This window comes from Okeania sp. SIO2F5 (assembly GCF_010692685.1).
In the GTDB taxonomy this organism is placed as follows: domain Bacteria; phylum Cyanobacteriota; class Cyanobacteriia; order Cyanobacteriales; family Microcoleaceae; genus Okeania; species Okeania hirsuta.
In genome coordinates, this window is record NZ_JAAHGU010000030.1 from 1 (window position 1) to 57,671 (window position 57,671).

A 57,671-nucleotide genomic window follows, 5' to 3' on the forward strand; every position below is an offset into this window, starting at 1 on the left:
AAAAATTGCTTTAATGAATAAATAATCAACCTACTGTGTGGGGTGTGGTGCGATCGCACCACACCTCCATCTATTCTCAATAATGCTTCTCTTTTAGTTGAAGTATTATTCAGCTTATTCGATGAGTTCATCTCTATATATAGCTTTCAGCTACCTTTTTACCCCGTGAGGCGGCAGCTACATCGCTCAAATTACTGAAGATGATGCCATGGGTTGGTTTGAACATTGTGGTTTATTCATATGAAAACCGCTGTATGTATCAGTAGCTTGAGTTTCAAGCGATTTTAAGCCTGTGGAGAAAATAAGTTAAAGACTGCGGTCAGTGGTTCTCACAGAAGCAGGAAGCTAACTCCAAAGCTCAAATCTCATTTGGATAAGTTTGGGTAAGTTTAGTAGTGGGTTAACTCCACCACCGTTATTATTGTCAAAATCAACGACAGTACTAGTCTGGGCATAATAACTTCCAAGTAAGGCTCGAAACCAGAATCATTGGTACTGGCAGCAACATTTACGAGTTGCCCTGGCACTTGAAATTCTAATCTATATTCATCAACTAGAGTATTGCCACTATTACTAGGTGATGGGAAAGTAAAATCGTCTTCGTTTAATTCACCATTAATATTAATAACGCTTCCTGTTTGAACTTCTCCATTAAAATCACTACCTCTGGGAGTTACATCAATGTCACCTTGAGGGACAGAAACTTGTAGAAAATAGGGATAGCTTCCTGGTTGATTTAACGTGCCAAAACTGGTAACGCGAATTTTATAGTCACGACCACCCTGAATAAATAATTCATTAGGAATTGCTGAATTGTCATAACCACCTCCATTTGTTGGTTGACCCTGCTGAATCAATGAGTTACGACCGCTACCATGATCATCTGAATCTGCTAAAACATTACCTGTATTAGCATCAATAATTTGCCAAAAAGTATCGTATTGATTTGAATTTTATGCTGTCAGAAAAATGGTTATTGGTTGACCTAATTATTGCTCCGCTCAGGTCTAGATCGTATTCATCAGCTCTTGTCACCCCCCCTGCTGGGGATCTAAAAATCAGATCGTTTGTGTCTAATTCAGCATTTATATTGACTGGATTTGGCATTTGTTCTTATCTCCTATTTTTGATTAGGAAAAAATATAGCAATTCTCAATTCAATTGGTTGTGAAAATTTCTATAAAAGTTAATTTTCAACTAGATTGAGTTTTTGAATTTGTATACATAATTATCATTTAATAATTTTGGCAGTTTGTGGATTCTTAAAAAAAATTATATTTTCTTTGCTTATGGGTTTATTCTGTTAAGAAATACCTTCTATTCTAGATTTATTTTCCTTTCTACAACATTCGCGATCGCTGTGAAACGATATTGTTTTTAGTTGAATAAAAACTCATGTGCATGAGCAAGAAAACTACCTCAGTTTTTACCATATCAAAATTTTTGTGGGAATGCAACCGAAATTCCTTTGAGATGCCGATTTTTAATAGAAGTTTATAAAATGAAATTGTTTGTATTTTTCTGTTGAGGAACAATGGATGGAAAGATTTGATAAGGGAAAGAACAAGCATATTATGTTTTGGAGCTTTACAGGATGAAAATTTTCTACTCTTCCTTTTCGCTCAAATTCCTAATATTCGATGATCTTTGAGTCAGGAAATCTAGTTGAATAAGTTAAATGACACTAAACTACCCAATCTCTTCATAAAAAGATTTCAATAATTCTGTATTTTTCTGCCAATTTAGATGAGTTTTAGCAAAATTAATTGCACCTTCACTTAGTTGTTTATATAAAAAGTTATCCTCAAACAACTTACCCACCGACTCAACAATATTCACTGCATCAACCATAGGTAAAACCAAAGCATCTTTCTCATTTTCCATCACCAAACCAATATTAGTCCCAGGCAAAATTACAGGTTTACCCATTGCCAAAAATTCTGGTAATTTACAGGGGAAACGATAATCATTAAATTTATCTGGTCTACCTGGTTGAATTAACACATCTGCCAAAGCCAAAATTTCTGGCATTAAACTCCGGTCTACATATCCTAATTCAATGGCATATTTCCGCGCCCAATTATCATCATCCCCCAAAAAATTACAGAAATCTCTACCTGTTCTAACTAACACTGCAGGTTTACTTTCTCGGTTCAACATTGCTACAGCTAAATACAAACTTCTCACCTCATGAGTATTAGCAGCATGAACATTTCCGGTGTAGGAAAAAACTAAAGTATTTTCAGGAATATTAAACTTTTTTACTATTTCTGGATTGGGATTTCTGGGATAAAAATACTCGGTTTCTACACCAGGCCATAAAACTAAACTCGGTACATTATTCGGCACAAATTCTTTTAACCTTTCAATAATTACTGTCACTCCATCGGCACTTGCTAGAAACTCGCGATATTTCTGGGGATGAGAAACATTATCTGGAATTGCGAGAGACCCATTAGCATTAGCTATTTCTTTAAAAGGTTTGTTTAAATATTTTTCCAGGACATATTCTTCATTATCTTCTAAGTGAATTACTAATTTAAAATCATAGGCTTTCCGGAGTTTATGACAATAATTTCGCGTAACTTCTCTCGGAGTCCAAACATGAACTACATCCGGACCTTGCTGATTTTCAAATAATTTATTCAGCCGATAAAATTCACCATATTCTGTCACATTATATAAATGTGTTAAATGTTCTCCCACTTGAGAAACAGTCTGTTTATTTCTAGGAACAGCCACCACACAATCAAAACCCAATTTAACTAAATTATTAGCAAAATGATGCACATGAAGGGCACTATTAGAATGAAAATCTTCGTACAGGACAAATAAAATATTTTTCATCAAAACTATATCTTTGAATATCTGATTTTTTAGTAAATGTAAGTCAATAAGCTAATTAGCTATGAGCCGTCAGCTTTTGTTGTTTGCCCTACTGAAGTAAACATAATATACTACTCATCCTTAAAAAAAAGGGGGGTCATTTCAGTTATCAGTTATCAGTTATCAGTACCGACCACTAAAGCCGGAGGCTTGAAAATACTGGATTGAATATTCTCTTGGTCGATTGGATATGGCGAGGGGACCTCGCCATCCCTCGACCGCTTTTTCATCCCCTTAAAAGGGGAGGCTTTGGACCTCATTTTTTGGTAAGGAGAGAGATCCTGATAAAAAGATTTTAGATGAATGAGAGGCGATCGCTAAACTTGCCTGACTTATCAAACTGACAAATTTATTCCATTAGTTGTTGTACTTCATTTAATGGTAAATCTACCACTTCAGCAACTTGCTCTGCTGTTAAACCGAGTTTGATTAATTTAGAAACAGTATTTAATTTAGTTGCGTACAAAACATTTTCAACGATGGGTTGGCAAGAGGTTGTCTTTTTGTAATTTGATTGAGTATTTGCAGCATTACTATTTTCTAATTCTGCTGTTTCGGAATTAGAGCAAAGATTGAGATTGCCAATTTGTACTGGATTAAATAACCGAGAATGATAATTTGCAAATCCTAAACGTTCGACTGTAGCAATAAAATTTGACTTATTTAACTTTTCTCCAAAAATTTCTGATAAAACTTGCCAGAGTTCGTATCCTTCATCCTTAACATGACCATTAGAACATTTATATTGTTCTGCAATTTCTCTATATTTTTCGTTATTCAGAACACCTTTTAAAATTCCCATTTGTAGATTATTGAGGTGTTTTCCCGTTTGCTGAAAGACTAACTCATCAATTGAATTTAAAACTGCTTGCCAGTCCATTATCTTACAATTAATTCTTCTGAATAGCTTATCCGCTATTATCCTTCATTATCCGTCCTTTTAATATTTTTTTAATAAAACCTCCGTTTTTATCCGTCCTTTTCCGGCTTGTAGATATGAAAATGAGGGAATTAGAATTGTATGAGATGGGTAATTACAGGGTAAAAAGAGTAAATAAATAAGGTAATAATATGACAAAAAAATTGAGAACTTTCTTGAAACTAATTCCAAGTTTTGTGTTATTTGGAGTTTCCTTATTATCTTCTGAAACAGCTTTTGCTCAACAAAGTTGTACTGAAGTTTTTTATTCAGGAAATACCTCTCAACTATATTCTGGTGGTAAGACTTATACTATATCTAGCTCTCGTTCTGTTCGTGGTTGGAGCTATAAAGGTGGAACAATCGCTAGTTATGTCATCTTTAATGGTCAAGTATCACAAGTAATTGTAGAGAAATTTACTCCAGAAAGAGGATTTGAGAGAAAATTACATACTGTTAAAATTTCAAATAGTGACAGTATTCTTGGTTGGGACTGGGACGAAAAAACAAACAGAGCATCATATATGTTCTACGATGGTCAAAAAACCGTTGTTAGAGTGCAGGATTTTTTTGGCGATAGATTTGGTGGTGTACGTAGCACAACAACGGTTTCAAATAGCCGTCTCGACAAATACTCTTCTTCTTGGACTTTATATAATGGTGTTGCTGAATATACTTTGCGTCAACAGACTTTGAAAAAGGAAGAATTTTCAAATGGAACTTTTGGTTCTGTTCTTGAGACAACATCTTACAATTCTGCCAACAGCATAGCAGGAAGAAGTTGTTATTAATAGTCAAGTAGTGAACTGACACACCTTAAATGGTGCGCTAGATGAGAAGTGTGGGGAGAAAAAGACACCTAGAAACAAAAATCTATTGCACAGTTTTAGCTATGTCAGTCTACTACTGCCTAAAGTTATTTGTATAAAGACAAGTCCTATCCTTTATTTGAGCTTCCTAAAAAATTAATTTTTGGGCGCTGCCCTAACCCTTAAGCCTTTAGAACTTCTAGCACCTGCTGCTTTACCCTCCTAACCAAACAATAACGATAGGCTGACACCACGCTCCGCGATCGCCGGATTTAGTAGCCAGATTTAGTATCAGAGGAATTTTGAATTTCTTTTCAAGCTACTCTCCTTTCTATCATCTGTCTTGGGCCACAGATTTTAAGCTGCGAGTATCTATAATCTATCTGGAAAATCATTTTCTCATTTTCACACTTTCCTATACCTCCAGTAAATTTTTTCATCCCACTCACTACAATTTAAGCTGTCTAATGTACTATTGCTATAGTCGCAATAGAAAAAATCATGTTTGTCAGCACCACAGAAGCAGCGAGTCTTTTAAGCATATCTACTCAAAGAGTACGAGTACTACTAAAGGAAGGCCGCATACAAGGGGCCAGAAAAATCAATAATCGGGCTTGGGTAATCCCCCTACATCAAGGAATGCCAAGAATCCACCGCAAAAGAAAAGGCCCTAAACCACGTTGGTGTTCCCATCAGCGCTGTGGCAAGAACACAGTTCATTTTAATCGCAACCACATTGGAATTAATACAACCAAGAAAAATACTGATTTAACCATTCTTTCGGTCAAAGAAGGCAGCAGCAATTTAGCGACTGGCCATGAAGCTGAAATTCACGGCCCCTGTCGGATTGTGTACCAACCAAATAAACCTCATAGTTGTGGTGCCACTGTGTGGATTGAAACTCTGGCAGCAGTTACCATGGTTGATTATCAAGAGGGAGTTTTAAAAATAGATAACAAATGGGTAACTGATGAGTAAAAAGTAGGTTTATCAGCTACAAAGCAACAGTATAATCGCTAAGTTGAATATCAAAATTGAGATTGTAATATGGGTCGCCCAAATCCATATAAATTTGCCGTTGGTCTAATAGCAGCATATAATCAACCACATCATAATTTCTTTGTCTGTGTTTTTCTGATTGATGATTAATTAAAACACTACGGGGAGTAAATACTATTCGCTTGCCATTTTTCCTCAACTTTAAACACAAATCAACATCTTGATAATCGGAGAAAAAGTGTTCATTAAAACCTCCAATCATTTCAAAATTTTGCCTACTCACCATCAAACAATCTCGACTTATAGCAGATACTTCTCTTGCACAAACTAAAGAACCTGCATAACCATCATGATTAGAGGGAAAACCTCGCATTACATAATCAACTTTTCCAGATTTTCCTAATACAATACCTGCGTGTTCAACAATTCCATCCGGGAAAATTAATAGTCCTCCCACGGCGCCAATATCAGATTGTTCTGCGTAATATAAAAGATGTCGTTGCCAATCTTCAGTAACAACTTCCAAATTAGTATTGAGGAAAATAAAATATTCTCCTTGGGCTGTTTTGGCAGCTAGATTATAAGCACGAGAATAATTAAATTGCCCTGATAGATTTAAAACTTTCACCGCAGAATTTTGGATAATATTTTCTGTTTTTTCCCCACCAACTAAAATTACTTCATTTTTGGGATAAGTTGAAACAGATAAAAGATTTTGCGACCATTTATCAATATTTTCTGAAAGATTAGGAGCAGCAATAATTAGACTAATCAAAGGATGATTATTTCTAGGCAAAGGATTAATATTTATCCGATGTTTACCTAAACCTGGTTCTGCTTTTGCAGCTAAACCAATTCTTTGTAAATGAGAATTAACAGCAGCTTGTTGTACTACTTCAATACCTGCTTTAGCATCGGCATCTCCAGAAATACTTCCTTTAACTTGTCGCCAATGATAAAGGTGTCGAGAAATATGAGCAATTTTATTAGTTTGTTCGGAAACTCGTAACATAAACTCATAGTCTTGTACTCCATCAAATTCGCTCTTAAAACCACCAGCAGTTAAAGCTATTTCTCGACGGACGCATAATAAATGACCGACATACATAACACCACGAAAATATTCAGGAGACCAGTCAGGTTTAAAGAATGGAACGATATAATTTAACCCAGAAAAATCAATTTTATCTTCATCGGAATAAACCACATCAAATCCTTCTGCCAGTTTATTTAGACTATCTTCTAATGCTGTGGGATCCAGAGTATCATCATGGTCTAATAAACAAATATATTCTCCTGTAGCCATATTTAGAGCTTTATTTGTAGCAGCACTAATTCCACCATTATCTTCTGAAAAGAGAACTTTAATTCTGGGTTCTTTTTCTGCCAAACCTGCAAGAACATTTCTAATTTCTGGTTGTTTCGAGCCATCATCAACAATACACCATTCCCAGTTAGGTATAGATTGGTTAAGAACACTTAAAACGGTTTCCACAAACCAATCTAAAGATGAATTCCACGTTGGAGTAAGAATACTAATAGAAGGTTTAGAGTATTCTCTTCTTCCTTCTATCAAAGATTCAGAAAAATCCCTTTTTCCTTCTTCCTCCTTCCTTCTTCCTTCTTCCTCTTTCCTTCTTGCTTCTATATCAGAAAAATATCTTCTTCCTTCTTCCTTCTTCCTTCTTCCTTCTATATCAGAAAAATCCCTTCTTCCTTCTTCCTTCTTCCTTCTTCCTTCTGCTAAGATAATTTTCCAGAATTTATCAACTGTTACTCCGGATAAACCCAATAATTCCTGTTTTTGTTTGGGCGGGGGGGTAGGAATTTTTGACTTTTGAGTAACTTCTTCTAAGGGTTTAGTCAGAAGTTTTTTTTTGCCGTAGTTGAAATATCTGGTTCTACAGGAAATAGACTCTTGACAGAAATATCTTCCTTTTGAGATTTGAACTTTTCTAAATCGGCTTGAATTTCTTGGATTTCTATTTGCGATTTCTCCAAGTCTGCGATTATTTCCGCCAGTAAAGGAGATACAGAATACTTAGACTCAGGAGTAATTTTTAAAGTAGATTCTGATGGTAAATTATTCTGCAAAACCTCAGAGCGATCGCTATCTATTTTTTCCAAGTTTTGTAAATTTTCTGACTGCTTATTTCCTGTTTCTTCTTTAACTAAACTCTCAATTTTTTCCCTCTTTACTCCGACTTCTTCCTTCTCAATAATTACCATATCTGGATAACTTCTCTTACCCACTCGTCCACACCAAGAACCATAATATTTTCCTAATAAATTGAAACCAGCATTAGTCACCCACTCCAACAACAAAGACTCCAGAAAACCCATTCCTTTTTCTGGTGAATTTAGGTCTTTAGTAAAACCTTCCTGAACTCTATGAACAAGAGGTTGAGAACTCTTACCTTCAGATATTAATTGTTTTGACTCATGGTTAACTAAGAAACATTGGAATAAGAGACGACCATCTGGTTTTAAAACTCGATAAATTTCATCTAAATAATCACGAATCTTACTCCCACCTACCTGAGTAAATCTGGAACCGATAAAGACAAAATCAAAACTTTTGTCGTCATAGGTAAGTTTCAAATCTGAGTCTATCTGACGGAAATTGAAATGTGGTTTATGGCTACTAATATTTTGTTGTGCCCAAGATATTAATTCCTCAGAGAAGTCATTCCCTTCATAACGACCTGGAGATTTTAAATAATAGGCTAAACCATAAGCAATATTTCCGACTCCACAGCCAATTTCCAAAACTTCAGCAGTGGGTTGAAGACCTACTCTTTGGATAAAGTCACCTAAAAATTTGCAGCTTCTTTGGATAAAATTAATTTCTTTTCCTTCTATATATTTATCGTTAGGAATTGGCAGTGATGGATTAAAGAGTTGAAACATAATTTCTCCCTCTTTCCCTTGAAATATTGGAGTTAGAGTAATTAGAGTATTTTGACAGTTTTGAAGTTGTGCCTTTGTCAGAGATATTTCCAGACTAAATCTAGCATTTTCAGCATTATTAAGCTTAGTTCTAACTTTTGCAACATCTGGGCTAGGCAGACCTAATTTTTGTTGAAAAGAAGTAAATTCTTGACTGCCAATGAAAACTTTAAAGCTTTCTACAGAACCAAAATTGTAAGAACCTACCCATCCAGATATGATTAATTTTTGATTGGCTTTTGCTACTCGCTCTAGATGACCCGTTGTTGTAATTGGTTCAATTGGTGAAATGAATTTTGGTTGTTCTTGAACTATGGGTGCTTCAGAAAAAATTAATGGTTTTGTTTTTTCTGGCACTGTATATGGCTCCAAATCAACTACATTTTTTTCAGGTAAATCAATTCCACTTTTGCCTTCTTCCTCACTTCTAACTTCTTGTTCACTTCTGACTTCATTACTTCTTCCTTCTTCCTTCTTCCTTCTTCCTTCCTTTACTTTAGACAAAACCTGACCTTTACCATCTTTAAATATAGGAGTTAAAGCAATTTCAGCATTTTGGAATTGTGAAATTTGTTCTGGGTTAAGAAATGCCTTGATACGAAATCTTGCTTTGTCAGAATGATTAAGATTGGGGTGTAATTTTCTCACATCAGGACTTGGTAAATTTAAGGCAGTTTCAAAATTTTCTATTTCAGTATCTGCAATAGTTAATTGAAAGCTTTTTACTGCTTCTAAATTACGAGAAACTACCCAACCTATTAGCAATAATTCTTGACGGTCAAATTCTGCCTTATCCAGAGAACCCAATGTTGCTAATAATTTTGTTTTTTCTGGCACTGTAGATGGATCAAAATCAACTACATTTTTTTCAGATAAATCAATTCCAATTTTGCCTTCCTCCTTCTTTCCTCTTCCTTGATTATTAACTATATTTTCTGCTGGTAAATTAATGTCACTTCTTCCTTCTTCCTTCTTCCTTCTTCCTTCGTTTCGTAATGTTAAAGCTGCAGCATAAAGTTCCATATCTTGACTATTAGCATTTGCCAATTCATCCATTAATTTTTTGTCTGATAAAACCTCTTTCCGAAATTCAAGATATTCTGGATAAGGATTTCTGTTTTGGTAAATAACTTGATAATCTGACCAACCAAGAAGATTTTTTAGTGCCAGTAAATCCTCTTCAAAATATTCTGTAATCCCCACAAAATCAAAATAATCCAGAGATTTACCATTCACACAATAAGCCATAAGATTACTGTTATTTTCAGCAAACTTCAATAAATCTTGTTTATTTAGATACTCCTTTGTAGGATTCGAGATGTGGCGAAAACAGTAATCAGAAATTAATCTGTGGATAGGTTCTCTTAACCATGTAATTCTCTTAGTTTCAGGAAATAACTTATCGTATTTACCCGCGCGAAAATGACCCTCAATAACTTTAGTCTGCCAATGAATAGTAGCTGGCATATTATCTTCAAACATATTAGTTTTATCTGTCAGAACTCCTTGAGTTCCATAAACCTGTAATAAAACCTGTCTGAAAGCTGTTCCGGCTGCTTTTGGTACATGAACAGAAATAAGTTCTACTCGAGGAGTTTTGGTTGGTAAATTACTTGGTTGTGATGTTTTAACTAAAGCAGATAATGCCGGATTAACTGCATTTAATAAAGGTTCTCCTTCACGGTCGGCAACTAGAGGAATTAAAATAATCAGAGCATCTTTAAATTGTTGTTGCTGCTGTTTATTCATTGGCAATCTAATAATAAACCGAGCATTATTAGCAGCAGAAATATTTGGATGTGCTTTTTTTACTCCAGGACTAGGAAGACCTTGAGTTAATTCAAATCCTAATAATTGTTGACTGTCAAATAACACCTTAAAATTAGTGACAGATTCAGGCTCGAAAGAAAGAACCCATCCGCTTAAACAAACAGTTTCATTTTCTATTGCTACTTGGTCTAAAAATCCTGTAGTTGCTGCTAGTTGTGTCGTTTTTTTCTGTACTATTTCAACTTTTTCCATATTGATAAGATTCTGCTAAATTATTTTTTAGTAAACAGTTAGTGGTTGGATAGATTGGGCAAATGTTAGTTAATTTATTACTTTGATTATAGTCTTACAGCAGATTCCAAGTATATGAAGTGCAGATATTAACAATTCAATTTTGCAGTGCGGGCATCTTGCCCGCGATGAGTGTACCTCACCAAGGTGGAACTTGCTATATATTATTTATTATCTTTGCTCTAATGATATTAACTAGCTAAGTATAACGGTGCAAAAAAACAGCAAGTTAGTAACGAAAAGTAAATTTGCCAAAAACTCTCTTCCCTTCTGCCTTCTGCCCTCTGCCTCCTGCCTTTTCATAACGATAATTTTCAACACCGACCTACTTATCAGCATTTCAGTACTCAGCGAATCAGCGCGCTAAAAGCTTGGGTTTAAATGCCCGACTTCTAGCTTGTAGTGGAGGGGTCGCACATTCCCTTATAGAGAACCCATTTAGGATCTATTTAGGGTTTGCTGAAAAAGTCTTTAAGAAGTCTATTTTTTTTCCAAAATTAACAAATCTTCTTTAACAGATGAAGTCCGACCACACCAAGAACCATAAGATCTTTCTAGAACATTAAACCCTCGTTCATTTATCCACTTTAATAGTAAATTTTCCCTAAAACCAATCCCTCTCTCTGGTAAATCAATATCTTTAGTAAAACCATCTTCTATCTCATAAATAAGCTGTTGAGAACTTTTGCCTTTAGCTATTAACTGTTCTGATTCTGAGTTAATTAAAAAGCAAATTAATAAGCATCTCCCTCCAAGCTTCAAAACTCGATATATTTCATCAAGATAGTGCATAACTTCCAGACTTTGTAAATGAATTAATAAATGAGAAATACAAACACAGTTAAAACTTTCATCAGGATAAGGAAAAGTAAAATTAATTGCTGATATTTTGCCAGTGGGGTTATAAAGAGGATGATGAATGTTATGCCAATAAAAATTAAAGTTAGGTTTGCGTGTTGTAATTTCCTTTTGTAGGGAGGAAATCAAATTTTTTACTATATCAAAACCTTCGTAACGACCAGAAGGTTGTAAATAATGAACTAAGGCATAAGCAACAGTACCAATATTACAACCAACATCCAGAATATGGTCTGTGTGTTGTAAACCTAATCTCTGAATTAAATCTCCTAGTAATTTGAAGGAAGTACGAATAAATTCACCGCTTCCATCAACATCAATTATTTTTATATCTTTCTCTTCAGGCAGTGGCAAAAGTGGTGTTAATACCTTTAATAAAATTATACCCTCACCAAGCTTAAATTGAGGAGTTAAAGTAATTAATGAATACTTTAATTGGTTAATTTGCTGTTGATTTAAAAGTATTTTGAGACGGAATCTAGCATTATTTGCACTATCTAAATTAGGATGAAGCTTTTCTACATCTGGACTGGGTATATTGAGAGTTTGTTCAAAAAAACTAAACACTTGATTACCAATAACAACTTTAAATCCTTCCACCATACCAGCATCAAGGGAGGCAACCCAACCAGATAAGTGCAACACTTGATTTTGAATGACGGCCCTGTCTATAGAACCCCAAGTAAGTAGAGGATTAATTTTTGTTGTTTTCTGGGTAATTTGTTGTTTTCCAGATGATAAACTTTTGAGATTTTCTTGAGTGTAGTATTGTATTTTTGATGTTTTTCTCCAGGTCTCCCGCAAACTTACTGCTTCTCTATAAAGTTCTATATCTTCGTCATTTATCGTTGATATTTTATCTACTATTTCTTGATTAGATAATACTTCTTCTAATAATGACTTGTACCCTGGATAGGGATTGGTATTTTGGGTTTCAAGTTTATAGTCTGGCCAGTTTAGTATTAATTTTAGTTCATGTAAATCTTCAGGAAAAAATTCTTGAATCCCGACAAAGTCAAATTCTGTTAATTTTTGCTCTTGAACAAATTTTGATTTAATTACATTCTGCATCTCTGGTTTTTCGGCGAATTCTATAAATGTCAAATTAGACTCTTTGACCGGTGATAAATTTTGTTCATCACTTTCTAATAAAATTTGCCAAGTCTTCCAAAAAAAGTAAAGAGAAATCAACCGTTTTATCGGGTCTCTGAGCCAAATAATTTTTCTAAACTCTGGAAATTTATAATCATATTTACTACTAGGGAAATGACCATGAATTACTTTAACTTCTGGCTTGGGATTGATTAACATTTTATTACGTAAACGTCCCCTGTTTGGATAGTCAAAGAAAATTTCTTCTAGATTATATATTTGCTTCAAAACTTGTTTAAATGTTGTACCAGCAGTTTTTGGTACATGAATCGAAATAACTTTTGCCTTTACTTCTTCTGGTCGGTGAGGTTGATTTATCAGGCTCATTTTTCTGTTAAATATTGAATAATAATATTGTGCTTAAATTTCGTTAATTTTATATTTTTATCAATCAAGTTCTGCCTGAAGTGTTTCTAATTTATACTTGTATTTTTCTAATACTACCTGGTAGTTAGATAACTTTGATTTAAGTTCAGTTTTTTTTTCTACAATTAGCAAATCTTGATAAGTAAAAGATTTACGTCCACACCATGAACCATCATATTTCCCTATCACAGTTAAACCACTTTCTTTTATCCAATCAATTAGTAGGGATTCTTGAAAGCCTATTGTCTTTTCTGGCAATTCTGGATCTAAACAAAAACCATCTTCTATTTCATAGACTAAATTTTGAGAACTCTTGCCGTCAACAATCAATTTTTGAGATTCGGAATTAATTAAAAAACAGGCAAATAAACACTTTCCTCCAACTTTTAAAACTCGCTGAATTTGATGCAGATAATGACGCATATCGATACTAGACAAATGAGTAAAAAGATTACTAATACAAATCACATCAAAACTTGCTTCTGGATAAGGCAATGTAAATTCTCTCATAGGCATAGTTCCCTTTGTATTGTAGATAGGATGATAAATATCATAGTATTGAAAGTTAAAGTTAGGCTTTCTGGAAGTAATTTCTTGCTGTGCCCAATCAATTACTTTTTCTGAAAAATCAATCCCTTCATAACGCGCTCTAGGTGTTAAGTAATAAACCAAACCATAATAAATATTATCTTCTCCACAGCCAATATTAAGAATACTATCTGTTGCTTGAAGACCTATTCTTTGAATCAAATACCCTAACCATTTCAAACCAGTATGGGTAGCTTGAATAAATATTTTTTCAGATGTCTTAATATCATCCCCTGGAAACACTTTGAAATTAGGATTTAATACTCCAATCAAAATATTTCCTTCAAGCTCATTCGTTTTTGGCGTTAAAACAACTAAGCAGTTTTTAGATTTTTCAATCTGGTCTTGATTTAAAGGTATTCTTAACTTAAATCTAGCCTTTGCTGCACCTTGTATTCGTGGGTGATTTTTCTTAACTCCAGGACTAGGCAAACCAAATATTTGTTCAATATTAATATTATCTATTTGAGTATTGTCTACTGAAACTTTAAAACCTGTAACTGGCATCGAATTTAGGAAAAACACCCAACCAGTTATTTGTAATAATTGACTTTCAATGAATACTTTATCTACCCTTCCTAATGTTGCCAAATATTCTGTATTTTCACCAGTTTCTACTGGCACAATTAACTCCTTAATAAGTTCACTCTTCTTTTGAGGTATATCTCTTTGAATATTTGGAATTGTAGTTGCCTGAAGCTCGCTGTTTTTAGCATAACCAAACTCCTCCAATGCTTCTGCAAATACATAATTACATACAGCTTTTAATTCTGGACTCAACTCCTCTTGCCAACGATCAATAGAAGCTTCAGGATTAGAACTTGTTTGATGTCTTTTTAGCTGAGTTGTATCTAGAGAAACTTTTTCCATAATTTTATTAATTATTTCTAGTGAATTTTCTAACTCCAAATATTCAAAAGTGCTACTCAATGTTTCTACTGGAAACCGAATTAAATCTTCATAGCGTATTAAGTGAACTTCTCCAGAATATTCACGCCATCTTTCCAAAAGAGGTTTCACAGAATTATTGCCAAATTCATGCACAAAGTCTTCTGGTTTATTGTGTCTTTTCAAACCAAAACCATCCTTACTTCTTTTAGCATTAAAAGCTAACATCGAACAAACTACATCTCGGAAATCTCTCACTAGAAAAATTTCTCTAAAATCCGAATATAATTCCGATAAGCTTTGCAAAATATGTGGAAAATTTGCATGATATTTCTCGGCAAAATAGGTAATTTTTTCTGAGGGTAAAGAGACAGTTTTTCCTTGAGTTTGAGCTATGTTTTGATAGTATTTATCTATACTTTCTTGGCAAAAAGTTGCTGCTTGTTGGGTATAGTCAACTCCAAACCATGAAAAGCTCTCATAATTATTAGAAAAATCGTAGAAAGGATGATGACCAATCCAATTTAATTTATTAGCAAAATAGTGTAATCTGGGAGTAGATTCTAATGGATTAGCTGGTTCTGAAATAACCTTGAATAAATGTATCCAATATTGAGCAGCTAGTATTTCATAAGGATAACCTCCACTGACAATAATATTTGGATGTTCTGATAGTAGTCGCATCAGCCAGGTTGTTCCCGAACGTCCTAAACAAGTTAATGCTAATGGTTGTAAAGTTGCTTGATAACTAGAAGTGAGTGGAGTTAAACGTTGAAATTCTATTGTTGCTATGACAACTTGAGTTTTATTTGGCAATATAGCTTCTACTATTATTTCTGATTTTAGAGGCAATCCAGCTAACCCCACTATTGTAGAAAAACCACAGCTTTTTGCCAGAGAATTTTCCGGATATATTTTTCTTGCTTCTGGTGAATTTCTATTAACAGTGACTTTGCGGATAACTTTACCTTGATTAATTAATTTCAAGGTTTTGACAGGAGAATTTTTTCCTAAAACCCAACCTGCAATTTCTATACTGTATGTATTAACTTCTTCTCCTATAGCTGGTGTACTTATTTGACATCCCCACAAACATTCGAGAAGTGGTTCTAAATATTTTATATTCAGGATTTTAACTAGAGCATTGTTTTCCATTTTTGTTGTAGCTTTGAAATTTATTAAATTAGTTTCTATATTTTTTTTAAGTTGAGGGATAAATCTTTGAATCGTTAAATCTTTTACTCTATCAAATATTTTATGTCTTGTTTCAAAATGAGACCAAGCTCTCTTTTTCTGAGTAGTTGGTCTACCGCGCATCATTTTTTTTCTACTCTCTTCTTTAGAACGAGTTGTGTAATGATTAATCCGCAGTTTTTCTACTGAATGTGTCTCAGACTTGAATCCATTTATCTGTTGATAATTTTCTGTAACTGCTAATAACCCATCTATGTAAGAAAATTCGTGAGGATTTAAAGGAGCAATTACTTTCTCCGGTCTGACAATAGATTTAATATGTTTATTTGCTGTAAAACTAGCTTTTGACCGTCTAGTATAATTTTCTATTTGTAACCCTTCCGGTTGTTTTTCATGTCCTGATGGGCCAAAATTCAACCAATTTACTCCTACTGCTGGATAGTCAATAAACTCTGCCAATATATCTTGTAAATTATCTTTTTCTGTAGGAAACAAAAGTTCATCTAAATCTATAAATGCTATCCATTCACTTTCTGTTTTATAGTTTTCTAAACAGTGAATATATGCTTGCATTTGCTGACCTCTTTTTAAAGGCCAATCATGGAATACTACTATTTCTCGATCTACATAAGGACTAATAAGTTCGACAGTATTATCTCTACTATTATTGTTATATAAATAAAATCTTTCGACACCGACTAACTTATGAAATTCTAACCACTCTAATAAATATGCTCCTTCATTTTTCATAATTGCACATATACTTAATTGGCACTTTTCTCTATTTTGGTTCATAAAAATTATCCAAATATTTATTTTATTTAGAGGAAATTAATTGTAGAAGAGGATTAACTTATTGCAGATTTAATACTTGCAAAAATATTCTCGTATGACTCTCTTTTAAATAAAGTTTCCTGTAGTTCCACAAAATCCAAATATTCTAGACGACTGATAGTTTCTAAAGAATTCCATTTGGGTTGAAAATCTTTTCTCCATTGATTCCAGACAACAGTTTGCCCACGATCAGGAAAAGTTGCAAAACTGAACTGAGGAAAAAAATCATGGATAGCAGCAACAACTTTAAACACATCACCCATACAGGATGTGCCTTTCTCTTGAGATAACTCCTTTAACCTTGCACAATTTTGGTATGATGTTTGAGCTTGAGCATAACTTCCCGGACAAGTATCATCAATTAACCAAATAGTCTTTCCATGAGCTAAAGAAAGAGAGGCACAAAAGTCGCGAAAAGTTTGCTCAAAGGTATGCAGACCATCCAAGTATATCAAATCGAAGGGCTGAAAATCTTTAGCATGATTTCTGAAAAATTCATCGCTAGTAATTTCTAGAAAAACTATATTTTTAGTGGCATATCTATTAGTATTGAATTTGAATTTGGGATCGACTGCTACTTTATTTTTAATATTAATTGCATTGAAATTCATCCCTTTATATACTCCAACTTCCAGATAGTTAGAGGATTGATTAATTGTAGCAAGTTGATTGAGGCGACCGCTACTATTATGAAGTACTCTGCTATGAGTCTGAGTATTGCTAGTTTCGTTTTGATTTTTACGCTCTTGTAAATACATTTCTATAATATGATTGAGTGTATTTAGACTTTCATTTTGGTTAGGACGCACCTGTAAATACCCTTCTAAAATCTCTAAATAACGATGTTTATCTGGTTTTTCTAATTTGTTGTGTACCTGGTATATATGCTCCATAATATCACTTTTTTCCTGAGCAAAAAACTCTTCTTCTTTCCAGTATTTAAGCATAGCAAAATCATGGTTTATTAATGATTCAACTACTTTGTATGGATGTTGATTTATGGGAGTTTGTTTGATACCAATTACACCATTTCTCCAAATTCCTGATAGTAATATATCATTAGTATTTCCGGCAATAATATAGTTGCGACACTTACTATAAATATGTGGATAAAAATGTTGGTTATCTGGTCTTCTGGGAAGACAGGCAATATCAGCATCTAAATAGTTAATAAATTCCAAGGAATAAATAGCACTCCCTTCACTAAATATGATTTTTTTGGCACTCATTAAATAAGAAATTTGTTCGAGTATATTATAATTTTCAGGTTTTAAGGAAATATAGCCCTCATTAACCAACAGATTTTCCAGATATTTTTCACCAGCAGTATGTCCACTAAGAGGTATATGAGTTCGACCTAGAAAAAGCTTTAACTCTTTTTTGTTTTTTCTCAAATGATGAGTAGCATCAAAAATTCTTTGCTGTTGCTTTTCTAAGTAGGGGCGATACCATTCCTTCAGTCCTATTGATAACTCACTACCAGGTTCTGGAATAATCAGATTTTCAAAAGTACAATTATTGTTGGCAAAAATACACTTAGCAAGAGGAATTTCTAAAATTTCTAAAGCTTGAATAAACCATCGAGGCGGAGTATATTTCATCCCCTTGCTACTTTTTCTGGTAGCAAAAACAATGCCATCATGGATATTGCTATTGAATGCCCATAGGCGATGAATACTTTCAGTTAAAGCGTGTCCAAAGTGTGGTTGAAAATTACCTCCATAAATATATGTACCTGAATAAAATTTGGAATTATTCGGGATGACACTGTTGGGTTGATTGACTGGTTTTGCTTCGTCTATATACCATATTTTATTGAGAGTACTACCACGTCGATGACGAAATTTTTCTGGCATATCTTTAGGAAAAACAACACCTCCAACCCATGTCTGACGCCTAATCTTAATTGATTGAAAAATTGCATTATGTATGTGAAAGAGGCGATTTTCTTCTTTTGCTATTGACACATCAGCAATAACTACATTTTCCTCAAAAGTTGATTGATTTTTTCCTAAATATATTGCTTCTTGTAATGGCTTTTCCCACCAATAAGTATGTCGAGTATTGCTAACTGTTTTTGTAAATTGCCAATCTTTTAACAAATCTTGAGCTTGTTGATACCTTTCTCTTTGTGCATCATCCAACATTAATATTCCACCTGGTTTTAAAAGTTTAATTGATGCTTCAAAACATTTAACTCGATCGCGACCATCAACAATAATTAGATCGAAAGATTCTGCAGGAAACTTTTCGCATATTGTATGATATGGTCTTGCTAATAGTTTCATCTCTACTGGATGGCAATTTTTCTGCTTCTGAATCCGATCTTTAACTTGGTTAAACCACATACCGTCATGCTCAATAGAAGTCAGATTTTTAGTTAACTTAGATAGCCATATAGTAGAACCTCCACTGCCAAATTCCAGCACTTTAGCATCAAGTTTTTGCTTCAAGAAATTTTCTAAAAATTTGATAGCTTCTTTTGTCAATAAAGGAGTAGCTTTAATGTTTAATGATTTAGTATTGTTAGTCCGCATACAACCTATTGGCATTCGAGTTTCATCAGTAAATACTGCTTGTATTAGCCAATTAAATTTGGGTCGTAATTTCTTGACTGGGAAGTCTATACTAAAACCAATTTCTTTGACTTGGGGTGCTTCTGGATAACGTTTAGCTATATCAGGGCGTAGCTGATTAACAGAGATCTTTTTCAATATGCTACTCAATTCCACTATTTCTATAGCAACTACAGGACTCTTTTTTCCTAATACCCATCCAGAAATATTAATGGTATTTTTATCGTTAGTGTTTTCCTGAATGTCTTCGATTTTATACCCCCAAAATAATTCATCATATATTGGGTAAGAGTCTGCATCATAATTTTCAACAACTATTGTTGATGATTGAACAAAAGAGTTAATTACATTCTCTTCAACTTCCTGAAAAGTTTGCCTTGATTTGGAAATTGATTTGGAATCTAGTTTTGACTTAATTTGCTCTAACTCAGACTGATATTTATGTAATTTTTCTTTGACTTGAGACAGGGATATATGTTGTTTTTGTTCTTTGTTACCATTCATTTCCAAATTAAATTTTCTACCTAAATATTCTTCTAATTTTTGATGATAAGCTTGAAAGTATTCAGCAATATTTGAGCGGTTTTTTGGAGCTATTTGCTGATAAGATAGTTCATTATATTTCTTTTTATTAGTTACTTGATAATTAGGCAACCCCAAAAATTCAAAGACTTCTTTTAGTATGACATCTGGACGATCATAAAAATCTTCACTTTTCAGAATTTAAGAACTGTTCTCTGGGAAAAATACTCATCCATTTTTCTAATTGCTCAATGTAAATCCCTCTTTCTAAATAACTATAGTTTCTATGAAATAAACTTCTATAATTTTCATCAGATAAGAGTTTTTATTTTTCTAGATTCAATCTTTCTGGTTCTTTTTCAATTGCTTGTCTGAAAGGTAAAGGTTCTCGTTTTTTACTAATTCCTCGATTATGATGATAATGAGATACTGCTCTATCTATAGGATTTCTGAGCAGCACAATTAGTTTAACATCTGGTACTAAATTAAACATTCTCTGGGGAGTATGTGGATCGACTAGATAATCTGGTGTAGCTTCGCCAGTTATGAGATTTTTTCCATCAGGAATTGTGGGAAACTGAGATAAATACCAATCTACTCCTTCTGGTTTTTTTCTGTTTCCAGGTTTAGAAACCCAGTTAAAAAAATGCAATTCTTTTTTTGATGCAGGTAAAATTTGTGGATGCTCAATCATATAGTTATACAAGGATGTTGTACCACGCTTTTGAGCACCTATGATGATAAAACTAGGTAAAGTCATCTTGATATTATGAAACCTCTCTATATTTTTAGATATTTTATTTAATTCAATAATTTATATTTAATATGCAGTGGCAGAAAAAATTGATAATATTTTTGAAATTATTGTTGCCTCTTCCTAGCCAATTGAACTAAAAATTCCTACAGTCATTTATCAAGGATAACCTCAAGATAAAATTTGATTTAGGTCGAAATAATAAAATATAGCAACCTATAATATCTTAAGTTCGTCACCTGACGCGATAAGTAGTAGTCTCTAATGAAGACAAATATGAGTAACTCATTCCCCATAACTCCACAAACTGCAAGTCAATATTTCCATGCAGGCAACCAAGCTTTAGCACAGAAAAAAATAGACGAAGCGATCGCTCTCTATCAAAAGGCCATCGAACTTAACCCCAACTTTGCTTTGTATCAACAAACTTTGGGAGATGCTTTAGCTAAGATAGATAAATGGAAAGAAGCAGCAACAGTCTACCAAAAGGCAATAGAAATTAAACCAACTTCTGCATTGTCTCATCATAATTTGGGGAAAGTTCTGGAAAAACAAGGTCAGTTGGAACAGGCAATCGCCTCTTATTCCCAGGCCATAGAAATTAATCCTAATTTTTCAGAATTTTACATTGGTTTAGGAAGAGTTTTAGTTGAGGAGGGGTTACTTTATGAGGCTATTTCCCATTTCCAAAAGGCTATTTCTCTAGAACCTGACTCTAGTATGGCTCATCAAAATTTAGGGGTAGCTTTGGAAAAACAAGGTCAGATTGAGGAAGGGATAATCTGTTATCGAAAAGCGATTGAAATTGACCCTGGTTTCTGGGAAGGGTATCAAAAGTTAGGAACGGCTTTAACAAAATTGGGAGACTTCCATCAAGCTGCCGAAATTTATGGAAAGGCTTGCCAAATAATTCCTAATTTTGGTACAGTTTATTATTACTGTGGGGAAGCCTTGGCAAAATTGCATCGGTGGGATGAAGCTATTGCTGCATATCAGAAAGCAATTGGTTTATTGGGCGAGGATAAAGGTACCGCTCCTACGGCAGTAGTCTATCACCAGTTTGGCTATGCTCTAACTCAACAGCAGAAGTGGGAAGAAGCTATCTCCGCTTATCGAAAAGCAACGGAACTTCAGCCGAACTCTCCAGAAGTTTATCACCATCTTGGTTATGCTCTAGCTCAACAGCAAAAGTGGGAAGAAGCAGCGACAGCTTACCGGAAAGTTACGGAACTCCAGCCGGACTCCCCAGAGGTTTATCATTATTTGGGATATGCTCTATCCAAACTCCAACAATGGGAGGAAGCAGTTGTAGCTTACCGCAAAGCTTCTGAACTTCAACCAAATTCTCCAGATGTTTATCATCAGTTAGGTCATGCTTTGATTCAATTAAAGCAGAATGACTGGGCAGTGGCAGTGCTGCGCCAAGCAATAGAACTTAATCCTAACTTAGCTGAAGCTTATGGAGACTTGGGCAAAGCTTTGAGTAATATTAAACAGTGGGATGAGGCGATCGCTTCTTTCCAACGGGCTATTAATTTTTTGCAGGGACAGGGAGATACTGCCACTACTGCTCGGATATATGGTTATTTAGGGGAAGCTCATGCCTCACAAAAACAGTGGGATGAGGCGATTGTTAATTATCGTCGCGCCCTGAAGCTTAACCCCAAGTTACCAGAAGTTTACCATTGTCTGGCTTTAGCTTTGGCGCAGCAACAAAAATTTGATGATGCTATTGTCAGTTATCGCCAAGCTATTGAGCTAGGTGTTAATACAGCAGAAATTCACCATAAGTTAGGTCATACTCTCAGTAAACTAAAACGGTGGGAAGAAGCAGTAGTTAGTTATGGTAGGGCAGTAGAAATTAATCCTAATTCGGCAGCAGTTTATCATGTCCTGGGAGAAAGTCTTGTCCAACTAGAAAGGTGGGATGAGGCGGTGGTAGCTTATACGAAAGCTAGGCAACTTAATCCTAAATCTGCCGATGTTGCATACCATATTGGGGAACTAATGTCAAAGTTAGGTCGATGGGATGAGGCAGTGACTGCTTATGCTAAAGCTGTGGAGTTAAGACCATTATCGGCAAAGTTTCATTTTCAGTTAGGGGAAGCTAAGACTAAAAAAAATCCATTAAGTGAAGCAATAAGTTGTTATCGTCGTGCTTTGGAAATAGATCCTCATTTTTCTAAGGCTAAGAAAAAATTAGAAGAAGTTTTGTCATTTCAAAATGTTTTGAGAACAGGGGAACTTGGCAGTCTTAGTTTGTTAGGAGAAACAGAATTTGAAGGTTGTCTTGATTATGCAACTATCGACTATGTTTCTGGTTGGGCAAGAAATAAAAAAGACCCTGACAAAGTTGTATTTCTGGATATTTTTGTTGGCAATAATTTAGTCGGAACCTTAGTCGCGAATAAATACCGTCAAGATTTAGCTGAAGCTTTTGGTACTCACGGATGTCATGCTTTTGCTCAAAAAATTCCTCCTTCTTTACATAGTAATGGGTTAGTTGAAGTTAGTGTCAAGATTACAGAAACAGGTCAACAACTGAAAAATTCTCCTCAAGCATTAGTAGTCGGACCGAAAGGTAAAAAACATGAAGTTAATCTCAGTTTCGAGCAGGGAGAAATTAATAAACTTATTTATCGTGTTCAAGGAGTCAGGAGTCAGGAGTCAGGAGTCAGGAGTAAAGAATTTAAAAGTCAAAATTTAAAATTCCAAAGTGAAGCAGGAGTAAATTCTCAATTCAAAAGTCAAAATTCAAAATTCAAAAGTGCGGAAAAACCAAAAGTAGCAGTAATTATTTTGAGTTTGAATGGAGCGAAACTCTTAAGTGAATTATTTGCCTCCTTTGAGCTTTATAACAGCTATGAAAAATTAGAATTAGTAGTAGTTGACCACGGTTCAACAGATAATAGTATAGATGTCTGTACCCAATGGTCAGAAAAATTACCAATTACAATTATTGCCAGAGGAGAAAATTATTCTTTTTCCAACTCCAACAACGTAGGAGTAGATGAAACAAAAGCTCCTTTACTGTTATTTATGAATAACGATATTACCCTCTGCCAAGATATTATTCCCCAGATGGTAGAGCTAATTCAACAAGATGAAAATCTAGGAATGGTAGGAGTCAAATTATTAGATATAGTTAGCGATCGCTCTTTAGCTTTTCCTCCTACTCAACATTTAGGAGTGCAGTTATATTTCCACAGTCAAAATGAACCTTTTTATCCTTTTGAAATTCGATATGCTCCGCAATTATTAAAAATACAATCTGCTCCTTGGAAAGTACCTGTTGTTACGGGAGCATTAATGATGTGTCGGCGGGAAGATTTTCAGAAAGTGGGAGGTTTTAACGAAGACTACTTTTATGGTTATGAGGACGTAGACTTATGTTTGACTATCCGACAAAAATTAGGCAAAGAAATTATCAGTGCTAATCATTTAACAGCTTTTCATAATCGTGGTTTTTCTCGATTTAATAAAGGGAAAGAATTTACCCAGAAAATATTGAAAAATCGCCCAATAATAGAAAAAAGATACGCCTATTATTTACGCAGGAAACATCTACAAGATTATTTTGACAAAGGAATTTATTGGACTGGTCATCCTTTAACTATTGGGTTTGCTGTAACAGAAGCAGATATGGCAGCTTCCGCAGGAGATTATTTTACAGCGGTGGAATTAGGAGAACAATTAGTTAAAGAATTTGGATGGGATATTTATTATATTTCTGAAGGAGAAGATTGGTATTATATGACGCGATTAGATGTAATTGTTGTTATGCGCCATGATTATGATTTAGAAAGAATAGAAAATGCTAAACCAAGTTTAGTAAAAGTTGCTTGGGCAAGAAATTGGTTTGAGATTTGGGCGTCTCAAAAATCAGCAGGAGATTATGATTGTTTCTGGTGTTCTTCTCAAAAATCAGCAGATTATATTCAGCAGAAATTATTTAAACCTGCAACGGTAGTTAGAATAGCAACTAATGAGGAAAGGTTTAAAGAATTTAGAAGTGAGGAAGAAGGAGTCAGGAGTCAGGAGTCAGGAGTCAGGAGTGAAGAAGAATTCAGAATTCAGAATTCAGAATTCAGAAGTGAGGAAGAAGGAGTCAGGAGTCAGGAGTCAGGAGTCAGGAGTGAAGAAAAAGTTAGAACTGAACTAAGTAATAAAGTTTCAGAAACAGGCAAAAGTAAAGTAGGGAAAAATTCAGAAGTAGAAATTTCACAAGATTCAGAAAAATCCTTTTCTGAACTAGGTAATAAAATTCCCGAAGTCGGGAAAAATTCGGAAGTAGCAATTTTCAATCAGTCAGAAAAAATAAATTCTGAACCAGAGAAAAATTCAGAAGCAGCAAATTTCAACCAATCAGAAAAAGTCAATTCCAAACTAGACAATAAATATAAATCTGACTATTGCTTCACAGGAAGTTTCTGGAAAGATCCACGAGATATTATGAATTTGTTGGAACCGGATAATTTACCCTTTGAATTTGCTTTGTATGGCTATAACTGGGAAAAATTTGAGAAGTTTAAAAAGTACAATCGCGGACCTCTCCCTTATACAGATATGCCCAAAGTCTATGCTTCCACAAAAATAGTAATTGATGATGCAAATTCCGTCACAAAACAATGGGGTTCCACAAATTCGCGGGTGTTTGATGCCATTATGTCAGGTGCTTTAGTTGTCACAAATGGAGAATTAGGAAATCAAGAATCTTTCGACGGACTATTGCCTACTTATAATTCTCGCGAATCTCTCGAAAATTTATTACGAGAGTACCTCACAAATGAGGAATTAAGATTAGCCAAAGTTGCAGAATTACAGAAAATAGTCACAGAAAAACACACTTATAAACATCGTGCCCATACAATATTTTCTGCTTTGCGCGAAAAAATGAGTAATAGTTTCCGCATTGGCATAAAAATCGGAGTTCCTGACTGGAAACAAGCGCAAGAATGGGGAGACTATCATTTTGCCTTAGCAATGAAACGGCAATTTGAAATATTAGGTCATTCCGTCAGAATTGATATTTTGCCAGAGTGGGAAAATCCTCAAATATTTGGAGATGATGTGGCAATTACGATTCGCGGTTTGAGTCGTTATCAACCAAAGTCTTATCATATTAATTTGATGTGGAATATTAGTCATCCAGATAAAGTTTCCCTACAAGAATATGAACAATATGACCGAGTATTTGTGGCATCCCATTCCTATGCTGAGGAGTTACAGAAAAAGGTAAAAGTTCCAGTACAAACTTTACTCCAATGTACAGATCCAAATTTGTTTTATCCTGACAAAGAAGGTTATGAAGAAATAGGAGAAATTTTGTTTGTGGGAAATTCTCGGAAAGTTTATCGCCAGATAGTAAAAGATGCGGTGAAAAGTGGTTTAAAGGTAGATGTTTATGGTACAAACTGGGGTAATTTGTTGCCCGATGGTTATTTAAAAGGAGAATATATTCCCAATGAAATTTTACGACGTTATTACAGTAAGTGTGGCGTATTATTAAATGACCATTGGGATACTATGTTAGAAAAAGGATTTATTTCCAATCGTTTATTTGATGCTGCTGCTTGTGGAGCAACGATTATTTCTGACAAAATAGCAGGTTTAGAAAAAGTATTTGGAGATAAAATTTATACTTATAATTCTCAGGAATATTTGTCAAAAGTAATAGAAAATTGTTTGCAGCAAAAAAGTCAAAATGGAGGAGGAAAATTAGAGTTAGCAAAATATATTCGAGAGAATCATAGTTTTGAGAAAAGAGTAGGAGAAATGTTAGGAACTATTGAAACGTTAAATGAGGAAAAAATGTTGTGGAAGTTCATAAAAGCAGAAACAGAAACCGAGAATTTCTGCTGATTAGTGAAACAGAAATAACAGCATTAAAAAAACTAACTCATGTCTATCCATACAAAAATATTCTTGCTCAAATAAATGCTAACTGTAATTATGCCAAAAAATTAGGTTCCGAAGCTATTCTACAAACAGATGAATCTGCCAGCTTATTTGTTATTTATAATGTTTTGATGGAATTATGTTTAGCTTATAAATTGGCAGAGGATAAAGAAGCTGGTAAATTAGCCAAAAATATAGTCAACAAAATTAGCCAAAATTATCCTAGATATCCTAACTTGTTTAGTGAAGAAATTCATAGAGCATTTGTGCTAACTGGAATTATCTTATTTAGAGATATAGCTCCCGAATTATTTACCGTAGAAGAACATCTTTTGCTAGTAGAATTTATAGAGAAAAAACCAGGGAAACTTGGCAAGAATCTCACAGTAAACTTTGGGGAAGAAAAGACAAAGAACTTAATAGTTGGAATCATCGAATTATCGCTTTTTCCAGTTTAGCAATCGCTGCTATTAGTCTGGGTAATTATCTACCCAAAGCAAAAAAATGGCTAAATGTAGCAATGAGTCGCGTGGAAGACTTTTTTATTGATAGTATTACCGACCAAGGAATGACAAGAGAAGGTCTCTGGTATTGTGGATTTGTTTCTAAAATATTAGGGATTTTACTTCGTATTTGTCGCCGGAAAAATATTAAAGTTAATGGAGAATTTTTAGACGACAAATATAGTGAAAAATTAGACCGTTTAGTTGAATGGTATTTGTATGAATCATTCCCCCGTGGAAAATATCTAAATAACTGGAATGATTCATACTGGAATCCTCATAATGGTTTATGGGGATATTTAACCATAGTTGGTAATAGAAATCCTAGTCTCGTTACTTATATTTGGGAATTATTAATAGGTAGCAAAGGATTAAAAACTTATGGCAGAGACCCTAGTTTAAACTTCTCTTCCCTATTTGATGCCTACTTATTTTTACCTCCACCACCAGTAGGAGAATTTAAACCAGAAAAAACTAACTTATCAATACGTCGTTTTTGCTCCGATATTGGTTATTTAAACGTTAGAAATTATTGGTCATCTGAAGCAACAATAGTTAGTTTCAATTGTGGTAAATATATTGAGGGTATTCACGACCAGTCAGATAACAATTCTTTTGCATTAATATTTGCAGGTCAACCTCTAGTTATTGACTCTGGTGCTGCTAATAATACTGATGAAAATTCTCCATCATCTTCCCTAGGTCATAACTTAGTTTTAATTGATGGTAAAGGTCAAAGATTTTCAGGAAGGAGGAATGGTGTATCAGGAAAAATAATAGAATATGATTATTCTGAAGTGTTTGATTACATTATCGGAGATGCAACTGAATCATATAATTTACAGAATTATAATCCTGTTAATTTTGCCATTAGACATTTATGTTTTGTGAGAAAACCTTTTCCTTATGTAGTGACATTTGATGATATTGAGGCATCTTCTTTTTCAGATGGAAAATATCATCTATATGAGTATTTGCTGCATATTCCCAAAAACTTTAGTGTAGAAAAAATTAATAGCAATAAGTTTAGACTAAAGTCGGTAGAATCAGCAAATAATTGCTCATTTATTTTGCAATTTTTCAACCAAGAAAAACTAGAACTTAAAATCGAACAATTTCAATCAAAACATAATCATAGTTTTGCCAATCATAATTTATTGCGATTTAGCACCAAAGCCATAAATCCTCATTTTTTAGCTATGTTTATCTCTGAAAAAAATTTAGAAAATCTTTTTATTAAAAGTAATAAAGATGTTGATAATAGGAAAATTGTACTGGATATTTTATCGCCAGAATGGTCAGATAATCTAGAATTAAAATTTTATAGAGGAAAGAGGGGAAGTTTAAAAGATAAATTGTTTAAATTTCAACGAAATGAAATGATTCGTGAAAAAAAACTGTAAGGATTTGGTCTCCAAACTCTATTTTTGCTTTAGTTAATAGTTTTCTCCTCCCTACAACCTTTAAGAATAGAAATAAAAAGAAATAGAGAAGAAACAAAACTCAAATTTTATAATTCCTGTTTATTCTAACTACTTCCTATTCCCTATTTACAGAACTTTTGAGTATGGTGCGGTACAGTTTTTGCGGTTCAAGCATCCTGCTTGTTACAGTTACAAAATTACTAATAGACAAATAAGTGAAGTAGAAAAGAAACAAAATTAAAATTTATAATTCCTGTTTCTCCTAACTATTCCCTATTCCCTATTTAAGAATATGACTGATAAATTTGCCGTAATTGCTCAATAGTTTCCACAGTTTTGAGAGAGGAAAGAATAGTTTCTAAAACCTGAATATTTTCCAGAGTATTAATCTCGGAAAATATCTCTTTTCCTGATTCGCCAAACTTCAATTCTAATCCTGTTTCTATTCCAGAAAGTATTCCTCTTTGTTCACCAATTTGAATTCCTTCTTGTTTACCAATTTGAATTCCCTCTTGTAATATTTGCTGATACCAAGGAGATTGTTGTAAAACTGCCATATCCCACCTCATTATTTGTTGTATTATTTCAGTCTTTAATACAAATGTAGCAAAAAATCCTAGTAAATTTTCTAATTCTGAAAGTTCTTCATCCTCCCGTAAAAGTTGCAACGCTTTTCTCACAGTTGCTTCTTCTCCTCCATTTTTCAGAATAGAAACAAAAGGAAGTAAAGAGGGAAGAGGTTGTTGAAAAACTGCTTCTGCTTCTACTTCCCACAAGTTAATAACTCGATAATCTTGGCAAGCTCTCAGATTCAAAAATTCTGATTCGTAACAATTCACTATTTCTGTGGTTTCGCTTGGTTGGAGGATATTTATTAATACAGGATAAACAGGTTTTTGATACTTTTCTTCTGCTAATCCAGCATAAGCACGCATTCGACGTGGCATTTTTTTATCATACCTTAATTGCATTTCATTGAGAACTAGAAATTCTCCATGTTCTCGACTAGAAACACTCACCAAAACATCCCCTTCTCGACTTAACCATTGGAAGTCTGAAGAAACAATTTATTTGATAGTAACATTGGTAATTCCACTCACCCATTCTACCCAACGACTGGGGTTAATTCCAATGATACGTTTACTGCTAATATCTACTTTTTTGGTCATAGAATAAAGTCTAGTAATTTTTGAATAAAAGATGGATTAGGGATTAGGGATTAGGGGGAAATAATTGATGAAGAAAATTTTTAACCTTCTTCCTTACTGATAACTGATAACTGATAACTGATAACTGAAATGAAACCCAATCCCCATCCCGGCCATGAGGAGTAAAATGATTTTCAGATTCTGATTTGTAATTTCGTGTTCTATCCCCTATCTTAGGAATAGTAGGTTTTTCTTGGTAAGTCCAATTTTCCCAAAGAATGTTGGTCAAACTTTCCCTTGGCATCAGCATCCGCTCTTCCCAACCATAATCATTTCTATTTTCCGTTTTGTATACAATCCAGGTTTCAGTTGTCATATCTCGAATCCTCAAATGATGTTTATTCTCCCTCAAAAACGGAATCGACTTTCAGGATTTCTTGTTCTTTATTACATCTAATATCCTTCAACTTCCATCCATATTTCTGTTCCATTTTTTCACATTCTTCTGGGGTGGTAGCAGAATGAAGATTTTCAGGATTTTTGTCATTATTAGAGATTAACAGTACAATACCTATAATTATTTAAAATTAAAACATACGATGAAATTAATGCCAAAACCATGACAGCTATAACCATCAATTTTAACAATATCCTCAAACTTAACGACGACCAATTCTATCAATTATGTCGAGATAATCCCGAAATTAAATTTGAACGTAACATCAGAGGAGAAATAACAATTATGCCACCCACAGGAGGAGAAACAGGAGAATATAATGCCTCTCTTATTGCTGATTTTGTAATATGGAACCGTCAAACAAAACTAGGAAAAGTATTCGACTCTTCTACCTGTTTCAAACTTCCCAATAATTCCAATCGTTCTCCCGATGTATCCTGGATTAAATTAGAAAGATGGAATCAATTAACTCCCGAACAAAGAGAAAAATTTCCTCCTATAGCCCCAGATTTTGTATTAGAATTAATGTCACAATCTGATAGTTTAAAGGAGACTATAAATAAAATGCTAGAGTATATGGAAGGGGGAGTAAAATTAGGTTGGTTAATTGATAAGAAGAATTGTCTTGTGGAGATTTATCGCCAAGAAAAAGCCAAAGAAGTATTAGATTTCCCCGTAAGTTTATCAGGAGAAGATGTATTACCTGGTTTTGTTTTAGAGCTTTAGTTTAGAGCAGGAAAGGCAGAAATAATTATACAAAATCAAGATGGTAAAATTCCACTTTACAGAGTATTCATTAATCAAAAAAATACCTGAAATTAAGAATCCAGAAAAAAATTATGAATATGCTAACCCCAAATAACATTTATTGCCATAACAAAATCATCCAATCGTTGTTGGTTTTTCTTTAAAAAAAGAAACTATAACTTCAATTTTTTCATTTTCTCAAGTTACTAATCTATTTATTGACTTTTTTGATGGTAAACTATTCTATGTTTAACTAGGTATAAACTTTTAGCTGACTCCTGACCGCTTTTTTAATCCAAATTCAATCAAAAATGAAATTTTTAAAACCAATCGATCCTTTACCTACTCTAGGTAGATTAGAAAAAACAGCCATTATAAATGGAATAGTACATTTAGAAGGTTGGGTAGTCTCCTTTGACAAAAAACCATTAGATAGAATCCAAGTTACTATTGCAGGTCAAGAATTTAGTAATTTGGAAATATCTCACAGTCTACCTTCTCCAGATATTAATAAGAGTTATCCCAATATTCCAGGAACAGACAAAGCCAGATACATTATTAAAATATCCCTGACTTCTCAACAACAACTGCAAAATTCTTTAGTAGTATTAACTCCTCTATATCAAGGGCAACCAGGTGGAATAATGTCTAATGTATTAGACCCTTCTATACCTCTACCTAGTCAAGAATACATCAAATTTGTTGGGGACCATTTCACAGATGTGGCCTTCGACTTTCTCAGTTATTTTATCCAGAGGGTAGGTCTCGAACCTAACGACAAAGTATTAGATGTTGGTTGTGGTGTAGGCCGTCTTGCTTATTCTTTAGCTTATTATCTAACTCCCCAAGGTGGATACGCAGGTTTTGATATTGCTGCAAAGTTGATTAAATGGGCACAATCAGAGATTACTTCCAGATTTCCTAACTTTAACTTTCAGGTAGTCAATATTTACAATCAGATGTACAACCCAGAGGGAAATATCAAAACCTTGGACTTTGTTTTTCCTCACTAAGACCAAAGTTTCGAGTTCGTGTTTTTGACTTCTGTTTTTACTCATTTGCGGGCAAAAGAAGTGCGTCATTATCTTGATGAGATTTCTAGAGTCTTAAAACCAGGTGGTAGATGCTTGTGTACTTGCTTTTTATTAAACCCAGAGTCAGAGTCAGCCATAGCTAAGGGTAGAGGCGCTCATAAAATGGTACATCAACTGGAAGAGTGTTTCACCAGTAATCCTCAAATGCCAGAAGCAGCTATTGGTTATAAAGAACCCCTACTGTTAGGTTGGATGCGAGAGCGGAGGTTGAGTGTGGTAGGTAAATATTATGGTCAGTGGTGCGGACGAAATAGGTTTACCAGTTATCAAGATATATTGGTATTGCAGAAAAATTAGGAGAAAAATATTTCATAGATGTCAGTAAAACAATTACGCTTAAGTCCTCAGAATCCTAATGGTATAAAAAAAGTTCAAGTGGGTTGTGGACCCCAGAATATTTTACCGGATTGGTGGAATGTAGATATTCGACCTTTTCCTGGTATTGACCAAGTGATGGATGTGACCAAACCTTGGCCTTTTAATGGTTTAGAGTATGTATATGGGGAACATTTTCTCGAACATTTAAGTCTCGAAGGAGCGATCGCTTTTCTAGATAATGCTTGGAAAAGTCTTAAACCTAGTGGAGTAATTCGACTTTCTACTCCGTCTCTAGAGTGGGTACTTTCTACTCATTTTAACCTCTCAGAAACTAATCCACAAAAACGTATTGATTCTACTTTTTCGATGAATCGTGCTTTTCATGGTTGGGGTCATCAATTTATTTATTCCCAAGATTTTTTACAATCTTTACTTAATAATTTAGGATGGCAAAAAGTGGTATTTTGTGAATATGGAAAAAGTGAGCATTCAAGTTTGATGGGTATTGAACGTCATGGTAAATATCGAGTTGATAATGGATATCCTAATGTTTGGATTGTAGAAAGTACAAGGGGTGAATATCGTTCAGAGTCTAGTATTTTGTCTTATCAAAAACTACTCGATAAGTCTTATGTGAGTTATGTTAGGTCTGGTCATTAAATTTAAAAAGTAATTATGTTTTGCTATATTGAATATGTCAAATACATCAGATAAGTTTTCAAGTATTAAATTAGAATTGGAGTCATCAAAAGTTAGACTAACTCAGATTAAAACTGAATTAAATAGATTTAAGTCTAAGTCAGATTTAGAAAATTCAAATCAACTGGTTCTGGAATACCAAAATAATCAAATTATACAAAATCATCTATTAGCAACTACTGGATTTCTGCAAAAAGTAGCTATTGAAAATCAAGTTTTATTCCTTGAAGGATGGGTAGTTTCATTTGAGGATGATTTAGTTGATAACTTCAAACTTTCTATTGCAGGTGAAGAAATACAGAATTTTGAACTAGAATTAAGACGGCCTAGCCTCCATCTCAAAAAAGCCTTTCCCAAGTTAAAGAATGTTGATCAAGCAGGATTTTTGATTAAATTACCATTCAATCAAGAACAACATAACTGGCAAGATGTTCTGGTTATTTTGACACCTTTATTCGGTGGACGCGAAGGACTGATATTGGTAAATTCTATCCAGTCTTCTATACCAATCCCCAGTGCGGAGTATCTAAAGTGGGCTGGTGGAGGTGGAGAACATGGGGCATTTTTGAGACACTCTTTTGCTTTCCTCAGTTATTTCATACAATTGGCAGAATTAAAACAAACAGACTGCGTTCTAGAAGTTGGATGTGGTTTAGGAAGAATGGCTTATGGTCTAGCTCACTACTTAAAGCCTCCAGGTAGTTATGAAGGTTTCGAGATTATGGCTAGGTTTATTAAGTGGCCTCAACAAGAAATATCAACACGCTGTCCTCATTTTAATTTCCGTTTGGTTAATATTTATAACCATCACTACAACCCTGGTGGAAATGTAAAAGCAAAAGATTTTGTTTTTCCTTATGAAGATCAAAGCTTTAATGTCGTCTTTTTGACCTCTGTATTTACTCATATGCAAACTGAGGAAGTGCGTCATTATTTAGAGGAAATATATAGAGTGTTGAAGTGGGGTGGTAAGTGCTTGTGTAGCTGCTTTTTACTTAATGATAAATCAGAACAATTGATCACTGAAGGAAAAAGTGGATTTCAATTTGTACATGAGTTGAATGAATGTTTTACAACTAACCCTAGTAACCCAGAAGCTGCTATTGCTTTCAAGGAATATTTGTTACTAAAATGGATATCAGAATCTGGCTTTGCTGTTATCAGTAAATACTATGGATCATGGTGTGGTCGAGATAAGTATACCAGTGGTCAAGATATCTTAATTATTGAAAAAAAGGATAGAATAGAATAGATAAGAATATTTGAAAATGGAACGCGAAACAGCAAATATTTATTTAAAAGAAGGGAATAAACTCAAGCGTCTGGGAAAATTAAAAGAGGCGATCGCTTCCTACCGCCAAGCTATAAAAATTAATCCCTAATAGAAAAAATACTGATAAATTTAGACCAGGAGATTTAGATTTAGGTGATGTCAAGCTCAGAAGAAAAATACTCCCGTCTTAAACAAATTAAGATGGAATTAAAAGAATGGCAAGAAAGACTCAAGCAGATCGAACTAGCTGTGGAGCGATCGCATTCTTCTATTCATAACTACTGGAAATATCTGTTTGTCTGTGGTTGCGCTCGTTCTGGGACTACAGCAATAACGAAACTTTTAAATGCTCACCCTCTAATTGCTATTGGAGTTGAAAGGTATAAGCATTATGCAAAGCAAGATCTAATTCACAAACTTAGTCCTGCTTTATTTAAACTATCCGTATTTTTTGATATTAGAGAAGAGCAAACTAATATAAATCCTCAGCATCAAGCTTGGGAAAATCATTGGAAATATTTTGATGAAGAATTGAAAGAATAGTTTAATAATAATCAAACTATTCTTGGTGATAAATTTCCACATTACTATGAATTTTATCAAGAAATAGATCAGCGATTTGCATCGGCAGGAGTAAAGTTTATTTTTATGCTAAGAGATATTAAAGATGTTGCTTTATCTTATGATGCTAGAGCAAGAAATAAACATGATATGGGTTGGTCTAGAAATCGAAACTATAAGTCCGCTGTTTCAGATTGGAATCAGTCGCTCCTGAATACCTGGAACTATCTAGAAAGTAATAAGCGAAACAACTTATTTGTATGTGAATATAAAAAATTATTCTCCGGCAACGATAATTACTTTTATTTTTTGCTTAATTTTCTAGAAATTGAGGAAAATAAAAATATGTATATATATTACAAGTCAATAACAAAAGATTGGGACAGGTTTAAGCAAAGAGAAAAAATTATAGACAAAGATAAGTTAGCGTATATAGAAGAAAATAGTAACTACTTTTTAAGAGATAAAATACTTCAAATCACAGCTCATTTAATTGAATAATCAAAACAGATTTTTTTCCATTAGTATCTATGTTATAACTGTAAATTTTTGCTTATTTAATAGCAATTGCAGTTGCATAATGAGTTTCACCTAATTCCGAACACAAATCATCTATAAGCATTAAAAAGTCTAACAAATATTTATCTTTTGATTCATCAAAATTATGGAGAATATCAGACAAAGCTAAATGGTAAACTACCCCACCAGTAAGAATTATTTCTGCTTGGGGAAAATACTTTTTTATACTATCAATAATTCTCTCTGAGTCTGCTGCTTCTGAAGGATCGATTTGAATCATACGTTCGATACTATTTCTAGTTAGAGTTTTTGGCAGTAACTGACTGGGGTTTCTGGGATTAGCTAAATATTTTTCTGGTAAAATACTTCTAACTTGAGAAGCAACTTCTAACATTTTATCAGACCACTGCATTCTATTAGGACCCACATAATCATCCATATAAAACATCCCCCCTTTTTGGAGAACTTCATAACTCCATTTAATAGCTGCTTCTACATCTAACATATGGTGTAGAGAATTATTCCAATGAACGAAATCAAAAACTTCTTTTTCTGTGATTACTTCTAAGGCATCTCCTTGAATAAAAGTTACTTTGTTTTCTACACCAAACCTAGCTGCTAGTCTCCTACCTTGCTCAATTCTAACTTTAGAAACCTCGTAAAGTTGAAATGAAGAAACTAAATCTTGACAAACTAAAGTAATTTCTTTTTGCCCGTTTCCACACCCTACAGATATGCCACAAGAAAAAGGATAGCGATCGCCTGCAATTTCTTTAGCTCTCTGAGTAATACCTTGAGAGAACCCATCTATTGGTGAACCTATAACTTTTTTATTTATTTGCTTAATTATATGTGGACTTTGCCACCATCTCAATCGCAGATTTTGGCTTTGCTGGCTTTTTTTAGTCACACCAGACCAATGAGATGCTATTTTATCTTTGTTGTTCATTTCGATTGTTTTCCATCGTAGGTTTTATCCTTTTGATCTTAAATTCAGGTTTGAGATTTTTTCAATTTTTATGATTGAGCAAAGTTATGCCTAATTCTTTCAAAGATATTCTCGTATGCTTCTCTTTTGAATATCGTTCCTTGCAATTCTACAAAATCAGAATACTCTAGCCGACTAATAGTTTCCAAAGAATTCCATCTAGGCTCAAAATCTGTCCTCCACTGATTCCATACTACTGTTTGTCCATGATCTGGGAAAGTAGCGAAGCTGTATTGGGGGAAAAAATCATGGATGGCAGCAACAACCTTAAACACATCACCCATCCAACTCCCATCTTTCTCTCCAGAAATTTTCTGGAGCTGTCGGCAGCGCTGTAGGGATGATTGTGCTTGAGCATAACTTCCAGGACAAGTATCATCAATTAACCAGATCGTCTTAGTATGGGCACAAGAAAGGGATGCACAAAAGTCCCGAAAAGTTTGTTCAAAGGTATGAAGACCGTCTAAGTAAATTAGATCGAATGGCTCAAACCTTTTGGCATGATGTCTGAAGAATTCATCACTAGTAACTTCTAGGAATAGTACATTTTCAGTGGCATATTGAGCGGTATTAAATCTGAACTTTGGATCGACTGCCACTTTATTCTTGATCTTAATTGCATTGAAAGTTATACCCTTAGATACTCCTATTTCTAAATAGGTAGATAGCTGATTAATACTAGCAATTTTGTTGAGGCGACCGCTACGGCTTTTGATATCTATGTTATCAGATTTTTGAGATAGTTCTAAGTTATTAGACATTGGAGCGACTGAATTTTCTTGGGGTTGTTTTAATGAGGTTTTACGCATTTCTAAATACTTTTCTATAATCTTTAAACAATATACTGCTTCTTTGTTTTCTAATGCTGTATATCCCTGAGCTATGTATGACATAATATCAGATTTTTCTTGATCCAAAAAAAAATTTTCATGCCAGTTTTTTAGCAAAGCAAAATTATGATTTTTCAGAGATTCAATAATTTCGTATGGACGTTTGCTAATTGATATTCCTTTTCCTCCTTTTTCCATGTTATAAGACCCTAATTGTTCGCAATTTTCAACATTGCCTGCAACTATATACTTATTACACTTATTGTATATATGTGGATAGAAATGTTGATTATTACCTCTTCTAGGTATACAAGCAATGTCAGTATCTAAATAGTTAATTAATTCTAGGAGATATATAGCACTTCCTTCAGTAAATATAATTTTTTTGGTATTTACTAGATAAGAAAGTTGTTCAAGAAAATTATAATTTTCAGGTTTAAAAGATATATAACCCTCATCAACTAATAGACTTTCGAGATACTTTTCACCTGCAACCGATCCATTAAGTGGAATATGACTTCTACCTAGAAAAAGCTTTAGATCGGTTAAATTTTTTCTCAAATTATGTGTAAGATTCAAAATTCTTTCCTGTAGTCTCTCTAAATAGGGGCGATACCATTCCTTAATTCCTAGTAATAATTCACTACCTGCTTCTGGAATCACTAGATGTTCAAACATACCCCGATCGCTAACAAAAATACACTTAGCCCCTGGTATACCCATAACATCTAAAACTTGATCGAACCATTGAGGGGGGGTATATGTAGGGAGAGACACTCGTCGTGGTCTAGGGGATAACACAGCAAAAACTATCCCATCATAGGTACTAGAATTAAATGCCCACAAACGATGAATACTTTCAGTTAAAACGTGCCCAAAGTGTCCGTTAAAAAATCCTCCATAAATATATCTACCATGATAATATTTTGAATTATCAATTTGAGAATCATTGGTATTGGCACTTTGAAAGTTTTTATCTACGTACTTTGGTCTACCTCCACTATCACCACGCCGATGACGGAATACTCCGGGGATATTATTCGGAAAAATAGGCCCTCCGGCAAATTCAAACCGACCGCGAAAAATTTGGAATCTTTCAACAATAGCATTTTGTATTTGGAACAGTCGGGAATCATTTTCTCCATCTATTTTGTTTTGATTATTTTTGGATACTTCTTGAATTTCTGGTTCTGAGACTTGACCGCTAGAGTCTTGAGTCTGAGATTCCTCTAATAGTACCATTGTCTGTTTTAGTCGAGAGTTTAGAGTTTCGAGTTTATGGCGAATTTTTGTTAGCTGATCAGAACAATTGTTGATATTTTTATCGTTCTTTTTTGGTGATTTTGTTTCTTGATTTATGCGTTCTTCTCTATTTTTTAATGCTGCTTGATAAAATTCAACATCATCACTATTAATTTCTTCTAATTTATGTATAAGTTTTGGCTCTGATAAAATGTTTTGTATTTTTTTTTCATAATTTGAATAAGTATTTTTATTAGTATACTCAATATCAAAATCACCCCATCCTAGTTGTTCTTTTAGTTCGTTCAAATCTTCTTTAAATAACTCTTGTATACCTACAAAATAAAAATCAGTAACTTCTCTTCTATTCAAAAATCTTGAGGTTATATTTTTAATATCTGGTAGCTGGGCGAATTCCAATAGGCTAATTTGATTTTCTACTAACAAACGCTGGGAAGTATTTTCTATTTTATTTAGTGGCTGATTTAGCCAAAAAAAGTAGTGAGAAATTAATCTATGAATCGGGTGTCTAATCCAGGCAATTTTTTTTGCTTCTGGGAAATATTTTTCATACTTATTTACACCAAAATGACCGTGAATTACTTTGATTTGACTTTTTCTAGCTTCCCACTGACTATTGAATTTTTTTCGGTGTGCTCCAGGATAGTCAACGATAACTGACTCAAAACCATAAACTTGTTCTAAGACTTTTTTAAAAGCTGTTCCTGCTGTTTTAGGCACATGGACTGAAATAATTTCTAATTGTGAACCTTCTGTATTCATACTCTATTTATTGCTTGATGATCTAGGAATTCTTCAGTTTGTTTCTAATGTTTTGAAACTGAGATTTGATTTGTTCCAGTCTCTTTCGTGTTGATTCTGTTTCCTTAAAAAAATTAGAATTAGTGGGTGTTAATGGCGATTCAGTTTTAATTTGAGGCTTGATAGTTTTTGGCAAAGGAGATGCTTTGTCTTTACCACTAAGATTATAACCAAATTCCTGTAAAGCTTCTTGGCAAACTTCAGTACAGAAAGTTTGTAGAGAAGAATCTAAGTCTTGTCGCCAACGCCCAATAGATTCTTGAGGGTTAGCAGAAGTACGATGTCTTTTTAACTGAGGTGTATCTTTAGAAGCTACTTCTAAAATTTTAGAAATAGTTGAACTGCTATTATCCAAATTCAAATACTCAAAGATAGAACTCAAAGTTTGTTCGGGAGTTAAAATTAAATCTTCGTAGCGTACTAAATGTGTTTGTTCTTTTCTTTCCCTCCATAATTGCAGCATATTTGCAGCAGTAGATTTAATTGTAGTTCGGATATATTCGCGATCGCTTTTAAAACGTTGACGGCCAAAATCAACATATCCTCTCTTGGTATTGAAAGCTGCCACCGAGCAGGCCATATCACGAAAGTCACGAACTAGAATAATTTCTCGTGCTTGAGGATAAAGTTCAAGCAATAGTGTTCTATTTAATTTTAGAAGAAACTTTTCTACAAAGTAAAAGTTAGAGCTATTATCCAAGAGTGGGGTCAATACTTTACCTTGCTGAATAGCTATATTTTCATAGAACCGATCTATATTTTGACGACAAAAATCAGCTAAATTTTCTATGTAATTAAGTCCTAGCCAAGAAGAATTTAAACAGCTACTAATATTGTAATTATGATAGGTGTTTGGCCCTGTCCGGTAAAACTCGTCATAGTTGAATCCTAATTTTTCTTGGTCAGGACTTACGCAAAGACACTATATATAGTGCATACCCTTAAAGGTTTATCTATATTGGCTATAGCTTGAAAAACAAAATATAAAAAACTTAAAAAATTGAACTTAAATTACTTTAGTTGTGATACTAGATTAGTATGAAACCAACTATTTGTCAACACTTTGAGAATAAACTTTAATTATATAAAATATTGTCAGCATTTAATAAGTAGTCACAAAAATTACACTCTCACAAACCTTGTTGACCATCTAGAAACAGTGAGCCACAATAGCGTAGCTTTGCGTCAGCAATCAAATTAATCGTTACTTAAAAAATATTGATTTAGCAGCAGAAAATTTGTGGCAAAACGTCAGGGAGGAAATTGTAACTTCTGAAGATGGTTATTTGCTGCATTAATGATACAGTTTTTAATAAAGAATACTCCCAAAAAATAGAACTTGTCCGAGGTCAGTATAACGGTAACGAACATAGGGTAGTCCGTGGAATAGGAATAGTTAACTGCTTATATTTTAATCCTCAAATAGAACGATTCTGGATTTCGCGATTATCGTATTTATGCTCCAGAGAGTGATGAAAAGAGTAAAATAGATTATGTAAAATAAATGATGATTGATGTGGTAAAACAGAAGAAAATACCAGTAAAAACAGTATTAATGGAGGGCTGTGATCCAACCCAAAGACTTATGGTTTTAATAGATGACTTAGGTAAAATTTACTATTTTTCATTGAAAAGTAATCCCGCGCGTAGACGATACTGGGGGTGTAAAAAAATATCAAAAACTGGAATAATTAACATGAAATGACTGGGAATTAGTATCAGGAAAAATTATTAAAATTAAAGGCTTTCCTAGAGATAAAAAAATCTAATTATTTTGGGTTACTGTTTCCGCCAACAGAACAGAATATATTGCTACTAACGACCTCACTCAGAAGAGTACAGATGACGTTGATTTTGAGATTCGCACCTAGATGGAAAATTGAGGAGTTTTACGCCAGAATTAAACAGCTAACAGGGCTGGAGTTTTGCCAATGTCGTCGAGGAAAAATTCAAAAAAATCATATTGCTTGTGCTATGTTGGTGTGGAATCATTGGAAAAAAATGGCAAATGTTATGGGAAAAACTATTGATCAACTAAAACATCAATTATTATCCAAATATAAGCGTATCTGAACTCAAATATCTTACAATTAAAATGATAGTTGTTTAAGTTGGTATGGATTGTTTAGAATGATCAAGGCCGGGTGATAGCTATAAATTTTCAAGCGTTAGCGGAGCTTTGCGTCAGCAATCGCCTAAATAGGAATCTGTATAATCGGTGGGCGGTTCGATTCTCCGAGCGAGTGAAATTAACTCTCAAACAATGGACAAAATATCAATAAGATCGCTCCTATCTGCTGCTATAAAAACACAAATACCAGCAATCCTTTATAGAATTTTTGTCAGCATTCAGCTATTAGCAGTCAGTTTTTTTTATTCAGAAAACAGTCTTATTTAAGCTGAAAATTATTTCTAATAAAAGATGATAATAAAAAGAACAGGACTTACAAATTTTTATGGTAAAAAAACTATATATATAATGTTTCTCAAATTAGTGAGATACAGTTGTTTTTCTTTTTTTCTATCCCCTGTTGATCGAATTACTACTCCCTACTCCCTACTCCCTACTCCCTAAAACAAACGAATGCGCGTACCTCACCAATATGAGAATTGCTATACCATAGTGCTATAGTTTTAATTTACTATATGTAGTGGCTTTGCGTAAGTCCTGAAGAAATTAAGAAGGTTAGAGAATTAAGATAATTTTCAGCAAGAATGTAATATAGACCGCAAGAATTAGCAAGACAAAAAAATATTTAGCTCTTATTATCTAATTTAAGCTCTCATCTGAAATTTAACGGAGAGATAAATAATTTGATTGGGAAAAAATAATGAATATAAATAGTAAGACTTGGCTGAATATTCGTGGAGCGATCGCCACAGCAATAACGGTAACTTCCACCTTTGCTATGACATCTACAGCAACAGCAGCAAGATTAAAAGTTACAGTAGAAAATGTTGCCCCCACTAATGGTTTCTTTTTCTCTCCATTATGGGTAGGTTTTCACGATGGCAACTTCGACATTTTTGACTTAAACCAACCAGCACCCGCATATCTCGAAGCATTAGCAGAAGATGCTAATACAGGACTGATCAGCACTGCTTTTGCTAATAGTGGCGCAGGGGAGACTCAAGCTACAATATTAGGCCCAACAGGACCATTTCAGGTGCTTACTGCTGGCGATCGCGCTTCTATGACATTTACTCTAGATGGTAGTCTAGCTAGCAGTCGCTATTTCAGTTACGGAGCAATGGGTTTACCAAGTAACGATGCTTTTATTGCTAACGAAAACCCATTAGGGATAAGAATTTTTGATGAAGATGGCAAATTCTTGGGTGCTGATTTTATTGTTACTGGCGATCGAGTGTGGGATGCAGGTACAGAGGTCAATGACGAAATACCAGGCAATACTGCAGCTCTTGCTCAAGCGACTCCTAACACAGGTGTGGATGAAAATGGAGTTGTCACCTTTCACCCTGGTTTTCTCGAAGGTGGTAATATTTTAGCAGCAGCACCTAATGGTGATTTTACCGCTCCAGATTATCAGATCGCACGGATAACTATTGAATCAGTACCTGAACCTACAACTACTTTAGGATTATTTGCTTTTGGTGGATTTTTATTACTGGGAAATTTATTCCATAAATCTTTTAAATAGTTGGCGTTGGTGAAGCGCGTGTATGATATTAATCTTAATTATTCAGGAGTCAACCCACCCCTCGCCCCTCCCAGGAGGGGAAGGACCGAGTCAGTAGTCAGGAGGGAAGAAAGAAGAAGAAAGAGCAGTAGAAGGAGAAAGTTTTTTGGTCACGGAGCAGGGAACGGAGTTCTATCGCGCTCTGCTCCTGACATGATATCATACCTCAAATCACCAACGCCAATAAGTAATATCATATCCGTTTAATTGGACATCTCCAGAACAGATGGAACAGGGAACAGGGAACAGGGAACAGGGAACCCACCCCTCGCCCCTCCCCCTCCCAGGAGGGGAGTAATTGATAATTTATAGATAAAAATTGATTTTATTTTTGTTTTTTGGAGATGTCTATTAGTGACCAAAAAACTTCCTCTTCTTCCCTTCTAACTCCTCTATTATTTCAACTATTAAACCGGACATGATATAACATCTAATTATTTCAAATGCTTTACTTGAGCTGAAATTAATTTATTCAAACAATTCGCAACTTCAACTCGATGACATCTAGCTGGATCTAGTTCAGCACATAGTAATAAAATATTTCCTTGAGTAACAATTTCTGCAATTTCAGACAAATCTGCATCTACTTTTTCAGGGGTAGGTGAAACCCAGTTTGCTTTACCTGATGTATTTCCTAAAGAAACTTTGGATATATATTGAATATTTTTGGAGTGGCAAAGATTTTCTATTTTGTCTCCATACCACTTGCGACTCCAAGCACGAGGACTTTTCCTCACATCAATCACACACTTAACATCAAAATTTTGTAGGTATTCTAAAAATTCAGTGTAATCTTTACGATTTCCATAGCCAAATGTCAGTATATATTTATTTGAAAATTTCTCTGAAATATTCATTGTTTTTTCTCTATTTAGAACAAGCTTAATTGAGTAATCATAGGAGGATAAACTACGCCTATAATCATAAAATAATTTTTGTAGTTTTTTAAATTACCTACTATAAAGTATAGGTCTTTCTTGTTCATAAATTCAACCTCTAGCTTTTGTCTTACTTTTTCTACAGCTTCTTTTTCCTTTCCTATTTGAGTCGAACTCAAAGATTTATCTCGACATTTTCGATAAAGCTCTTGAATTTCCCAGTCACTAATACTATAGCGATGTTTATCTCCATCTTCATCAATAAACTCATATCCAAACTTATAAGGTATTTTCTCCAGTTCTACTGTTGGTTCAAACAAATCTAACTGATCTAATACAGCTTGCTGTTTTGGTTTCCAATTACGTTCAGTTTCCTGACAAAAATATTTTTTAATAATTTTTGGCTTGATTATTCCTAATGATTTATCTTGATTTTTTATTTCTTTAATTGACTTAAATTGTAATGGCAGTAAAAGTTTTTTTCGTTCCTCCCAATTATTACTTGTTTTGATCTTTCTTAAAACCTCTATAGAAGAATCATTTATACGAAAACTTTCTGGCCTATAATCTTTATCATTTTTTTCAATTAAAGCCATAATAATAGACCATCTAGGATAGCGCTTATCAAAATCCAATTGTCGAAAGCGAATAGGATAAATTCTAATCCACTCAAGAGGCTGTTCATCTTCACTCAGCAATATTCCTGCTGTACAGACAGTTTATTGATATTTTTTACTAATTGAAGGGTATGTTTTAGTAGCAATTAGTATTTTTTTAATTCCATATTATACAATCTTAATTTATTACCGAATAATTAAAGTTGAAACCCTCTGCTTTAAAAAAGAAATAAAGAAAAAAAATCCTATTTACTAATCAGATCAAATCTGCTGAATTCGATATAAAAAAATGTTTAATCTTCAGCTATTAGCAAATCTTTCTAAATTCTCCTTCCTCCTGTACGTTTGATCCTGTAAAATCTTACTTTTGTGAGGGCGAATGCCATTCGCCCCTACGACTTCCGTGAAACGGTATAATATCATGTCCGGATAAGAGCGTGATCAAAAAAACTTTCTCCTTCTTCTTCTTTCTACCCTCCTGTCTCCTGTCTCCTGTCTCCTGACTCCTTCGTCGTTTATTTATAATTGTTCAACCGGACATGATATAACTATATCCCTTCACAAAGAAGCCGATCGCTTTCTTTAACATCGGGACTATTCTGCAAATAGTCGTGAACAATATCACAACCCCGCGCCAATAAATTATCTAAATCAAAGTTCCACAATATTGCTACCCGATCCTTACCAACCGCACCGAGCATTTTACCATCTGGACTAAAGCTAACATCCATTACCCCTTCTCGAATACCTGCTAGACTCACCAACTCTTCACCATCAACAGTCCAAATTTTTACCGTACCGTCATCACTACCACTAGCGATAATTTTGCCATCAGGGGTAAAACTCAGACTATTTACTTGACCCTGGTGTCCTCTGAGAGTAGCGATCGCTTGACCTTCAGGAGTTAATAATTTAACTGTATTATCAGAACAAGCTACAGCAAGAATTTTTCCATTTGCACTAAAACTAACTTTCTTGATAACATTACACAACCCTTCAATCTTTCCTAGTTCCTCACCTTCTATGCTCCATATTTTCAGAACAACCTGACTCTCACCCCCAAAACCAGCAGCAGCGATGGCTTTTCCATCTGGTCTAAAAGTCACAGTTCTCAGTTCATCAATACCTCCTGGAATAGTCAATAGTTGTTGACCGCGAATATTCCACAATTTAATTGTTTGATCTAAGCTAGCAGTTGCCAACATTTTACCATCCGAACTATAGCTAATACTATAAACCCGATCTTTATGCCCGGAAAGAGTCGCATTTCCTAAACCTGCTAAATTCCAAACTATTCCTATTCCATCAGCACTTGCAGAAGCCACTGTTTGACTATCGGGACTAAAGCTCAAGCTATAAATACCGCGTTTATGCCCTTTTAAACTTGCTAACTCCTCTCCATCTCGACTCCAAATTTTTACACTCCGGTCGTAACCCCCAGTAGCGATCATCTGAGCATCTGGGCTAAAACTAATAGCTGTGATATAACTGGTGTGTCCTTTGAGAGTAGGCAATTTTTGTTCTTGAAGATTCCAAAGTTTAATCGTGTTGTCAGCACTAGCAGAAGCAAGAGTTAATCTATCATTACTCAAACTGAGACTACTAACCCAGGTACTATGACCTTTGAGAGTTGCTATTTCTCGACCATAATGAGTCCAGAGTTTAATTGTTCCATCAGAACTTCCAGAAGCAATAGTTTTGCCATCAGCACTAAAGTTAACGCTAACTACTGGACTTTTATGACCTTTGAGAGTGCCCATTTTTTGACCATCTATACCCCAGACTCTCACAGTATGATCCCAACTAGCAGTGGCAATAGTTTTACCATCTTGGCTCACACTCACACTCAAAACTCTGTCTTTAAAGCCTTTGAGAATAGCCAATTGTTCGCCTTGAGAATTCCATAACTTCACCGTTTTATCTTCACTAGCAGAGGCTAATACTTTACCATAGCTGACACTGTAAATTTTATCCTGATGTGCTTGAATAGACTTTAATAATTTACCTTGAAGATTCCATAATTTAATTGTTCCATCTATGCCACCAGAAGCGATCGCCTTTCCATCTGGACTAAAACTAACGCTATTAACTGCCCCTTGATGCCCTTTCATTGTTACTAATATTTTACCATTCTGGTTCCAGAGTTTTACAGTACCATCATCACCAGCAGAAGCTAACATTTTACTATTAGGACTAAAGTCAACACTGTAAACCGCACCCTGATGTCCTTTTAAAGTAGCTAATTCTTTCCCAGAGTTACTCCAGAGTTTGATTGTACCATCATCACTAGCAGAAGCAATTATTTTTCTATCCTTGCTTAAGCTGATGCTATTGACTGGTTGTGTATGTTCTGCTATTGTTCTGCGCGTACTCACACCATAAACAGTTTTGCGCAAAGCAATTAAAACTCGCATTCTTACATCTGCTGATACTTCTGAGGTATTGTGTAACTTTGTACCAGCTTTGATAGCAGTAAGTAAAGCGTCAAAGCGTTGGTTAGCAGTAAACTGATTTTCTGCGGATAAACTCAAAGCATTAAGTTGGGAATTTAATCTATCCTTTTCTGCCACTTGCCAATTAATCAAGGAAAATCCACTTAACCCACCTAAAATTAAAATTAATCCTATTATACTCCCGAGCCGAAAATTGTTTTGAAAACGTTTGCGGTTGATACTTTTTTCGAGAAATTCTTTGGCTAATACAGATACAAAAGCACTATCAGCATCACTTTCTAATAAACTTTCAGCTAAACTTAACTTGCGCCCACTTAATAAGTATTTGCCTGATTTATCTTTTTTCAGCCACCGTTGAGCATCAGCTTCCATACCAGGTTTTTGTTTAATTGCCTCCCGGTTTGACTCTACCCAAAAACTTAACTGAGACCAATGATGAATAATAGTATTATGGGCTAATTCTATTACTGTTACTGTTTGATTAGTATTTTGATAGTTGGTAAATTTAGTAGTTATAATTAATCTGGCTTTTGCTAATTTTTTCAGTATCTTACTCACAACTGCTAATGATTGTTGAGGGGTAATTAAATCAGTTTTTAATACTCGTTTGCAGCTTACTACCGTATCTTCATTTATTTGTACGAGTTTGAGAAATATCTGCTTGGCAACCTGACGCTCTCTAGCATTGAGGGAATGATAAGTTGCATAAGCTTGTTTTTCTAGACAACCTTTTACACCACCTAAGTTAATATATTGATTCAGAGTAAATTGGTCTATTCGTCGCTGTCGCCATAGTTCCGTTAGAGTATATTGTAATAATGGTAAATTACCGTGACTTTCTGTATCTACAATCATTTGCTCCACTAATTCTGGCTGAATTTCTATACCTACTTGTTTGACTGGAGCGGCGATCGCTTGTTGCAACTCCTGTCGAGTCATCGGCGTTACCGTCACTAAATGAGATTGAATTTGCCTAGCTAACCCAGAATATTCCTGCTCAAAGCATTTACCTAAAAATTCTGCCCCCATACTAATAATTAACAGAAATGTACTAGCATGAGAGTTATTTTGGTAATTTTTGTCTATTGCTCCCATCAAACATTCAAAAAATTCCTGCCTTTCGATTTTATCTAAACACAGGGTAAAAACTTCCTCAAACTGGTCTACTACCATTACTATTCTGGGTGCTTGAGTATTTTGCAACACTTGTCTAAACCCACTAGCACCCTGATTAATTAACTCTTCGATTTCTATAGGTGAATAAATTATACGTTCAACTTCAGCCTTTTTGATCTCTTGCTCTAGGTTTTCATTGTGAGAATTTTTGATTTTAGGAGGTGATGTGACACCGGACTTTCTTTTTTCTGGCGATCGCCTACGGGTTCCTTTTGTTTCTTGTGCTGGTGGTGGAGGTGGATAAGGAATAGATGATTTTGGCGGTCGCTTTTTTTGTTGATGCTGCTGAGAAGTTGATGATAATTTTTTAGTAGTGTAAAGTTGTAATGATTCTTCCTCTGGAGCTGTTGTTTCTTCTGTTGTCGGCGTTAACAATGTCTGTAGTTGATAATCTACAAATGCTGCTGCTAAATTTTTTAAAGGATGTTCTCCTGGTCTAATAATTAATATAGGCCAAGTGTTACTCCCAGACAATCTTTGCCCCAGTTTAAGTTGATATAATAACCCTGCTTTTACTACACTTGATTTACCAATTCCACCGGCCCCTACTACCGCCAAAAAATTCCGAGAACGAACCTTTTCTAAAAGTATATTTGTCAAAGTTTTCCGACCATAAAAATATTTAGAATCTTTATCATTAAACTCAAATGCAGCTAGTCCTTTATAAGGGCAAACTCCGGCTGTCAGGTCTGGATTTTCTGTAGCTTCTTTTTCCCCTGTCAAAATAATTTCATTCCCAGAATTATTAAAGACTGGATGTAGATTAGAAAGATTTAGTTTTTTATTTATATAGTCTATTAAATTATAATTTGTTACGCAAACATTTGGATGATTTTCTGGTTCTAATGCTTCTAATAAACAATTTGTGAGAAAGCTATGTTCTGAATTTATTTGTGTTGTATAAACTTCTATTTCTTGAGAAACAAAAATATAACACCTATCATTATAAGTTGATTCTATATTACTAAGATTTGTTTGTAAGAAGTCAATTTGTTTTTCCTGATGGTAACAGTCTAACCATACTATTTGTTGTTTGACAGGAGATTTTTGTAATAGTTGACTTAACCAATGTAGTGAAATTCCCCATTTTCCTTTTTGAGGGTTTGTATCACTGGTTGCTAAAAATCCTTCTTGTACCCCTCCTTGTTGATCTAATAAACTATTTCCCACAAAAAACAATAAAGCAGTTTCAGGAACATTATCTAGAGGATTAAATAATTTAGAAATAGCTTCTTTCAAAGCATTTATTTCACAGTTTTTAATCTTAGGATGAGGATCTACTTGCCAAGAACCTTCTATATTAGCTCCTGGAAAGCGCTGCACTTGAAAATTGCCATAGGTTTCTAATAGTTGAGCGATCGCCTCTGCATCTGCTGCTGGTTTAATCAAGTTTCGGGGTTGAGCAGAGCTATCTTTGAGCAAAGGATAATAATTGATACCCACTACTAATGCTTTTCGGTTCATGCACGGTAGCCCATTTTAGTTAATAACTGGCCAGCTTATTATAATATCATGTCTCTTTAAAAACCCACAATAAAAAAAAATTTTAGGGAACAGGGAATAGGGAATAGGGAATAGGGAACAGGGAACAGGGAACAGGGAATAGGGAATAGGGAATAGGAAGAAATTTATCAGAGAACACATTTTTATTATCTCTAATTAACGAGACTTGATATAATAACAATTTTATGTGAAGTTGTACAAAATTATCAAATTCACGATTGAGACTCTAGTTCCTTTGTTTTAAGATTTAAGATAATGTTAAAAGAAATGATTTTGTTCGTGACTTTTACTTCTCTTGCTTACAGAGGTTTTCCTGATTGGACTTCACGAGTATCTACTAATTTGTACTATTCTTGATACTATTTATACCGTCTAATCCTCTTTTGTGTAATATCATGTCCGGATAATTAGTGATAAAAAAAACTTTCTCCTTCTTTCTCCTTCTTCTTCTTCTTTCTACCCTCCTGTCTCCAGTATAGCTGTCTCCTGACTCCTTCGTCGTTTATTTATAACTGTTCAACCGGACATGATATAACAAAGCCCCGCCAATAAATAAAATTATCAAATTATCAAAACGTCTCAGCGTTAACCAACTCGACCCGTTTGGGTAAAATTAGTTATATCAACTACCCAAAGTTGTTGGGATTTGGTAACAAGTAGTAGGATTTAACACATGGCACAATATAAGCAAGCACTGGTTAAGGATGGTAAAAACCGAGAAGGTCTAATTGTCTTTCCTGCGTTCATTACCCAGAAGGAAATGGATGCGCTTAAGGATTTTAGAGTCGGCGATCGGGATACGTTTGTAGTAGCCTATCCTAAATCTGGTACGACATGGATGGAGCAAATTGTTCACTTGCTTACTAACAATGGAGAGCAAGGCGATAAAGTATTGAGTGAAGCAGTTCCTTGGCTAGAAGGTGCTGCAACTCGTTATGGAGGTTTGGATAATTTGATCGTAAATAGTGGCGATCGCCGTTACTTTCACAGTCATTTACCCTTGTCTCTGATGCCAATGTTTGGAGAAACCAAAGCCAAATATATTTATGTTGCTCGCAATCCCAAGGACAATGCTGTCTCCTATTATTATCATGCTTGCAGCAAAATGGGATACGAGGGTAGTTGGAAGGAATTTTTTCAGCTATATGTTGAAGGTAAAGTTGCCTATGGCTTGATATTCGATCACGTTTGGGAGTGGTGGAAAGCTAGCCAAAATTCAGATAATGTGATGTTTGTCAAGTACGAAGATATGAAAAAGGATTTAGCTCAAGTAGTTACCGATGTTGCTAGCTTTATAGATATCCCCTTAACTTCAGATTTACTGGATGCTGTGGTTGCTGCAAGTAAATTTTCGGCAATGGCGATCAATCCGAAGGCTAATTTGGATTGGGTTCCCCAGCGAGAAGGTATTCCCAAACATATGCGAAAGGGAATAGTCGGAGATTGGAAAAACCACTTTTCTTCAGAAGAGAACATGATTCTTGATGCTCTATATCAATCAAGAATGGTACAATATGGTTTGGAATTTGAATTTGAGTTAAGCAGAAGTTAAAGTATTTTTCAGCGGAATGTGGGATTAAAGGTGGTTTTCGCCTCGTCAAAAATTTGGGCTAATATCAAATCCGTTTTATTGAACATAAAAAAATTCTCCAATCATCATAACTACGCTCATCTTTGTAATTCTCTCTCCTGCTGACTTCCCCTCCAGGGAGGGGCTTGGGGTGGGTTGACTTCCCCTCCAGGGAGGGGCTTGGGGTGGGTTGACTTCCCCTCCAGGGAGGGGCTTGGGGTGGGTTGACTCCTCCTAACTTAACCATTCTATGGCTGTTTAACCGGATTTGATATGAGATTGCTTCCTATCGTCGATAGGGACCATTGTTCAAGCGGATTCTATATTAGAACTTATTTAGGATTGCTATATCTAGTGGACAATATTAGCGATCGCCTCCTATACCTTCTTTCCCAACGTCTCTGAAGGTAACTCCCCAAACATGGTTTTGTAATCTCTAGTAAAATGACATGGACTGTAAAACCCAAATTGACTAGCGAGGGTAGCTATAGTGCAATTTTCTGGTTCCCTTGCCTTCAGGTGTTCTCGCACTGCATTAAGTCGTTGTACCTTGAGATAACGCATGGGACTGATGCCAAATAAGTCCTGAAAACCATACAATAACGCAGAACTGCTAGACCCTAAATTTTGAGCTAGTTGTTTTAAGGTCAGAGGTTTTTCCAAGTGTGCTAACATCTGTTGTTCTGCTTGGGAAATCAACTTTGCTCTTCGGGAAGGTTTGACGAAAGACTTGGAATTTAACTTAATGGGAATCTTACTAATCAACAAAGGAACGAAATCATCGGTAACGAGTTTTTCAATGTGGGGTTTTTGTAACCAAGTCGGTTGGTGTACTGCTAACCAAGATAGTTGTTTCAGGTAACCTTTAATTTCTTTCATCCCAGTTGGTAGCAAATTCACATGATTTTTACTTAGGAAACTATCATCGAGATCGTACCGTTGTAGTTGTTCTGCATAAGCATGAAAAGTTTTCCTCGGGATTGCAATATTCATCATCGCTCCACCTTTAGGAACTATTAGATCCGCTCCCGTTCCATTGAAACCAAAAATAGTTCTTTGAGGATCGACAAACCTACGGTAGGAGTATAATCCTTCATCATTCTCAACACAGGAGATCCCAAAAGATATGTGTTCCTTCCAACCTTCACCGAAAGCTTGAATCCCTTGATTCACTTGACGAAAAAGGAAATATATATCACCAACCTGAATTAAGAAAAACTCAGCTTGAAGATAACCACAAGTTAGTTGTGTAATTTCCCGCCTGCGAGGGATCAAAAAATCATTGAAATTATCCACATCTGTAAAGGATTTCGAGAGAATCTTCTGATTACCTGTTTTCGGAGCATCTTTAGTAGTTTGGTTAGTTTTACTATTGTTTATATCCATCAACAAACCTCCTCTTTACATAAGCATTTATAAAAAAATTTATAAAAAATAATCAAACCAACTATTGATAAGTATAGATTATGTTATGTCTAAAATAGTTATTTAATTTCTATACTTTAAAAAGTTGGGATTTTTGATTATTCAAAGAAATAGATTACCACTAAAGTAATATTCAAGTCTTTGGATTACTCTGTTGTCCTACGCAGTGGGTATAGCAAAAGGCAGAAAGCAGAGGACAGAAGGCAGAAGAAAAAATCTGGCTTTATCTGGGTTTTAGACTTTTGATGTGTCCTAACCTTTGCTTCGACTGCTATATGACTTGAGACTTAGAAACACCTTGTCAGCATCAAAACTATGCAGGAAAGCGAGTCAAGCGCGGTTTGTTCAGAAGTTCAACTGGCAAGGTGATTAATGCCGATATTAATGGCAGTATTCAGATAATTAGAAAGAAATTCCCAGGGGCTTTTACTGCCGTTTGCGTAGCATTCCGGAGGATGGGAATAGTGAGCTGTGCCGTACAGCCAGTATTGGTTAATCCAATATTAAGAATTTAACTGTCACGATTTTCTACAGTTTTATTCGTACGGTGTTCAATTCAGTCAAAGTGATAGGGTTCTGAGGAAGCAAATAAGACTCTATCCCGACTGACAGATACTGCTGTCTCGGACTCGCGAGTTGGCATTCTCAATTGAGTTTTGAGTTTCGCCTGGAAATATAGTCAGGCGATCGCTCTATCAACTTCAAAGATGTTCTGCTTTTTTCAATTCAAACAACAAACAATTAGATTTGATCTATGGGATTTAAAACCATTATGAACTGGATCTTACGACGTTTTATTTTGGCAGTCATGGCTTTGGCCATCATGACCTTGCCTCCTTTTGTCCCCAATGCTCTGGCATTGGGGACCTTGCCTCCTTTTGTCCCCAATCCTCTGCCCAAGACCGAAGCGCCTAAGCCTAATATCATTGTGATTTTGGCAGATGACCTGGGTTATGCCGATCTAGGCTATCAAGGCAGCAAGATACTGACACCGAATATCGACAAGCTTGCTAAGACAGGCGTGCAGTTGGAATCATACTACGGTTTGCCCCTATGCACTCAAGCACGAGCAGCACTGTTGACAGGGCGTCACCCCATGCGCTACGGCTTACAGACTAATGTGATCTTCCCCGGACACGACTACGGATTGCCTCTGGATGAGGTGACTTTAGCTGAAGCTCTTAAAGAAGTTGGTTACGAAACGGCAATGGTCGGCAAATGGCACCTCGGCCACGCCGAGCGGTATTATTGGCCTAATAATCGTGGCTTTGACCACTTCTATGGCAACGTCGTAGGTGAGGTAGATTATAATACCAAGGAGCGTGCAGGTGTAGTTGACTGGCAGCGCAACGGTGAAAAGTTAGACATTGTAGCACCCGAAGATGGCTACTACACCGATTTGATTGGGGAAGAAGCTGTCAAGCTAATCCATCAACATGACCAGTCGAAACCGTTTTTCCTCTATTTCTCTTCCCTGGCCCCCCACACTCCATTGCAAGCCCCTCCAGAAGATGTCGCAGAGTATGAGGCTGATGATCTGTTTCCGGGTGATGAGAATCTGGATCAGCGCAAATACGCAGCGATGATAACCATTCTCGACGAGCAGGTCGGTTATATGCTGGACGCTCTCGAAGAGGAAGGTATGCGAGAGAACACCCTGATCTACTTCTCTACCGACAACGGTGGCATTAAGCAAACAAAATTCTCCGCACCAGGTGGCGGCGACCATGCAGAGGAACCGCCAGCTTCTAACGCGCCTTTCCGTGGTGGTAAGATGACCCTTTACGAGGGCGGAGTCCGTGTACCTGCTATAGTAAACTGGCCAGCAGCCCAATTCCAGAAAAAAAAGGTGAACGAACCTCTACATCATGTAGATATCATGCCTACTCTACTGGCTCTTGCCGGTGTTGAGGGCAGTCCCGGTCATCCTTTTGACGGGAAAAACGCATGGGCGACCATTGCGGAAGGGGCTCTCTCACCCCATGAGGACATTTTGATCAATGTCGAGGCATATCGCGGGGCTATTCGCAAAGGCAATTGGAAGCTGATCAAGTACGCAACTCTTCCTGGTAAGACCGAGCTATTCGATCTATCTCAGGACAAGAAGGAGCAGAACAATGTTGCTTGGCAGCATCCAGATATCGTGGAATATCTCGAAGCGCGGCTTGTTGCCTACGCAAAAGAGCAGAAATTCAGCGAGTGGCTCAAAACCCAGCCTTATTTCCTGGATTTTGAGGCTCAGGGGCAAACCAATTTCGATGACGATTATTGGGAGGTAGAGGATGACACTCCACTAGACCAAATACCTGTATTGCCATGGCCGGACAAACCCACACCCTTGCCTGCCCAACCTATTGAAAATGTGGCTCAAGAAGATTTTTGGGACACAATCATTCAGCAAATTGATAAACGTTATTCAACTAAGTAGATATCGTGGAATATCTCGAAGCGCGGCTTGTTGCCTACGCAAAAGAGCAGAAATTCAGCGAGTGGCTCAAAATCCAGCCTTATTTCATAGATGCTCAGGGGCAACCCGATTTCAATGACGATTATTGGGAGCTAGAGGATGACGATGACACCCTAATAGACCAAATACCACTATTGCCGGATAACTACTAGATATTGCTCGTTCGGCGTAACACTTGACGCAACTCCTCAAAATTATTTACCTGAGTCTAATAACTAACCTTTGAGTTTTTTGCAGGGATAGATTTAAACAGGATAGCGATTAGGTGAATCTCCCGGCTCACTGTAGCCGGGATTTGAAAGCAATACTCTGCGAAAAAGGCTAATACTTGGCAAGGAATTTTCCCTTTTTTCAACACCAAGCGCTTCGCGCTGGTATATATACAAATAGTGAAATGCAGCGTCAACAGCTTGGCGAATATTAATTAATATAAAATCATACTTGGGGAAAAACTTGGCATGACTATTACAATCAGAAATTGTCAAGAACGCGATGTTGACGCGATTCGTCAATTTATCCATACGATCGAGAATCTTGATTACCATACTCCATTTAGTTACTGGGTGTTATTCAAGTATTTTGCAGGTCTTTGCTTCATTTTGGAAAAAGATGGAGAAATTATTGGTTTCATTTCAGGTATCATTGACGAGGGAGGTAAAATATTTTACGTTTGGCAGTTGGCGATCGCTCCTGCTTACCGAGGTCAAAATTTAGGTGGTTCCCTCTTTGAACAAGCTATAAAAGTCGCTATAGATAAGGAATGTCATGTTCTTCATGTTTCTATTGCTCCAGACAATTACCAGAGTTTTAGTGCTATTTCAAAAGCCGTTCATAAAAATGGTTTAGAAATTAAAAAAGTAGGACAAGTTGATTTTTGTGATTCTCTATCCAACTATCATCAATGGGAAAATTTATACGAAGTGAAGTTAGCTTCTGAGTTATTCATGTAGTTTTTGAGGTAATGTTCAAAATTTAATAACAGAAATCAAGTGAATAAAACCATGAAAATTTTTAATCAATTGGAATCGAATGTAAGAAGCTACTGCCGTTCATTTCCTACAGTGTTCGAGAAAGCACAGGGGTCTATTCTGGAAGATCAAGAAGGGATTAAGTACATCGATTTTTTTAGCGGAGCAGGGACATTAAATTACGGTCATAATAATCCAAAACTAAAAGAACGACTATTGGATTATATAAACAGAGATGGGATTGCTCACAGTCTCGATATGATGAGTGGAGCCAAACAGAAATTTCTTGAAACCTTTGAATCTATAATTCTCAAACCCAGACAATTAAAATATAAAGTGCAGTTTCCTGGACCAACAGGAACCAATGCTGTCGAGGCTGCTTTGAAAATTGTCCGTAACACAACAGGAAGGAAAAATATTATTGCTTTTTCCGGAGGTTTTCACGGGGTAACTCTTGGTTCTTTGGCGGCAACAGCTAATGCCTACTATCGGGAGGCTTCCGGAATTCTTACAACCGGGGTGAATTTTATGCCCTACGACGGATACCTTGGCTCTCAAGTTAATACAGCAGAATACTTGGATCAGGTTCTTTCCGATACAAGCAGTGGCGTAAATCTTCCAGCGGCGGTGCTCGTGGAAACAGTTCAGGGAGAAGGTGGAGTCAATGTAGCAAGCTTTGCCTGGTTGCAAGCTTTAGAAAAAGTATGTAGGAAACATAATGTCTTCTTAATTATTGATGACATTCAAGTAGGATGTGGCAGAACTGGTTCGTTCTTTAGTTTTGAAGAAGTGGGAATTTCTCCTGACATCGTTCTTCTCTCCAAATCCTTAAGTGGTTATGGACTTCCCTTTTCACTGGTACTCATACGACCGGAATTAGATCAGTGGAAACCAGGACAACACAACGGAACCTTTCGAGGTAATAATTTAGCCTTTGTTACTGCTAAAGCAGCCATAGAAATCTATTGGCAAGATACTCATTTTTCTGATTCTGTCAGAGACAAAGGAACAATATTGCATACCCGCTTAGAAAACATAGTAAAAAATAACTGGGAAGATATTTTTTCTGTAAGGGGACGAGGGATGATCCAAGCCTTGGATTGTCAAGATGGTGACCTAGCCTGTAAAATAATGCAAAAAGCCTTTGAAAAAGGGTTAGTAATCGAAACTGCAGGTAGACAAGGACAGGTGATTAAGTGTCTCTCAGCGTTAACAATTTCCGAACGGGAATTAGCGTTGGGACTCAATATTCTCGAAGATAGCATCAACGAAATCATGCATGGTAAATATTCTAGAAAATCAATCATTTGAGGAGCATAAATTATGATCGTTCGTACCCTTAAGCAATGTGAACAGACAGAGAGACGTATTGTGAGCGAAACTTGGGAAAGTACTCGCTTGCTGTTGAAAGCAGACGGTATGGGATTCTCCTTTCATATCACTACTATCTACCCAAATACGGAAACCCGCATGTGGTATAGCAATCATTGGGAAGCTGTGTTTTGTTTAGAGGGTGAAGGAGAAGTGGAATCTCTTGAGGATGGCAGCATATATCCTATTACTTCTGGGACTCTTTATGCTTTAAATCAGCATGATAAGCATATTCTACGAGCTAAAACTACAATGCGCTTCGCTTGTGTTTTTAATCCGCCATTGTATGGGAAAGAAAAGCATGATGCAGAAGGTACTTATCCTCTTGAAGCTCAGGAAATCGATGCGTAAATTTTAACTGTCCAAAGCTATTTTCCACCTCAGAAAAAGGATTCTGCAACTCAAATGATGAATAATTCTCAAAATTATATTCCAAAACTCCTAATTGTTCTCAGTGTTTTTATTCTAACTGTTACTATTTTTAGTCCGAGTGCGTTTGCCGTTCCCTCTTCAACTTGTCCCGAAAATATGGAATTCATTCCCGGAGGAGATTTCAAAATGGGGTCAGATAAACCAGAATTTATCGAAGAACTACCTGTAGAAAATGTTAGTGTCAGTTCATTTTGCATTGACTCCCACGAAATTACCAACGCCGAATTTACCAAAT

38 protein-coding genes and 2 pseudogenes (1 of these 40 running past the window's edge) are annotated in these 57,671 nt (G+C 35.3%); 21 read left to right on the forward strand and 19 right to left on the reverse strand.

Annotated elements, in window-relative coordinates; all coding sequences use genetic code 11:
• Positions 1 to 389: 389 nt before the first annotated feature.
• The 4 genes from F6K27_RS12785 to F6K27_RS12800 form a co-directional block, all read right to left on the reverse strand.
• A complete protein-coding gene (locus F6K27_RS12785; RefSeq protein WP_287276561.1) occupies positions 390 to 857 on the reverse strand; it encodes a hypothetical protein in 468 nt (155 codons plus the stop codon).
• 58 nt (positions 858 to 915) lie between these two features.
• On the reverse strand, positions 916 to 1,107 hold the full coding sequence (locus tag F6K27_RS12790) for a hypothetical protein (RefSeq protein WP_287276562.1): 192 nt from the start codon (positions 1,105 to 1,107) through the stop codon (positions 916 to 918).
• Positions 1,108 to 1,689: 582 nt separating this feature from the next.
• Positions 1,690 to 2,847 carry a glycosyltransferase gene (locus F6K27_RS12795; protein ID WP_287276563.1) on the reverse strand — a complete coding sequence of 386 codons (1,158 nt, stop codon included), beginning with the start codon at positions 2,845 to 2,847 and terminating at the stop codon, positions 1,690 to 1,692.
• A 388-nt stretch (positions 2,848 to 3,235) separates the two neighbouring features.
• Positions 3,236 to 3,766: a hypothetical protein gene (locus F6K27_RS12800; protein ID WP_287276564.1), complete on the reverse strand. Its 531-nt coding sequence runs from the start codon at positions 3,764 to 3,766 to the stop codon at positions 3,236 to 3,238.
• A 191-nt stretch (positions 3,767 to 3,957) separates the two neighbouring features.
• On the opposite strand from F6K27_RS12800, the gene F6K27_RS12805 reads away from it, so the two are divergent.
• Complete coding sequence (locus F6K27_RS12805; RefSeq protein WP_287276565.1) at positions 3,958 to 4,596, forward strand: hypothetical protein; 639 nt, start codon at positions 3,958 to 3,960, stop codon at positions 4,594 to 4,596.
• A 519-nt stretch (positions 4,597 to 5,115) separates the two neighbouring features.
• Positions 5,116 to 5,592 (forward strand): helix-turn-helix domain-containing protein, encoded by a 477-nt coding sequence (locus F6K27_RS12810; protein WP_287276566.1) that lies wholly within the window; start codon positions 5,116 to 5,118, stop codon positions 5,590 to 5,592.
• A 16-nt stretch (positions 5,593 to 5,608) separates the two neighbouring features.
• Here F6K27_RS12810 and F6K27_RS12815 read toward each other — a convergent pair whose 3' ends face one another.
• From F6K27_RS12815 to F6K27_RS12840, 6 genes are all read right to left on the reverse strand, one after another.
• Complete coding sequence (locus tag F6K27_RS12815; protein WP_287276568.1) at positions 5,609 to 7,405, reverse strand: glycosyltransferase; 1,797 nt, start codon at positions 7,403 to 7,405, stop codon at positions 5,609 to 5,611.
• A 71-nt stretch (positions 7,406 to 7,476) separates the two neighbouring features.
• Complete coding sequence (locus F6K27_RS12820) at positions 7,477 to 10,584, reverse strand: methyltransferase domain-containing protein (protein ID WP_287276569.1); 3,108 nt, start codon at positions 10,582 to 10,584, stop codon at positions 7,477 to 7,479.
• A 519-nt stretch (positions 10,585 to 11,103) separates the two neighbouring features.
• Entirely contained in the window at positions 11,104 to 12,960 is a 1,857-nt protein-coding gene (locus F6K27_RS12825) for a sulfotransferase family 2 domain-containing protein (RefSeq protein ID WP_287276571.1), read from the reverse strand.
• A 60-nt stretch (positions 12,961 to 13,020) separates the two neighbouring features.
• Positions 13,021 to 16,464 (reverse strand): glycosyltransferase family 92 protein, encoded by a 3,444-nt coding sequence (locus tag F6K27_RS12830; protein WP_287276573.1) that lies wholly within the window; start codon positions 16,462 to 16,464, stop codon positions 13,021 to 13,023.
• Between the two features lie 53 nt (positions 16,465 to 16,517).
• Complete coding sequence (locus F6K27_RS12835) at positions 16,518 to 19,739, reverse strand: class I SAM-dependent methyltransferase (protein WP_287276575.1); 3,222 nt, start codon at positions 19,737 to 19,739, stop codon at positions 16,518 to 16,520.
• 187 nt (positions 19,740 to 19,926) lie between these two features.
• Positions 19,927 to 20,361, reverse strand: coding sequence for a sulfotransferase domain-containing protein (locus F6K27_RS12840; protein WP_287276577.1), 435 nt, complete (start codon positions 20,359 to 20,361; stop codon positions 19,927 to 19,929).
• A 270-nt stretch (positions 20,362 to 20,631) separates the two neighbouring features.
• On the opposite strand from F6K27_RS12840, the gene F6K27_RS12845 reads away from it, so the two are divergent.
• The 3 genes from F6K27_RS12845 to F6K27_RS12855 all read left to right on the forward strand — a co-directional run bounded on the left by F6K27_RS12845 (position 20,632) and on the right by F6K27_RS12855 (position 28,159).
• A complete protein-coding gene (locus F6K27_RS12845; protein WP_287276579.1) occupies positions 20,632 to 26,217 on the forward strand; it encodes a tetratricopeptide repeat protein in 5,586 nt (1,861 codons plus the stop codon).
• A complete protein-coding gene (locus tag F6K27_RS12850; RefSeq protein ID WP_287276581.1) occupies positions 26,172 to 26,711 on the forward strand; it encodes a hypothetical protein in 540 nt (179 codons plus the stop codon). Before F6K27_RS12845 ends, F6K27_RS12850 begins: the two co-directional genes overlap by 46 nt.
• A 62-nt stretch (positions 26,712 to 26,773) precedes the next feature.
• Positions 26,774 to 28,159: a heparinase II/III family protein gene (locus tag F6K27_RS12855; protein ID WP_287276583.1), complete on the forward strand. Its 1,386-nt coding sequence runs from the start codon at positions 26,774 to 26,776 to the stop codon at positions 28,157 to 28,159.
• Between the two features lie 305 nt (positions 28,160 to 28,464).
• Here the strand turns inward: F6K27_RS12855 and F6K27_RS12860 are convergent, their stop codons facing one another.
• Positions 28,465 to 29,202, reverse strand: a complete 738-nt coding sequence (locus tag F6K27_RS12860; protein WP_287276585.1) for a transposase — start codon at positions 29,200 to 29,202, stop codon at positions 28,465 to 28,467.
• 190 nt (positions 29,203 to 29,392) lie between these two features.
• Complete coding sequence (locus tag F6K27_RS12865) at positions 29,393 to 29,704, reverse strand: hypothetical protein (RefSeq protein ID WP_287276587.1); 312 nt, start codon at positions 29,702 to 29,704, stop codon at positions 29,393 to 29,395.
• Between the two features lie 243 nt (positions 29,705 to 29,947).
• Here F6K27_RS12865 and F6K27_RS12870 point away from each other — a divergent pair, with 243 nt between their 5' ends.
• The 8 genes and pseudogenes from F6K27_RS12870 to F6K27_RS12900 all read left to right on the forward strand — a co-directional run bounded on the left by F6K27_RS12870 (position 29,948) and on the right by F6K27_RS12900 (position 34,978).
• Positions 29,948 to 30,511: a Uma2 family endonuclease gene (locus tag F6K27_RS12870; RefSeq protein WP_287276589.1), complete on the forward strand. Its 564-nt coding sequence runs from the start codon at positions 29,948 to 29,950 to the stop codon at positions 30,509 to 30,511.
• A gap of 332 nt (positions 30,512 to 30,843) precedes the next feature.
• Positions 30,844 to 31,545, forward strand: coding sequence for a methyltransferase domain-containing protein (locus F6K27_RS33635; RefSeq protein WP_353735981.1), 702 nt, complete (start codon positions 30,844 to 30,846; stop codon positions 31,543 to 31,545).
• 12 nt (positions 31,546 to 31,557) lie between these two features.
• A pseudogene (locus tag F6K27_RS33640) lies at positions 31,558 to 31,923 on the forward strand (methyltransferase domain-containing protein); the annotation flags it as partial.
• 18 nt (positions 31,924 to 31,941) lie between these two features.
• Positions 31,942 to 32,604 carry a hypothetical protein gene (locus F6K27_RS12880; protein WP_287276591.1) on the forward strand — a complete coding sequence of 221 codons (663 nt, stop codon included), beginning with the start codon at positions 31,942 to 31,944 and terminating at the stop codon, positions 32,602 to 32,604.
• A 34-nt stretch (positions 32,605 to 32,638) separates the two neighbouring features.
• Positions 32,639 to 33,895 (forward strand): class I SAM-dependent methyltransferase, encoded by a 1,257-nt coding sequence (locus F6K27_RS12885; protein WP_287276592.1) that lies wholly within the window; start codon positions 32,639 to 32,641, stop codon positions 33,893 to 33,895.
• Between the two features lie 16 nt (positions 33,896 to 33,911).
• Positions 33,912 to 34,025: a tetratricopeptide repeat protein gene (locus tag F6K27_RS12890; protein WP_287276593.1), complete on the forward strand. Its 114-nt coding sequence runs from the start codon at positions 33,912 to 33,914 to the stop codon at positions 34,023 to 34,025.
• A 92-nt stretch (positions 34,026 to 34,117) separates the two neighbouring features.
• Positions 34,118 to 34,459 (forward strand): sulfotransferase, encoded by a 342-nt coding sequence (locus F6K27_RS12895; protein WP_287276595.1) that lies wholly within the window; start codon positions 34,118 to 34,120, stop codon positions 34,457 to 34,459.
• Between the two features lie 105 nt (positions 34,460 to 34,564).
• Positions 34,565 to 34,978 (forward strand): hypothetical protein, encoded by a 414-nt coding sequence (locus F6K27_RS12900; protein ID WP_287276596.1) that lies wholly within the window; start codon positions 34,565 to 34,567, stop codon positions 34,976 to 34,978.
• A 52-nt stretch (positions 34,979 to 35,030) separates the two neighbouring features.
• On the opposite strand, the gene F6K27_RS12905 is transcribed toward F6K27_RS12900, so the two are convergent.
• The 3 genes from F6K27_RS12905 to F6K27_RS12915 form a co-directional block, all read right to left on the reverse strand.
• Positions 35,031 to 35,945, reverse strand: a complete 915-nt coding sequence (locus F6K27_RS12905) for a class I SAM-dependent methyltransferase (RefSeq protein WP_287276598.1) — start codon at positions 35,943 to 35,945, stop codon at positions 35,031 to 35,033.
• A gap of 68 nt (positions 35,946 to 36,013) precedes the next feature.
• Entirely contained in the window at positions 36,014 to 38,839 is a 2,826-nt protein-coding gene (locus F6K27_RS12910; protein ID WP_287276600.1) for a sulfotransferase family 2 domain-containing protein, read from the reverse strand.
• Between the two features lie 22 nt (positions 38,840 to 38,861).
• Positions 38,862 to 39,515 carry a sulfotransferase domain-containing protein gene (locus F6K27_RS12915; RefSeq protein WP_161564994.1) on the reverse strand — a complete coding sequence of 218 codons (654 nt, stop codon included), beginning with the start codon at positions 39,513 to 39,515 and terminating at the stop codon, positions 38,862 to 38,864.
• A gap of 432 nt (positions 39,516 to 39,947) precedes the next feature.
• Here F6K27_RS12915 and F6K27_RS12920 point away from each other — a divergent pair.
• Positions 39,948 to 40,988: pseudogene (locus tag F6K27_RS12920) on the forward strand (IS701 family transposase).
• Positions 40,989 to 41,709: 721 nt separating this feature from the next.
• Positions 41,710 to 42,537 (forward strand): spondin domain-containing protein, encoded by an 828-nt coding sequence (locus tag F6K27_RS12925; protein WP_287276602.1) that lies wholly within the window; start codon positions 41,710 to 41,712, stop codon positions 42,535 to 42,537.
• 473 nt (positions 42,538 to 43,010) lie between these two features.
• Here the strand turns inward: F6K27_RS12925 and F6K27_RS12930 are convergent, their stop codons facing one another.
• The 3 genes from F6K27_RS12930 to F6K27_RS12940 all read right to left on the reverse strand — a co-directional run bounded on the left by F6K27_RS12930 (position 43,011) and on the right by F6K27_RS12940 (position 49,164).
• Entirely contained in the window at positions 43,011 to 43,433 is a 423-nt protein-coding gene (locus F6K27_RS12930) for a DUF488 domain-containing protein (RefSeq protein ID WP_287276603.1), read from the reverse strand.
• 14 nt (positions 43,434 to 43,447) lie between these two features.
• On the reverse strand, positions 43,448 to 44,152 hold the full coding sequence (locus tag F6K27_RS12935; protein WP_287276604.1) for a hypothetical protein: 705 nt from the start codon (positions 44,150 to 44,152) through the stop codon (positions 43,448 to 43,450).
• 467 nt (positions 44,153 to 44,619) lie between these two features.
• Positions 44,620 to 49,164 carry a caspase family protein gene (locus tag F6K27_RS12940; RefSeq protein WP_287276605.1) on the reverse strand — a complete coding sequence of 1,515 codons (4,545 nt, stop codon included), beginning with the start codon at positions 49,162 to 49,164 and terminating at the stop codon, positions 44,620 to 44,622.
• A gap of 712 nt (positions 49,165 to 49,876) precedes the next feature.
• On the opposite strand from F6K27_RS12940, the gene F6K27_RS12945 reads away from it, so the two are divergent.
• The gene (locus tag F6K27_RS12945) at positions 49,877 to 50,755 is read left to right on the forward strand and encodes a sulfotransferase domain-containing protein (RefSeq protein ID WP_287276606.1); all 879 of its coding nucleotides are present in this window, start codon (positions 49,877 to 49,879) and stop codon (positions 50,753 to 50,755) included.
• Positions 50,756 to 51,151: 396 nt separating this feature from the next.
• On the opposite strand, the gene F6K27_RS12950 is transcribed toward F6K27_RS12945, so the two are convergent.
• Positions 51,152 to 52,159, reverse strand: a complete 1,008-nt coding sequence (locus F6K27_RS12950; protein WP_287276608.1) for a helix-turn-helix domain-containing protein — start codon at positions 52,157 to 52,159, stop codon at positions 51,152 to 51,154.
• Between the two features lie 793 nt (positions 52,160 to 52,952).
• Here F6K27_RS12950 and F6K27_RS12955 point away from each other — a divergent pair.
• From F6K27_RS12955 to F6K27_RS12975, 5 genes are all read left to right on the forward strand, one after another.
• Positions 52,953 to 54,626, forward strand: a complete 1,674-nt coding sequence (locus F6K27_RS12955) for an arylsulfatase (RefSeq protein ID WP_287276609.1) — start codon at positions 52,953 to 52,955, stop codon at positions 54,624 to 54,626.
• 497 nt (positions 54,627 to 55,123) lie between these two features.
• On the forward strand, positions 55,124 to 55,615 hold the full coding sequence (locus F6K27_RS12960) for a GNAT family N-acetyltransferase (RefSeq protein ID WP_287276613.1): 492 nt from the start codon (positions 55,124 to 55,126) through the stop codon (positions 55,613 to 55,615).
• A 39-nt stretch (positions 55,616 to 55,654) separates the two neighbouring features.
• A complete protein-coding gene (gene ectB, locus F6K27_RS12965) occupies positions 55,655 to 56,944 on the forward strand; it encodes a diaminobutyrate--2-oxoglutarate transaminase (protein WP_287300876.1) in 1,290 nt (429 codons plus the stop codon).
• A gap of 12 nt (positions 56,945 to 56,956) precedes the next feature.
• Positions 56,957 to 57,355, forward strand: a complete 399-nt coding sequence (locus tag F6K27_RS12970; protein ID WP_287276617.1) for an ectoine synthase — start codon at positions 56,957 to 56,959, stop codon at positions 57,353 to 57,355.
• A gap of 177 nt (positions 57,356 to 57,532) precedes the next feature.
• A protein-coding gene (locus F6K27_RS12975; RefSeq protein WP_287276623.1) for a formylglycine-generating enzyme family protein crosses the window boundary here: on the forward strand, positions 57,533 to 57,671 show its 5' end (the start). 752 nt of this gene lie beyond the right edge of the window; only the first 139 of its 891 coding nucleotides appear in the window; its start codon is at positions 57,533 to 57,535; its stop codon lies beyond the right edge, outside the window.

Coding starts and splice junctions, on each gene's coding strand:
- F6K27_RS12790 (WP_287276562.1), bottom strand. CDS start 1,107: ATGCCAAATCCAGTCAATATAAATGCTGAATTAGACACAAACGATCTG.
- F6K27_RS12795 (WP_287276563.1), bottom strand. CDS start 2,847: ATGAAAAATATTTTATTTGTCCTGTACGAAGATTTTCATTCTAATAGT.
- F6K27_RS12800 (WP_287276564.1), bottom strand. CDS start 3,766: ATGGACTGGCAAGCAGTTTTAAATTCAATTGATGAGTTAGTCTTTCAG.
- F6K27_RS12805 (WP_287276565.1), top strand. CDS start 3,958: ATGACAAAAAAATTGAGAACTTTCTTGAAACTAATTCCAAGTTTTGTG.
- F6K27_RS12810 (WP_287276566.1), top strand. CDS start 5,116: ATGTTTGTCAGCACCACAGAAGCAGCGAGTCTTTTAAGCATATCTACT.
- F6K27_RS12820 (WP_287276569.1), bottom strand. CDS start 10,584: ATGGAAAAAGTTGAAATAGTACAGAAAAAAACGACACAACTAGCAGCA.
- F6K27_RS12825 (WP_287276571.1), bottom strand. CDS start 12,960: ATGAGCCTGATAAATCAACCTCACCGACCAGAAGAAGTAAAGGCAAAA.
- F6K27_RS12830 (WP_287276573.1), bottom strand. CDS start 16,464: ATGAACCAAAATAGAGAAAAGTGCCAATTAAGTATATGTGCAATTATG.
- F6K27_RS12840 (WP_287276577.1), bottom strand. CDS start 20,361: ATGACTTTACCTAGTTTTATCATCATAGGTGCTCAAAAGCGTGGTACA.
- F6K27_RS12845 (WP_287276579.1), top strand. CDS start 20,632: ATGAGTAACTCATTCCCCATAACTCCACAAACTGCAAGTCAATATTTC.
- F6K27_RS12855 (WP_287276583.1), top strand. CDS start 26,774: ATGAGTCGCGTGGAAGACTTTTTTATTGATAGTATTACCGACCAAGGA.
- F6K27_RS12865 (WP_287276587.1), bottom strand. CDS start 29,704: ATGACAACTGAAACCTGGATTGTATACAAAACGGAAAATAGAAATGAT.
- F6K27_RS12870 (WP_287276589.1), top strand. CDS start 29,948: ATGACAGCTATAACCATCAATTTTAACAATATCCTCAAACTTAACGAC.
- F6K27_RS33635 (WP_353735981.1), top strand. CDS start 30,844: ATGAAATTTTTAAAACCAATCGATCCTTTACCTACTCTAGGTAGATTA.
- F6K27_RS12880 (WP_287276591.1), top strand. CDS start 31,942: ATGTCAGTAAAACAATTACGCTTAAGTCCTCAGAATCCTAATGGTATA.
- F6K27_RS12885 (WP_287276592.1), top strand. CDS start 32,639: ATGTCAAATACATCAGATAAGTTTTCAAGTATTAAATTAGAATTGGAG.
- F6K27_RS12890 (WP_287276593.1), top strand. CDS start 33,912: ATGGAACGCGAAACAGCAAATATTTATTTAAAAGAAGGGAATAAACTC.
- F6K27_RS12895 (WP_287276595.1), top strand. CDS start 34,118: ATGGAATTAAAAGAATGGCAAGAAAGACTCAAGCAGATCGAACTAGCT.
- F6K27_RS12900 (WP_287276596.1), top strand. CDS start 34,565: ATGCTAAGAGATATTAAAGATGTTGCTTTATCTTATGATGCTAGAGCA.
- F6K27_RS12905 (WP_287276598.1), bottom strand. CDS start 35,945: ATGAACAACAAAGATAAAATAGCATCTCATTGGTCTGGTGTGACTAAA.
- F6K27_RS12910 (WP_287276600.1), bottom strand. CDS start 38,839: ATGAATACAGAAGGTTCACAATTAGAAATTATTTCAGTCCATGTGCCT.
- F6K27_RS12925 (WP_287276602.1), top strand. CDS start 41,710: ATGAATATAAATAGTAAGACTTGGCTGAATATTCGTGGAGCGATCGCC.
- F6K27_RS12930 (WP_287276603.1), bottom strand. CDS start 43,433: ATGAATATTTCAGAGAAATTTTCAAATAAATATATACTGACATTTGGC.
- F6K27_RS12940 (WP_287276605.1), bottom strand. CDS start 49,164: ATGAACCGAAAAGCATTAGTAGTGGGTATCAATTATTATCCTTTGCTC.
- F6K27_RS12945 (WP_287276606.1), top strand. CDS start 49,877: ATGGCACAATATAAGCAAGCACTGGTTAAGGATGGTAAAAACCGAGAA.
- F6K27_RS12950 (WP_287276608.1), bottom strand. CDS start 52,159: ATGGATATAAACAATAGTAAAACTAACCAAACTACTAAAGATGCTCCG.
- F6K27_RS12955 (WP_287276609.1), top strand. CDS start 52,953: ATGGGATTTAAAACCATTATGAACTGGATCTTACGACGTTTTATTTTG.
- F6K27_RS12960 (WP_287276613.1), top strand. CDS start 55,124: ATGACTATTACAATCAGAAATTGTCAAGAACGCGATGTTGACGCGATT.
- F6K27_RS12970 (WP_287276617.1), top strand. CDS start 56,957: ATGATCGTTCGTACCCTTAAGCAATGTGAACAGACAGAGAGACGTATT.